The organism is Pedobacter nototheniae, assembly GCF_004335085.1.
In the GTDB taxonomy this organism is placed as follows: domain Bacteria; phylum Bacteroidota; class Bacteroidia; order Sphingobacteriales; family Sphingobacteriaceae; genus Pedobacter; species Pedobacter nototheniae.
In genome coordinates this window covers 57,672-114,622 of sequence record NZ_RQRS01000012.1, presented here as the reverse complement: position 1 = coordinate 114,622, position 56,951 = coordinate 57,672, and the positions used below count along the sequence as shown (strand labels likewise).

The window sequence follows — 56,951 nt, the reverse complement described above, 5'->3', positions numbered from 1 at the left end:
AAAAACGTTTAGATGCATTATCAAAACAGTAATCCATCACAATATTAAAAAAAGAGTCCTGATTTTATTAGGACTCTTTTTTTTTGATTATTTTTACGCTTTTAGTCAGGTGCTCATTGCTTAATTTTTATTCTCTTATGCAAAGTCGTTTTAAATTATTGATTCCAATTTTAGTCTTTTCTGCTTACCATGCCAATGCTCAAAAAAGTCAGATTCTTATTGCAAGAAATGCTGTGGGTAAACTTCAGGCATCAATTGCTAATAAAGAAGATGAGAAAAAACAATTAACAATTATTACTGAAGGACTTAAAGCGTCAGAATCTGCTGAAAAGGATAAGAAAACAATGAACTGGCCAGAAACATGGTCTATTAAATCCTATTTAACATCTTATGCTTCCTTAATAGATACAGATCCAGCAAATTCTGAAAGATATTATGATTTAGCAGTAGCTGCAGTAAAACAAGCTAAAGAGCGTGATAAATACGAAGATAATGCTGGTTTAATTAAAGCATCACATCATAATATTTTAATCAAAAAGCAGGATAGGGGTACTGCGGCCTATTTTAAGAACGATTTTAGAGAAGCTTTCGATGATTTAAAAGAAGTAAGTGATAATTTTCCTACCGATACAACATTAGCTTTAAACACAGCTATTTGCGCATTAAATATCCAGAATTATGATGAATCTTTAAGCTTTTTTAAAAGAGCTAAAGATAATGGAATAAAGAACCCAGCTGTTTTCCAAAAAATGGCAGAAATGTATGTGGCGAAATTTGATAGCGAAACCGCTATTAAAACTTTAGAAGATGGCTTAGTTGTAAATCCATTTAATCATTTTTTAACTAATGATTATATTAATCTTTTGTTAGACACTGAAAATTATGATAAAGCACAATCATTAATTGAGAATAATTTAAAGGTTGAAAAAGGCAACAAACTTTTATTTTTCCTTTATGGTTATTTACAGCAAGTAAAAGGTAATAATCCTACAGCAATTTTAGCTTACGATAAAGCGCTCACCAAAGATCAGAATTATTTTGATGCATTATATCAATTAGGTTTGGCTTACATTAATACAGCTAATGATGTTTTAAAGAAAAATGATTCTGATAAAAATTCTCAATATAATTCATTAATTAACCGTGCACAATTTGCTTTAAAGCGTGCAAATGAAATTAATCCAAACGATCGTAAAACAGTTCAATTGCTAATTGATATCTATACGCGTAAAAATGCATTAGATAAGGTGCAAGAACTAAAAAGAAAGCTTCAAGAATTTTAAATAAACGGGCAGTTTTCGTGCAAAAGAGTAGATGCCTTAAAATACAACTTAACATAATATTAATTGGTAGTTCCAATCTCACATTATGTTAAGTTCAAGACAATAAATCTAAGTCAGAAGATCAACGTTAGTAATAAGTTTAATTTGTCTATTTGCCCTAACCATAATTATAGGGTTAACTTTCGTTAACATTTCTACAATCTCAATCAGTGACTTTTGACATTTAGCACCACGAACAACTCTAAGTTGATCGGAGAGGGGCAACCTGTTAAAATCGGTAATCATTGAATTTAAAGAACTTTGTTTTTGTTGTACAAATCAATAATTATTTTTCCACATTTCATAAAAAAAGTTATTAACATTTGCTAATAACTTGATTTTAAGTTTTTTATTTTTTAGTACAAGCGTTTACCAACGACACACTTTATTACATACCTCGATATGAAATAAGTAACAATTAAAGGCAAAATAAGCCAAGGAATAAGACTTATAAAACTACTCTTAGCATCATTCTTATAATTAAAAATTTGCGAAAAAAAAGTAGAATCAACATACTCCAACCAACGATTAAAAGTAGTGGTAAAGGTTAAAATCAGAAACATAATGCCGACATAAAACCAAGGCGTTTTAAATAATTTCATAGTGTGTATTTTTTATCTAATTTATATATTTTTTTCAAAAAACAAAATTAGTTTTTAACCGCTTTAAAAACCTGTAATACAGCCAAAACTACACCCGTTACAATATCAATAATATGTAAAGCCTTCAAAGTTTTATTACGCTTAACACTTTTGTTTTTAGCCTTTTCAGGCGTATCAGCGGTAACAAAATCGGTTGTACCATCTGTATAAATTCTTTTAAATTTCATGATTTTAAATATTAGTAAATTCTAAATAAGAGACTATAACGACAACGAAATTACTTGGCGTATGTGTAGCATTAATAACCTTATCGAGGAAATAAAACGTGCGGGTTTTAGGGGCTTCAATATCTGATTTTGAATACTCATAATCAGCATTAGCAAACTTTTGACAAGCTAACTCGTAAGGCTTTAAATTTTGCCTGTTAAACTCTAACTCAATGGAAGGTTCTATTTCGGGACAAATTAAACCAACAACTAAAAAGTTATTTGGAAAAGACAAATCAAAAGTAACAGCACCAATTTTTGGCAAATGCAACGTTTTAACTTTTAATATTGGATATACTGACATTTTACAATTTATTTATGTGCATAATTTAAATCAACATTCTGAATTACATTATCAGAATTAAAAACCCTCTCCCTTTCATAAAATTCAGTAGTTACAACATATAGAGTAAGCGAAGGGGAAGGGCTTGCATAGGAATACATAAGGTCATTAGCAATAACACTAAACCACAATTTTTGCGGCTCTGTATTAAATGATTCGCATTTATTAGCATAAAACAAAGCGCTATTTAACCTAAACAAAGTATCAGAACGACCAAGATCGGTATTATATGAAGGCAAAAAAAGACCGTGTAAACCATCAACAAAACTCTGTACAACTGCCCCGTTTTCGTCGGCAAGAAAGAAAGAATTTACGCAAACAGCCTGCATACCAGCACCACCAAAATGTAACTTTAAGCTATCTAAAGAAAAAGTTCTTTTTGTAGAATCGGGTATAATTTGACCTAAATTACCTATATGCCTACGCATAAGTGAATCAATAGTGGTTATAGTACCCATATTACTTGTGAGCATAATCTAAATTACCACCTATAACACCCGAAGAAGGAAAATTAATATCGCCATAAGAATTAGCAATGTCAACCCTTGGTCGCTGAATTACAACACAAAACTTAAGACTTTGATAAGTTTCAACAATAAAGTCAGGCAACTCAACATCAACAAGCAAATCAACCTTACGCAACAACTGATAAGGAAATGCGAAAGGGCTATTTATATCCTTAGCAACATAATTACGCATATAATTATCATAGAGTACGCCAAGCATATCTTTTACCCCATAAACCTTATTACCAACGGTAGACGGAAAATAAGAGTAAAAATCGGTAGGTAAAATAGATATTAAAGACCTACGATAATCCTTATCGAGTAAATCGAGATAAATAGATACAGCAGAGGCAGGCTCTTCATAAGGTATATTCCAACCTTCAAAAGACACTTGATACAAAGACTTTGCAGGCTCTAGAAAGATAGGAAAAGCCTCACTATAATCTAAATACGTTCCTTGCTTATGAGATTTTAAAATTAATTCATTCATAGTTTTAATTAATAAAGTACTTGGTTAAATTTTCATTCCAAGCAGAAGAACCCGCAAAACCCGTTAAGTTTTTCCTTACATCAGTCTGTAAACTTCTATTATCAGTGTAAACTGTCCTATAAATTTCCTGCACATACCTACGATAAGAAGCAGGGTAATTCGGATTTAGTATATACTTAATTCGGGTTATACTACCCAATCCAAAGAAAGACAATGTTGTACTATACCATTTAGCACCACGATACGTATTTAATAAAGCTGCCAAATCCTCAGCATTTTGTTTAGCACTAGTTATCCTATACTTAGTAACACCACCTAAACCATTTATAAAATAACCGTCGTTAGTAATGCTTTTATTAGATAAGTAAACCTTATTCTGATTTGTAACTTGTTTAGCCTCGTTTTCAGCCGTTTGAAGAGGCTTAAAAATCTGTAGAATTCTATTCCAGAAGTAAACAATAACAACCAAAAGAACGGCTATATAAAGGAATAAATTAGGGTTAACATTAGCAACAGCGTTGCCAAATCTGCCAACATGTTTTTTTATATTATCTATCATTTTATTTAACCTTTGCGGTATCAATAGTCAAAGAAAAACCCTCTAACAACTTGCCAAACCAAGAGGTAGACTTGATAGGATTCTCTAACTTTGGTTCAGACTTTTTTTTTAAATCAACGTCTAAAGACATTAACCCATTAACAGTAATATGAGTGTAAACACGAGATACGTAATTAACGTCAGTAGCATAACCAGCCTTTTTTAAAGCAACAATTTGCTCATACGGTGTTTTAGCAGTAAAAACATGATTTTTGGTATAAGTAGGATTTTTCTTTAAAAATACAGTACGCCACTTTAAGAAATCTTTGAAGTCTTCGAAAAAACAAAAATCAGCGTAAACAGTATAGGATTTACCTCCAGTTGTTTGCTCGCCAGTTTTCAATTTAACACGCTTACCCGTATAACCACCCCAAGCTTTAATACCTGCATAGTTATTATATTTATAAGCTAAACCCGACAAACCATACTCGCCATAATCGCCACTACTTTCTTGTATAAGTTGCCCCATTAAAACCGAAGGAAACAAGCCAGTACCCACACATGCAGACACGATATCAGCCCTGTTTAATTCGATAAACTTTTTTATATTTTTCACAATTTTATTTATAAATCGTCCTTCTTAGACCTTTTCTGATACTTCGCCTTAACCCAAGCTATACCAATCGTAGTAACAGCACCCATAACACCAGTAATAAATAAATTTGTAATATCGATTACTAACTTTTGATTAACAATTTGAGCGATAGGGGCAGTGTTGCCAAATATTGCCAATGTAGTATTGACACTTGCCAAAGTAAACAAGTACTGTCTAATCATATTAAACAGCCTCGTTTGTTTGCTCAGAGAACAGACCACGCTCAATACCTTGATCGTGAAAATACTTTACTGTATCAGCTATAAGACTAAGAAACTTAGTATATTTTACAGCCTTTTTTGTTAAACTTAAAATTTTAAACATGATGCTTTTTTTTAAAAAAAGCCTCTAATCTTACAGAAGAGGCTTTAAACTTAAACCAAACTTAAACTATGAAAAAACAATATTTTAGCTACCGAATTGACCGCAGTAACCGCCATTAGGGGCTTTTGGGTTCAAAACAATGCCTAATTCTTTTACAATAACCTTACCCGTGTGACGTTCCATTAAACCCGAAACAAGTTCGTCCTTACACATTTTCTTACTGACCTTTACCATAACGTTAAGCCATTCTTTACCCGACTTAGACGTGTGAACCTCAGTATTTTTAGTTGTAACACAAAGGAAGGTAACAAGCCCGTTTCTACGAGAATAGTTCCACCCTGTAGTAACAGGAGTACCGTTTTTACTATTTGGGGTATATTTACAACCACTATGTTTTTTAGTCGGCTGATTGTTGTTATTACCGTTATTATTCCTTGAATTATTAGAACGGTTATTACGTTGATTAGCCATTAAACTTTAAAGGTTGTTTTAAACTTTGTTACAAGCTTAGTTTTAAGTTCTTTACCCTTATCCGTAAAGAAAAGGAAACCTAAAACTGACACTAAAACACCGCCAACAATTAGCAACGTTTGTTTATTATTCTGTTTTGCCATTTTTTAAAACTTTTTATTCTTTTTTGATTTTTTATAAATAAAATAACCTATTACAATTACCACAACCACGACAACCGCAATTATCATTTTTTTAGAGTAAGTAATTGGGGAATCAATTAAAGATGCAGGCATAGCCTCTAATCCTAATGAATCCGCAGGAGCATTGAAAGATTCAACACTATAAGGCTGAGCGGTAACCGCTGTATTATCACTTGTATTTAACATATATGTTGCAGGTTGAGGCATATCGGGAGTACCAACAGGAGAGGAATAACCCCCTCCCTGATCTGATAACTCAGCAAAGCTTTCATAAGCACGCTCCATTAAAAGCCTTTCTTTTTATTAAATATCTTATCCTTAAAGAAGATTAGACCAGCACCTAAAACACCTATGATAACATACACCCAATTAACAGAGGAAGCAGCAAGCGAGGGATTAGCATTCAAGGCAGCAGAATTATTTAAAGCATTCGCAGCAGCAGAAGCCAATTCCTGTTGTTTCCTTGTAATCTCATCGGTTAATTGCTGAGATTCGGCAGCAAGTTGAGCGTTAGTTTTTGTCTGCCCTAATTCAATACGGTTAGCACCTGTACCAAGTAAACCACCCGAAGCCTTAGAAGCCACACCACGCAATAAATTTCCAAAGAAAGTACCGCCTGGCTTTTTACTGAATAAACCCATTTATACCCCCCTTTATTTAGTAAGAAAAGTTATTAACCGTTACAAAAGTCAAATCAATAACGCCATTAGTCGAAATCTCAAAGCCTTTATAAGCCGTAGTAGGCAACCAAAAGAACTCAGAAGCACCACCGCTGAAAGCTTGGTTAACAGAATCCCCTTCAACCAAGATATCAGGACCCATAGTCATACCATTAATCTCACGAGCAATAGCAGCTAATTCAGTTGGCGTATAAGAAACTTCTTTACCATTGTAACCAAACAAACGGAGTTTAGCTAAAGCCCCATTATTTTTGATAGATAACGATACGCTGTTATCTCCTAATGAGAATTGCTTTTGTTGAGGTTCTGAACCTACAATCTGGTTAGACTGATACTTAATATAAGTACGAGCCTCTTCTAAAACTTCAACACCAAATACAGCGTATTCAGCAGCCTCTTCAAGACCTTCAAGAGAAACAGACAAATAATCATTGTCAATCAACTGTAAAGCATTGCCAGTAGACAACTCTAACATAAAAGCATTTTCAACAAGTCCACCGGCAAGTAATTGCTGTAACATGTAACCATTCTCAAATTGAGAAATAATTGCAATGTCACGTACTTTAGACAAAGGAATAACAACCTGCTCTGAACCTCTCGAGGTTTTAAGGATCGCAGAAATACGCTCACCATTAATTGGGTTTGATGTTCCTTTTTTCGTAATTAAAATGTGGGAAATAGCTTTCTGTACTTGTAAATCCGATACACTCGTTGAATTTTTTAAACTTTTTATAATCTCCATTTTATAAGATAATTTGCTTATTTATCGCAAAGATTTTTTCTTGCGTTTTTGTATAATATTTAAGCAAGTTTACAAACATGACATAGCCGTTGTCAAGGTGCAGAGGTATTATCTTATCTGTTTGCTCTTTTAAGGATACATAATGCTCTTTAGCAGATATAATTGCTCCCGTCCAAAGTCTACTAACAGACTGAGAGCAATTCCAAACAGTTGTAAATATTTTACTGTCATTTTTAGTAATGTACTTTGTTACATACTTAGAAACACTTTGTAAATTATAAATCGTTTCAACGTCTACAGGGTTAGGTTTATTTACGTTTCGAGTTGGTTTAACATACCTATTAGTTTTTGGATTTAAATAGGTTTGCGAACCCGTATAAACACCACTATTGTCGTAACGCCTCATAGCTTCAGCTACAGAAACAATTTCCGTAACACCCGTTATATAATTATGGGAAGGAAAAGTATAACCATTATCGGAAAGGATTTTACACCACACACGATTTAAACGCTCATAAGGTACCCATCTATCTACAATCGTATGCGAATGAATATTATTAGTATTTTTTGATTGCCTTTCTAAGACGTACAAATAATTATTAAGGTTAAAGTATTTACGCATATAGGTAAAAAAAACATTTTTCATTTTGGTAAAATCTTTATCAGTACCAATCTGAGACGATGTAAGCGTACAAGTAATAAAATTATATAAGCCTTTATGATTATTAGCTTTATTAGCACGAGTCCAAGCCGTAACCTTATTTACTATTTTGGTTTTACTTTTCTTACTTAACGAGTGCTCTATTTCTTTATCAGATTTAGGCTTTTTCTCCTTTTGAAATACATACTCAGGACGTGCAGCCCTTTGAAGGGAAGAACCTATAAAAGTTGTTTCACGTTCTAAAATATCGGTAGTATAATTCGGATTATCGAAACCATGCCACTCAACACTCGTAGCAGTGGGGATAGGGTATAAATTATGCTTTAAATCACGTTTTTGCTTATGCTCATAAGAGCCATTTAACACACAGGTTAACTCTGATTTTGATATTATGAAGCAGTTTTGTTTTAGAATCATGTTTGAATTATTAGACACAAGAAGGGCAGGGAAAGGCGCAAAACCTGACCGATAACCAAATTCAAGTGCCTTATTTTAAGGGAGTTTGAATTGTAGCATACTTGATAAATCCATTATTTACTATAGTATTATAAGAGATTTTGCGAGCGCACTAAATCATCTATATTGGATGACCTTTTATTTAAATTTTCGAGTTCAATATTTTTACGACTTTTAGAAACAGAAATATTTAAAGTACCATTGTAGCCTGTTGATACACAGCAAATTGAGCGCAGCACGTTACCTAAAAAAGTACCATGTGGCTTTTTAGAGAAAATTGACATAAAAGAATTAGCTTTTTGCTTAAATGATGAATGGTTTAAAAGAGATGCCGAAAGATTTAAGTAATCGTTAAGTAACCCGATTTTGGCGAATAACTGCCTATTTGATTGTAAGGTTTAACACGTGAATAGTAATTAAACCACCGCCAACCAACAAAATGTTGGTTGAGGTAGTTTATCATACTGTTAAAATTTGTGACGTTTCTATACTTTATAAATTTAGTATTATCCACTTTCACAATAACATTAAAGCCTATTTTCTTAGATGACATTTAAAAAAATGAGATTATAAATAATACTAAAAACATAATCCATAATAAAACGCAGAGAATACAAGCAATTAAAGGATAAACAATAAGAGCCATAAAAAGGCGATGGGGGAGGCTAAGAACGTAACTCCACATCACGAGAACCGTTTAAAATAGATTTTAAAACATTATCATTTGCCCATGTAAACGAGGTTTGAGATAAAAAACCAAGACCAGCAAACATTAAAGAATAAGCTTCAATAGGTTTCTTTGTACGCTTATATTTTTTCTTAATTAAAGACATGAACTCTGAGCATTAGAAGATAAAACAATAGGTTTTTTAAAAGGGGTATTATTGCCACCGAAAAACGGAATCGTTTTTATGACAAACAATCCAAGTTCATCAATCTTAAACAGCAACAATCTGTTACAAGTTGTATGAACAGTGTAATTGAGGTATGGAGCGGAGAAATCAATTTGAACCACATTACGAATAGGATAAGTCCTAAATATTGTACGTATAGCAGAATCCTGCAAATAAGTACGTCCATCTATAAAAGTATCTCTACCAAACTCCGCATTTCTTTTTGCCTGGCAAACTGCATTAAATGCAACTTGAATAATCTTAGCCATGATTAGCAACTAATTTAGAATACGAAGTTTCACTTATAAACTCAAATCTAAAAAGCTTGTATAGCAATGTTTCAATAGAATAATTGACACTTATGTCAATCGAAATATTAACCTTTTTAAAATCATGATTGGTTAATTGCTTAAAAACTTTAACACGACATTTGTCGGCAATAAATGTTAAGCCACCGAGTAAACCGCTTGTTACGCTTATATACGTGCTGTTTATGGTTTTTACTGTAGAATTTTTCTCACGTAGATAACGGAGTAGGATGTTAAAGAAAGCTTCTTTCTTTGTTGTTTTTTTCATAATTAATAATAGTTTTGTTGATCGACATAGACGAAAGTCTATCGTTTCAACTTAACATAATATTAATTATAAGACATAATACTTGCTTCAAACAACGTAACCATAGTTAAATATACTTTCGGTATAAAATTAAATTCGAATTTCTCTCATCATCACTACTAATATGTTCAAACTTGAGTTTTGTAAGAAGATTATTTGAACTTTGGTTGTCCTTATGTGTATAAGCATCAATTGTTTTTATACCAATAGTTTCAATTGAGTACTCAATTATTTTTTTTGCTGCCTCACTCATAATACCCTTTCCTTGAAATTCGGTTAAAAGTTCATATCCAATTTCACATTTTTTATTTTCTTCAGAAAAGTCAAAGAGACAAATTGTACCTATAAGTCCTTTAATTTCTTTCTGTGTAATTGCCCAATAAGAAAAATTATTATTTTTTATTCTATCAATAAATTTCAATGCATCTTCCAAAGTATTACTAGGCTGCCTATTAAGATATTTATTTATCAAAGGGTCAGAACGAAGAAGAAATATTTCCTGAATATCACTATCTGTTAATTGGCGGAGAATCAATCTTTCAGTTGTTAATATGGGAAATTTTTTCATATTTTAAATCAATTTAAGTCTTCCATTCCATCGCTAACCTTAATTCTAGGAAGCTTACTTTTAAGTAATTCGAACTCTGTTGAACTAAGAGCGGATCCATTTATTAATAATCTTTTCAGCGTTTTTATTCTGCCAATCTTTTCTGCAACTTTATCAATATTACTATTTCTAGCTAAGGAAAGTGTTAACTCTTCTAAATGGCTTAGCGTATAAATTTCATTTGGAATATCATAAATATATAATCCAATAAATGCAATTGATTTCACCATTTTGAATTTATTAATCCAAGACGGTATTTCAAAAACAACACCGTTTGTAGGTAAATTTTCTCCATTTAAAACTGGAAAAATTAACGTAGAATCGTTAAATACATAAATCGACTCATATTTATCACTATCTATAAAATCTTTTTTTTCGATAAACTGATGATAATTCATCATTAGAAATTGATTGTTCTGCTGGCTCATTGCAAAAGTTGAAAATATAAGAATGTAGAAATATAATGGATTTAATCTTAAATAATTGATAATATTTTAATTTCCATAATTAATGAACTAAAACTGTAAGCTATTTGTTATAACATTAACATGTACGACCATTTTACTTTCCCTCAGGCAGATACTTTGCAAATCGAATTAGCTAAAAAACTTGTTTTCGAGCCATTAAAAAAGATTAATTCCATTGCTGGTGCAGACATTTCATTTGATAAAGGAAGTTCAACTATGTATGCTGGAATCGTGATTTTAAGCTTTCCAGAAATGATTGTACAATCTTATGCGCTTGAAACTTATGAAACGACTTTCCCCTACCAGCCTGGATATTTAGGTTTTAAAGAAGTACCGGCATTGTTAAAGGTTTGGGATTTAATTCCTGTTAAACCTGATGTTTTGGTGTTGGATGGAAATGGCATTCTACATCCTCGCCGCATGGGTGTTGCATCCCACTTTGGCGTTTTAGCTAATCAACCTACAATTGGATGTGCTAAAAGCATTTTATATGGAGATAATCATTTACCTGAGAAATCAAAGTATAGCTTTACTCAAATAAAAAGTCATGGAGAAACTTTGGGTTATGCATTAAGAACGAAGGATAATAATGAGCCTGTTTATATATCAGCGGGGCATTTAATTACTTCAGAACAGGCTTTGGAAATAATGAAAAAGTGCATTGGAAATTATAGAATACCTGAGCCGACAAGATTAATTCACGATTTGGTAAATGATTTTAGGACAGGCAAATTAAAGGCTGGCTTTCATTATAAAAGCCAGCCTTTAACCTTATTTTAAACCCAATTGATTCCTTTTTTAAGTAGTTGGATTGTTTTATCTTCTTCAGATCCCTTTTCGGGCTGCACATTATAACCCCAATTTGCCTGAGGTGGCAAACTCATCAATATAGATTCTATTCGCCCGTTGGTTTCTAATCCAAATTTAGTACCAGAATCATAAACCAGATTAAACTCTACATAACGGCTTCGGCGATGAAATTGCCATTCTTTTTGTTTCTCTGTAAATTCTTTTTCACGGTTTCTATCAATCAGTTCTGTATAAATTGGTAAAAAGGTTTCGCCTACGTTAATAGAAAAATCTAATATTTCAGACCAGGAGAGGCTGGTGTTTTCTGGTTTTAATCTGTCATAAAAAATACCACCTATACCTCGGGTTTCCTCACGGTGCTTGATGAAAAAATAATCATCGGCATGAGTTTTAAACTTCGGGTAAAAGTCTGGATTAAATTCGTCACAAGCATCTTTAAGTTTGTGATGAAAGAAACGTGCATCATTTTCAAAAACATAATGCGGTGTTAAATCTATACCACCACCAAACCAACGTGTATTTTCGTTTAATTCAAAATACCTGATATTCATGTGAATTATGGGTACCAAAGGATGATTTGGATGTATTACGATAGAAACTCCGGTAGCAAAAAAATCTTCTTCAGTAACGTTGAAAGCCTTTTTAACAGCTTCGGGTAGTTTGCCGTAAACTGCAGAAAAATTTACACCACCTTTTTCAATAATGTTACCATTTTGCAAAATTCGGGTACGACCACCGCCCCCACCTTCACGCTGCCAAAGTTCTTCTTCAAATTTGCCCTTTCCATCTGCAATTTCTAATCCTCTGCAAATCTCATCCTGAATTTGCTGATACCTTTCGGCTACTTCTTCTTTAAACATGGCTCCTGATCTTTTGTAGAAACAAATTTAAGGCTATTCATTTAGCAATTTTTAATTAAGTTTAGATAGTACAATTTATTGACAGTATATAGGTTGAACATTACTTTGTTGCTACAAAATATCATTCATTCTATAAAAGGTGGCACTTTTATTCTTCCAGATAATTTAAATCTTTATTAAAGCTTTCTTTAAGCTGGCTAAGTGCAAAAACTGCAATTATGGTTAAAATGCCCATCAAAATAAAGCCTGCGGTAATATTGCTGTATTTTTTGGCCAGAAAAACAAATAGGAAATTAATAGGAATAAGTGCTCCACGTACAAAATTGGGCGCTGTGGTGGTTACTGTTGCGCGGATATTGGTGCCAAATTGTTCTGCTGCAATAGTTACAAAGGTAGCCCAATAGCCTACAGAGAACCCCATAAATAAGCATAAGTAAATGAAGGTTTGCCCATTTAAACCATAACTGGTTAAATAAACAATTACACTAATTGCAGATAAAAGGTGAAATATAATTACAGTCTTTCTTCTCGATTTAAGTACTTGAGCTAATAATCCGGTAACTACATCGCCTATGGCAATTCCAAAATAGGTAAACATAATTCCTGTACCTGCATTTAAGAGCTCAGTAGAATGTAGTTCTTTTCCAAACTCAGGTGAAAGTGTAACCAGAACGCCTACTACAAACCATAAGGGAATGCCAATTAAAATACAATACAAATATTTTAAGAATCTTTTTTTATCACTAAAAAGCATTAGAAAGTTCCCTTTTGATACCTCAGAGGATTTTACAACGCTTTTAAACATGTTAGATTCGAATGTACCAACACGTAGTAAAAGTAAAACCAACCCCATACTGCCGCCCACAAAATATGAAGTTTGCCACCTAAAGTTTTCGGAGATTAAAGTTGCTGCAGCTGCACCCAAAAGCCCCACTCCTGCTACAATCATGGTGCCGTAGCCGCGTTTTTCTTTATCCATGGTTTCGGTAACCAGGGTAATACCTGCGCCTAATTCGCCAGCTAAGCCAATGCCTGCAATAAAGCGAATAGCGGCATAATTATTTACCGAAGTAGCAAAACCATTGGCAATATTGGCTAATGAGTAGAGTAAAATGGAACCAAAAAGTACTTTTATTCTTCCAAGCTTATCGCCTAAAATACCCCAAAGTAAACCACCTAAAAGTAAACCGAACATTTGCATGTTGATGATAAAAATTCCGTTTTCTTTTAAATCTGCCGCCGAAACACCTATTTCAGTTAGGCTTTTTACTCGTACTACAGAGAATAAAACAAGGTCGTAAATATCTACAAAATAGCCTAGTGCGGCTACAATAACTAAAAAGATAATATTACGGTTGTTTGTGGTTTGGGATTCCATTATTTATTTGGTTGAAGATTTAATTGCTGAAAGTACAAATTCGTCCAAATAAAAAAAATAGATTTAAAATAAAAAAGTCCCGATTTTCATCGGGACTTTCCTGCCTACATAGGTGGCATTTTTTTCGTTGTATCAGGCATTTTTTTAGTGGTATCCATTGGAGTTGTTTTTGATGTATCCATTGGTGCCGTTTTGGTCGTATCCATCGTTGTACTGTCTGAAGAACCAGCCATATTTTTAGATGAATTGCATGCTGATGTGGCTATCATTAACGAACCAGCAAAAGCAAGACTTAAAATTATTCTTTTCATAGGTTTTGTTGTTATCTATAAGCACAACAACCTTATAATCATTTGGTTTTATTTTTTTTTCTGGATGGAGCGTTCTTTAATCGTGATGAACCTTTAATTTATTAAGTAATTCTGGCGAAACATTTTCTGCATAAACACCATAAGCATCTACTAAAACTCCTTTTAGGTTGCCTACATTTGACGATATTGCGTATACAACAGCACTATCTGCTGGATCTGTCATTCCTTCAAAACGATAAACCTCATCAATTTCAAACTCTTCGGGCATTAAGCGTAAATCTATTTCTTTACACTCTAAACATTCTGATGTCAGGTTAAAATCTAACTCATAACCTCTCTTATCAAGGTCGGCAAGTGCCGCAGTAACTGTATCGTAAATATGCATAGTCTAATTTACTAAAATATTACTTAAACATCATCTCTAAAACTTTAAAAGGTGACAAAACTTTCTGATATTAGCTATTATGATCATTTCTCAAAACACCCTTAAGTGGGTAATGCGCTTCTATCCACCCTTATTCTTTCAGCGCATTTGGGTTAAAAAGTTCGATAACGAATTTAGGAGCTGCACAGTTAAGCTGAGTAAAAGTATTTGGAACAAGAATTATAACGGTTCTATTTTTGGCGGTACAATTTATGCGGCAACTGATCCTTTTTATGCTTTATTATTTGATCAATTAATGCAGCGGCGTGGTTTTAAAGTTAGAGTTTGGTTAAAAAGTGCTTCTATTCAGTATTTAAAACCTGGTAGATCTACGTTATACTTTACCATTACTATTACTGATGAAATGATTGCTGATGCTGAACAAGCCCTTAAAACTGTTGGCAAATTTGTAAAGGCTTATCCTATGGAAATTACCAATAAGGATGGTGAGTTGTGTGCTACAGTGATGAACGAAGTATATATCCGAAACCTGCACCAAGGCGAAACGCCACGTGTTGCTTATTAATTTATGATTTATGGCTGGTATAAAGAGTTTAATTTTACAGGGTGAAGGTGTAATGCTTGATTTTAAAAAAACCATTACCAATAATGAGAAAATAGCTAAAAGCCTGGTTGCATTTGCTAATAATAAAGGGGGTAAACTTTTAATTGGCGTTGCTGATGATGGTACAATTAAGGGGGTAAAATCAGAAGAGGAAGAAAAGTATATGATCTTAAAATCTGCCCACCAGTTTTGTAAACCAGCTTTGGAGCCTTATTTTGAAGAGGTTTATGTGGATAATAAATTGGTGCTGGTTGCCAACATACCCGAAAGTGATACTAAACCACATTATGCGCTTGACGATCAAAAAAAATGGTGGGCCTATATTCGCATTGATGATAAAAGTGTATTAGCAAGCCGCATTATTCTTGAAGTACTAAAGCAGGATCAAAAAAGTAATGGTGTAATGATTTCTTACTCTGATAATGAAAAGAAGTTGCTGGAGTATTTGGCAGAAAACGAAAGAATTACTTTAAAGGAGTTTAGTAAACTGTTGCGAAGCTCTTACCGGAAAGCGCAAAAGGTACTGGTTAATTTGATTTTAACTAATGTTATTAAATCACATACTACAGAAAAGGAAGAGTTTTTTACAGCAGTTAAATAAAATTCTTTTTTATTGTGGTTTAAAAACCCGATTTTTGCGTCATTATTACTCTTTTATACGTCATTCTTAGTAAAGCAAAGAATCTATAAGTTATACCTTACCACAATAACTTTCATTTTTTCTAGCATTACATTATCATTTGGTTTTTCAGCACCTAAAGCTTTTTTATGTATTAAATGGCTTGGCGCATAAAAGTATTTATTTATTTTTTGAAGCAACATTTACATGAGTATATCTACATTTTACACTAAATATAAATCCTACTATAAAGAAAATCTTCATTTGGCTTTGCCTATTGTAGGCTCTCAACTTGGGCATACATTGGTGCACATGGCTGATAGTATTATTGTTGGGCACTTTACAGATACCGAACAATTGGCAGCAGTATCATTAGTAAATAGCATTTTTATGCTTGTACTGGTTATTGGGCTTGGCATTTCTTATGGCTTAACACCTTTAATTGCGCAAGAAAACGGGCGACAAAACTATACTGAGTGTGGCAAGTTACTATCAAACAGCTTAATAATAAATGCAATAGTTGGTATTGTACTTTATTTACTGGTGCATTTTGGTGTTTTATTAATTATAGATCATCTGGATCAAACACCTGCCGTAGTAAAATATGCTAAACCTTATTTGGGGTTACTTGCAATTTCTATTATACCGTTATTAATTTTTCAAACCTTTAAGCAATTTGCTGAAGGTTTAGGCTTTACAAAACAGGCCATGTTTGTATCCATTTGGGGCAACATGCTAAATGTAATTTTAGGGGTTATTTTTGTAAAGGGTATGTTTGGTATTACGCCAATGGGTGTTAAAGGTGTTGGTTTAAGTACTTTAATTGATCGTATTTTAATGGCTATTGTAATGACCATTTACGTGTTAAGATCACAAAACTTTAAAAAATACCTGGTTAATTTTAAGGCTACGTTTATTGATAAGGTTAGAGCACTTAAAATTATAAAAATTGGCATGCCTGTAGCCATGCAGTACTCTTTTGAGATTAGTGCATTTAGTGGTGCTGCCGTATTAATTGGTACCATTGGGGCTGTAGAACAAGCTGCACACCAAATTGCCATTAGCTTGGCCGCCATGACGTATATGATTGCTAGTGGTGTTGCATCTGCAGCAACAATTAAAACCGGGAATAATTTCGGTAAAAGTAACTTCGTTGATCTTCGTAGATCTGCAATTGCAAGCTATCATGTTATTTTGGCATTTATGACTGTTACTGCGTTGATATTCATTTTTGCCAATCAACTATTGCCTTTTATTATTACTGATGATTTGGGCGTAATTAAAATTGCCTCACAATTGTTAATTATAGCTGGCTTTTTTCAATTGTTTGATGGTACACAGGTTGTAGGTTTGGGCGTTTTAAGGGGTATAGGTGATGTAAACATGCCTACTTTTATTACTTTTTTAGCGTATTGGGTTATCGGGATTCCGGTTGGTTACCTATTGGGGATTACTTTTGGTTTGGGTGTAAATGGTATTTGGTATGGTTTAACGCTTGGGCTATTAACTGCATCTGTTTTGTTATTTATGCGTTTTCAAAATAAAACCCGGAAGCTGAATATGTAAGTTGGCAGGGTTGTTATACCCGTGCCATCGCTAGATATGCTCGTACCAACGCTAGTTATACCCGTGCCAACGCTAGATATGCTCGTGCCAATGCTAGATATGCTCGTGCCAAAGCTAGTTATATCCGTGCCAACGCTAGATATACTCGTGCCAACGCTAGTTATACCCGAGCCATCGCTAGATATGCTCGTGCCATCGCTAGATATGCTCGTGCCATCGCTAGATATGCTCTTGCCAACGCTAGTTATACTCGTGCCAACGCTAGTTATGCTCGTGCCAACGCTAGTTATACCCGTGCCAACGCTAGTTATACTCGTGCCAACGCTAGATATACTCGTGCCGACGCTAGCTATATCTGTGCCGACGCTAGCTTGGAATAGGAGTTTTATCGTTTGAACAGTGTTGAAGACTTTGCATAACCTAATTTAATGGTGCAGATTAACCTGAGTATTGCGTCTTATTAGCTTTCCAGGTGGTACAGGTTAATTTTATCATTTGCTCAGATCAGTGTCTCCGGGGTCAAAATCGTGAAGTGCTGTTGTTTCCAGCGAGCTCGGACGAATTCCTTTGGTCATATAAGAGAACATGGGGATTCCGATATTGCAGCCATAGCCAATGATTGCCGCAAAAAACAGTTTATCTGCAGGTCGTTTTGGAAGATGGTCAATTACATGATGTTCAAAAACTGGGAGAAAATTAGCTGCGCTCTGTAAAATACTCAATACTTCTAGTAAGGGAACCACATAATCTTGTAGATAAAGGGATTCAATGTTTTCATTTTCTTCTTCCCGTTTATCCTTCGTTTTTTGAGACAAGTATTACTCAAAATAAAAAAAATTAGCAATAAGCTACGTATGATTCTCCTATAATATTGATAGCTTTAAAGCTTAAAAAATAAAAGTTATGAAATTCAAAAAATTAACCCTCTCATCTTTATTAATCCTATCGATAGGACTATGTGCTAATGCACAGGACGCAATTACATGGAGTACATTCCGAAACGGAAGCAAAGTTGCTGATACAGTGGCGCTGGGAGACTACTTGCCTCTTAGAGATAACGAAATATATGTTGAAGCTGTAGTAGAATTGCCAAATATATCTAAACCAGAACTTTTTTCCCGTGCTAAACTAGCAATCCAGAAAACTTTTACAAACAATAAAATAGGTACATCAAATTACGACTCTGAGGCAGGAATATGTAGTATAAATAATTTTTATGATATAAGCGATATGACTGCTTTAAGTGCACTGGGATCAAACCCTAGTACTGATCAATATTACTTCAATGCTTTACTTTCTATTATTGTTAAAGACGGAAAATACAAAATCAAAATGGAGGTGCCGCAATATACCTACGGTCAATCTTCAAGATATAAATCATTTACAGATTTTCAGTCACAAAGCATGTCTGTCAAAAATTTGGCTAATTCTCGTCAAAATGGCAAGAGACAAAGAATGAGAGTGTTGAAGACTCTTAATGATAAAATTGCTAGCTACATTTAACTTAGTACAAAAGGAGATGGGTAAAAAGCTTGATACAGATTTTTAGTACCTAGTTTTCGATGTATAAAACAAGAATTTTGTTTTATACTTTCCATGTAAAACAAAGGAGACTAATGTAACATTGATCTCCTTTGTTTATGTTAAATTTCTGAAATTTAATAATATCCGTAGGTTTTGTAAAGATTTAAAATTCGACTTTTAGAAAAATTTAAATCCACTATCGTGTGATCTTCTTCGTTTATTCTATGTAAAAAAGTATTATTTCTTATAAATTGAATATTCGAGTAATTTTTCGAATCTAAAAAACTCCAAAGATCCTCTAAGTCCTTCACAGCATTTTCAATTTCAAACTCAAATGTAACTTTAGCTCTAAACTCTATAATTAATTCACCTGTATCTCTGTCGCTGTAATCTTTTTGCCAGACTTCATAACTTATTCCTTTTGTTTCACTAATCTTTTGAATACCATTTGATGTCCCATTGAACAAACTGAGTTCTTTTTGTTTATCCAATAGTTGCTCATTAACCTTATAAGTCAAAATATTATAATCTTCATTTTTTATTATCATACTTTTTCTTTATTTATAAATTTACAGTACCACTCCATCCAGTTTGTGTAGTAGTCGAAGTGATTGGGGCCGTATTTGTGGTTAAGGTGTAATTGCAATCTCCGCTCCATCGAGCAATGCCTCTATTTCCAAAAATACTATAATTTCTAGAAACCCCAATAAGTGTTCTTCTTACATTTATACTTCCTTCTACAGTTAAAGGATTATTTAAGTATTCTGTTTGATAGACATAGGAAATTATTTTGTTAAGTACAGTATAATCAGCCGATAACGTTATTGAGGCCCCAGCAATTGGTTGTTGAGTACCAGATGGCGTAGTAAATACATTTGAAGATTGTCTAAATGAACCGTCCCCTGGTGAATATGCAGCCGTTTGTTCAAATGGTTGTGTTAATACTGATCCATCTCTCATTGTTATTGTCATCATCTTCTTTTCTCCATCAAAGTGAACAGATTTCGGTATCGTAGCCACAATGCTATCCAATTGAGCTTTTGCTTTTGCTTGTAATTTTGAGTTATTTAACGTGACGGCAGGCAAAATACTTTTGTCTTTTTTACAACCAAAAATTGTTAGGGTAAATAGTAGACATAAAACACTCATTAATTGCTTTGTTTTCATAGGTTTTTAGTTTTAGATTTTATAATATTAAAAATATACAGTAATAATCTAATTATTATATTTTAATTGTTAATTAATTATTACTTAATTACTTTTTAAAACATCATTACTTGTATAGATTATAATACTTTCTTTCATTTGCTATACAGCTAAAATCCAGATGATCATTTCTACCGCTTTAACTTACATATAAAGGGTGTAGAAATTCGTGAATTGAAACTTGAAATGATATAGGATGTTCCTTGTTCGAAATTAAAAATCTACAGCTGTCAATTATAGACGTTGATCTATCAGGTACACTTGCGAAAAGCCATTCAAACGCAGTTTTTATAGTAGAATAAACAGGAGGAGGTTTAAATTAAGCCCATCCATAAGGGATGGGATGTTTGGGCTTATAAAGAATGCTGACTTATTAAAAATATTTATCTATTTCTGAAATCTAAGCCACTTACTTGTTTAAATTGAGACGTTGTTGCACCAAATATTGATTTAATATATTTTTTAACATCTATTGCGGTATCCACTAAGCCTGTTTCTGGTTTATAAAATATTGCATCGCGATTTAGCAAAGAATTGTTCCAATTGGTATCGCTGTTTATAAAATCGGTATTTAATTTTTTTAAGCTGGTAAGCAAGCTTTGTAAAGTTACCAGCTTTAAATCATTTTCATTAGGCATGTAAACTGGTGTTTGCGCAAGAATTTCTATCAGTTTAGCAAAATTATCTATCTGATTATCGTAGCTGAGCTGACTGGTTGAGATGTTTTTTGATTCTACAACGGCTTCATCCACCGGTGTTGCATTAACAGGTGCAATTTTTACTGCCCTGGTGCCTTGTAGTTTGCGGTTAATGCCTTTTGCATCATCTATAGTGTTTGTAGATGCTCCTGATGCCGATAAGGCATTTACAATTTTTGTTGATAAGCCTTTTAAGTCTGCAAAACCATCTCTCCTACTATTAATAGCTGTATCTGTAGCGGTTTTAGCTACTTTAGTTTTTTGCAGTTCTTCCTGCGCCCCATTGTTTAAAATGTTAAGGCTATCAATCGTTAAAGAAACATTACTTGGATTGTAGCTTTCGCCGTAGGCGGTACAAAAAGAGATTAAAGTTTCAAAGTTGGATACGTTCTTTGCGTGCCCTGTTTCTGATGTTGATGTCATTCTTTTTTTATTAATTTTAAAATATAAATACTTAATTATCAAATAAATGTAGGCATTAATTTCGAGCATTATGCTAAGTAGTTAACCATCCTCTACATACAGCTACAGTATAATTTATTTTACAATTAATTAATTTTTAACATACACACGTATCTTTTTAGTTAGTTTTGATAAAAAAACATCTATGAAAAATTTTATTAAAACTAAGTACTCCTTATTCCTGTTGACAGCCCTCATGCTAAATGCGTGTAAAAAAGATCAGTCTGTAACACCAGAAATTGTTAAACCTAGTGCTGTTGCATCCCTGCCGGATAAATTTCAGTTATCAGATTTCGGCTTAAATGTAGTAACCACCAATGGGGTTCATTATTTGCAGTATAATAATAGCTCAGTGGCTATTTCGGAAACCAACTATGTAAAACTGGCCGAAGTGGTAAGCGAACATAAGCTTGCCAACACCAAATTATCTGTACAAAATAACCGCATTCAAGGTGTAAATACCCCAATAGGTTCTGCATCTACTGCACCAACAGATGCTATTGCCTTAGATCCTTATGGTATAGGGGCTATTATTCAGCTTATAGAGAAAATTGCAGTTGATGGGCCGCAATATGCTGGACCAACGTTTAATCTTCCATTGAAAATTTCGCCGGAGTTGGCAGATAGTGTTACACAAACGCAGGTAACTATTCCGGTTGCTGGTGCAGAGTTAAAGGGAATAATTTATGAGAAGAACAATAAAGCAAAAGTAAAATCTAAGGGTTTACTATTTATTCTTCATGGATTAAATACCAGCGCTTCTCAAAAACAAGCCATTATGGAGCGCTATTTAAAAGAGTTGGGCTATAATGTTTTTATGATTGATTATCGTAGCTATGGAGCATCAACAGGATCTTACGATAACAAAGAGCAAATTTTTGCTGATATTTCAATCGTATATAATAACTATGTATTAAAAAAATACGACAGCAAAAAAGTGATTATAATGGGCCATTCATTAGGCACTGGGATAGCGGCACAATTAGTTTCATCAATTACAAGTAAGGACAAACAACCATCAGGTCTTATTTTATTTGCGCCTTATTATGATTTGTATACTGCTGGCTGTTTGGCTGTAGCTAGTGCATTTACTCCAGATCAAACCTATCATGATGGAGCAGAATTTATATTAGCATCTATACTAAGTGTTCAAGGTAGTAGTGTGCAGCAGTACATGAAATTTAACATTACAACCAGTAAATACATTAAAAATTTCAGTTTGCCTGTACCGGTTCATATTATGCAGGGATTGGTAGATAGGTTGGTGGTGCCTCAAAATTCAACATTAATTCAGGTAGATAATCCAAATGTAACCGTACAGTTTGTTCCAGGTATTGGTCATAGTGATATTTATGAATATTGGAATTATATGCCTGCAAAGGATGTTGTTACCTTTCTTAATAAATTTACTGCCAATTAATTATCTGTTTTCAAGTAACTAATCACAAATAAAGAAGCGGCTTTTTAGTCGCTTCTTTATTTAATAACCTATTGGAGTTTCATTATTTACCGCCAACGTTAAATACAACACCAATTGTAAATATTGAGTTTCCGGCAGACATATATTTGCGGCTTTTTAAACCAATATTGCTACTTGTGGTATATTGAAGCTGAATAACCTTACTTAACGTCATACGGGTGAAGAAAACAGGCTCAAAGAAAACATTATCTTCTTTAGGTTGAAGGACTCCATTAATAAAGAAGCGATCCATATTTACGTGACTAACCCTTAGGGCTGTACCATAATTAATTGGGAAATTTGTGCCGAAAAGCTTTAAGTTATTCTTCTTTTTTGAGCTGTAGTTAACTTGTATAAAAGCTTTGCGGTAATCCACATCCTGGATTTCGGTGTTTACCACTACATCATGTTCAAAATCACGATAGGTAATATCACTCCAACCCTTACCTACGCCACCATATACTTCGATAATCCTGTTGTCATCTGGTCCAAAAGTGTTAAAATAACCCCCACCAATTTCAATTAGTTTATGATTAAAGTCTTTGCTTCTACGTTCGTTACTCATTGCAGAGCCACTAAAAAGAACTCCAATATGATCGGAAACAGCGTAAGCGCCATTTATACTGGCATTACCTTTTAATGATATGTGTCCGCCTCCGCTAAACTCGCCCTGTTTACTTAACATTGGCGTATTAGGAACATTTGGCATATAAACTGAAGAACAACCGCTTACAAAAAGCGCTAAAACCGGAATTACTAGACGTAGGGATTTAATCATAGATGTTATATAAACAGAAAGTTTGGGCTAAATATTGTGTTATATGGGTATAAATTTATTTAAAAGCTAGTGAACTATTTTGGAGTAATCAAGTTCCATGAAATCCATTACCCTTTTAAATTCTTCCTGAATATTGGCTTTAAGGTGGATTTGTTGTTTTGTTATCGGGTGGATAAACTTTAGTTCAGATGCATGTAAAAGCATGGTTGTCATATCCCATTGTTCTTTAAAAAACTTATTTTGTTTATTGCATCCATGCGTTCTATCGCCAATAATTGGATGCAAAATGTGGCTAAAATGTTTTCTTAACTGATGCATTCTACCTGTTTTTGGAGTCGCTTCAACTAAAGAATATCTAGAAGTTGGGTGCTTGCCAAATGCAACATTAACTTCTGCCCTTTGCAACGTTATAAAGGAAGTAAAAGCATCTTGAATGGTACCGTTTTCTTTTGCCAGCGGATAATCAATATCCAAAGCATCCGGTGTAAAGCCACGTAAAATAGCAAGGTATTTCTTTTCCACCTCTGCTGTCATAAATTGCTGATGCATAGATTTTTCACTTTCCTTATCAAAAGCAAATAGTAAGATGCCTCCGGTTTTACGATCAAGCCTATGTACTGGGCTTACATGCTTGCCAACCTGATCTCGTAACATTTGCAAAGCAAATTCAGTAGCATCTCTGGCTATTGATGATTGATGAACCAATAAGCCGTGCGGTTTATTTATAGCAATAAGATATTCGTCCTGGTATAATATTTCAAGCATGATTTTTTTTAAAAGAAGGCGAAGATAAGGATATTGCTTTAATTAAAGTCTGTATGATAAGATGATGTTTTGCTTCACGCCCCATTGTTTCAATTCGCAAAATAGATAGCCTTAAATGATCTTAAATGTCTTATATGGTTTTAATAGAATGCTACGATTGTATGCAATACTTTTATCCGCTAGCCGCGGGGGGCTTTATTCTTTTTGACAACAAAAAGAAGCTAAATTGTCGGCTCGCAATTTTTCTGTTTAAGGCAGTGGGTGGGCTTTGCTTGTGCTTCCCGAATAATTGACCATGCCGATGGAGAGCTTAATTAAAAAACAGTGGTTTGGATTTGTTAGTGTGTTAAGCGTATTGCTATAACAACGGTTCATAATATTTCGTTACCGTCTTTGCGAGGCACGAAGTAATCTTACTCAACAATAGAATAATCTTCATGCCCTTGCTTAAGTTTGCAAAAAAATGATAGTCTTAAATGCTCTTAAATGTCTTAAATGGTTTTAATAGAATGCTACGATTGTATGCAATTCTTTTATCCGCTAGCCGCGGGGGCTTTATTCTTTTTGACAACAAAAAGAACCAAAACCGAGCATTTCTGCGAGCTCATTAATACAAATAAAAAACAAACAACTATTAATAAATTGTCGGCTCGCAATTTTTCTGTTTAAGGCAATGGGTGGGCTTTGCTTGTGCTTCCCGAATAATTGACCATGCCGATGGAGAGCTTAACTAAAAAATAGTGGTTTGGATTTGTTAGTGTGTTAAGCGTATTGCTATAACAAGGGTTCATAATATCTCATTACCGTCTTTGCGAGGCACGAAGCAATCTTACCCAACAATAGAATTATGATTTTATGATGTTTTACTTCATGCCCCATTGTTTCAATTCGCAAAAAACGATAGCCTTAAATGCGCTTAAATGTCTTAAATGGTTTTAATACAATTATACCTTAATTATATAAATCAAAAGCAAGCCTGTAGGTATTGCAATGAGCATCAACAATATCATTAATATCAATAGAGTACCCACCACCCATGCTTACCTGAACGGGTACATTTTTACTAATACACATTTTAAAAACCATTCTATCTCGCTCTTTACACCCAGCCTTACTCAAAGAGAGTTTTCCAAGCTTATCGGTGGCAAGTACATCAACACCTGATAGGTAAAAAACAAAATCTGGCTGGTGTAATTCAAAAACATGTTTTAGATTTCGCTCTAACAGAAAAAGGTATTCATTATCTCCAACGTAGTCATTTAAAGCAACATCCAAGCTTGATTGTTCCTTTCTGAAAGGGAAATTTTTATCACCATGCATCGAAAAAGTGAACACTCTATTTTCTTTTGTAAAGATCTCTGCGGTTCCATTTCCCTGATGTACATCTAAATCTATTATTAATATACGTTTAGCTATTTCATTATTTAATAAATAGTTAGCGGCAACAGCCTGATCGTTCAACAAACAAAAACCCTCGCCCCAATTGCTTCCTGCATGATGTGTGCCACCTGCAACATTAAAAGCAATACCATTTGCAATTGCATGTTTTGTTCCATCAATTGTACCCTGGGTAATTCGCAATTCTCTTTCTAATAACTGCTTTGTTAAAGGAAAGCCAATTCTCCTTTGTTCTCTTGGCGAAAGAGTTAAATCTCTCAATTGTTCCCAATATTCTTTTTGATGACTTAGTAATACAATTTCTTCAGCTACAATTTCAGGACTGAATAGGTTATCGGCTTCAATTGTACCCTCATGTAGCAATTGCTCTGGAATAAGCTCATATTTAAGCATTGGAAACCGATGTCCCTCTGGTAATGGGTGTGCATACAAATGATGATGAGCAATTTTAATCATTAGCCTAAAATTTCCTCTACATGTTTTTCAATATTATTGCAAATTTCATCCACAGGTAAGTCGTTTGCATCCATTCCAAATGGATTTTCTATTTCTTCAGCTATAAGCTCCAAACTCGCTAATACATAGAGGATAAAGGGGACAATTAACACTAAAAAATAACCCAAACTAAATACCCATCCTATAGGCAATGTGATGACGTAGATAAAGATAAATTTTTTAATAAATGCACTATATGAATATGGAATTGGCGTGTTTTTAATACGCTCGCACCCTCCACAAATATCTGTAAATTGGTTTATATCTTGCGTTAAAACAATCAATTGCTCCTGAGAGATAAGATTTCTTTCTAGTAATTCATACAACCGGGAAATCATGCTACTGGCAATCTGATTGGGAATATGCTTACCACTTTCAACCTCTATTAAAAAGCTGTTTTTGCCAAAGTATTTCTTTTCCCTTAAGTGCTCTTTCAAAGCAAAGGCATATTTAGGAATCCCGTATTCAAAAAACCTCACATCTTCCTCAGGAAGTTTAAGGGCTTTAATTTTCATCGAAAAGTTACGACTAACATTGGTTAGCGCACCAAGCAACTTGCGGCCATCCCACCATCTATCATAAGAAGTATTGGTTCTAAAAACAAGGAGCATGGAAATAACGAAACCCAGTAAGCTATGCATCATTCCTACATTGGTTACATAACTACTTTTTGAGAGTTGCAGAAAATGTAACTCTATATAAGCAATGGCACCAGAGAAAAAGGCGACACCAAGCATAAGCGGCCACAATTTTCTAAAAGTATCTGCCTTATGAACGTGGAAGATAAAAGTAGACCAATCTTTGGGATTATAATTTATCATCGTTATGGTTTATTAATTGCTTAATATGGTTTTACTAACAGCAAGCAATGCTTTTCCTGTTAGAAATATATCTTCGTAAGAATTGTAAAGGGGTATTGGGCTTAATCGAATTACATCAGGCTCTCTCCAATCGCCAAGGATATGATTGGCAACCAAGCCATCAAAAATTTTCTTTCCATTTTCCTTTGCAATAATGGATAATTGTGCACCACGATCTTTAGAATTCTTTGGTGTAATAATTCTATATTGCTCAAAACCTAATTCATTATTTACTTCATTTATAATAAATTGAAGATAATTAGTTAAAGTGATACTCTTGTTCCTTAAAGGGTTTATAAAGCCTGCTTGCTCAAAAATTTGCAACGATGCGTGATACAGAGCCATTGGCATAACCTGCGTACAGCTTACTTGCCATCCATCTGCTCCAGCTTCGGGAATAAAGCCTTTTTCCATTTTAAATCTTTGGTTTTCTTGATAGCCCCACCAGCCTGCAAAGCGATTAAGATCTGTATTATTGAAATGCTTTTCGTGAACAAAAATTCCACTTATACCGCCTGGTCCTGAGTTTTGATACTTATAAGAACACCAACAAGCAAAATCTATATCCCAATCGTGCAATTTAACAGGTACATTTCCGGCAGCATGGGCTAAATCGAACCCAACAAGTGCACCAACCTCATGGCCTGTTTTAGTAATTGCTTCCATATCAAACCATTGTCCTGTGTAATAATTTATGCCACCAAACAACACCAGGGCTATTTCATCACCATGTAGCTTAATTTGCGCCTGTATATCTTCAGTTCTCAGTGTTTCCTCGCCTGCTCTAGAAAAAACTTCAATAATAGAATCCTCGGGCTTAAAGCCATGAAACCTTACCTGACTTTCAATTGCGTACTGATCTGATGGGAAAGCACCGCCTTCCATAATAATTTTATAGCGATTTGCCTTTGGCTGATAAAAGCTAACCATTAATAAATGTAGATTAACGGTAAGGGTATTCATCGGGCAAACCTCTGCAGGTAAAGCGCCCACAATTGGTGCCATCAACTTTTTGAGCTCCTTGTGGTAAAACATCCAAGGGGTTTCTCCTTCAAACCAACCTTCCACTGCATGGTTTTCCCAGTTATCTAATTGCCTTTTTAATACTTCTTGTGCTACTTTAGGTTGTAATCCTAATGAGTTACCACACAGATATATAAATTGTTTTCCATTTTGATTTGGAAAAAGAAATTGTGATCTAAATTCACGAAGCTCATCGGCCTCATCCATTGCTTTTGCAAAAGCCAGGTTGTTTTCAAAATTCATTGCTTCAATATTACAAAAAAAGCAGGTATTGTTTCCAATCCTGCTTTACTTGAAGTTAAATAAATTTAAAATTTCATAGTATCATGCTTGCCCAAGTCAGGCTGTTCACCTGTAACTATAGCTTTTAAAGTGCTAAATAACACAACCAATTTTGAGGATGAAGCATCCCAATATTCAGCTTCTTCTGGTGTTACTTTAACTAAAATTAATCTTGGATCGTCAATACCATCAGGAAACCAAGCCTTAATAAAAGGCGACCAATAAGCCTCTTTACGAACCTTATCATCTACCAGCTCTGCCTTACCTTTTACTGTTAAATATGTATTTTTTGAAGGATCGCTATAAGCAAGTAAAACATTATTTTCTTTAGAAACTTCCTTAGATTTTGGTGAATATTCATTGGTATAAAACCAAATACTGCCATCATCTTCTATTTTAGCGGTACCCATTGGGCGGCTACCAAACTCATCATTTGCAGAAAAAGTAGTGAACATACAAATACGTACACTTTCTGCCATTTCTTTTAGGATTGATATATTTTTCTCGTTTTTCATATTATAGGTTATATAAAAGAAAAACAGCAGGGAACCAAAAATGTTTGCATTAATTGCCTGCTACACCTTATTTGGTTTGCTTACATATTTATTACCCTTAACAAAAAAGCGCCAAGGCAACAAAGCATGTTCTTTTGCATACGCTATACCCACTCTTGGTACGGCAGCAATTTCCTCATCTGCATAAGTTATATGATGATCTTCAATCCAAATTTCAGCGCCATTTAAATCTTTACCATTAAAGGAAAGATCAATTCCAAGTGCTTTTGCAGTTGAGCCTGGTCCGGAAGATATAGCGGCTTTGGTAAATGGCATATTACGACGCTCTTCTATAATTTCTTTACCTGTTAATGGTTCTATAGCACGAATTAGTACCGCATGAGGATCATCCTTAACCGAGGTAATTACATTGAACAAATAATGAATGCCATAGCAAAGATAAACATAGGCTTTACCACCTTCGGCAAACATTACTTCGGTACGGTTGGTTCTGCGGCCCCCATATGCATGTGAAGCCTTATCCTTTATACCAAAATAAGCCTCAGTTTCTACAATAATTCCAGAGGTTATTTCGCCATTAACTTGGGTGTAAAGTACCTTACCTAAAAGATCTTTTGCTACTGCAACGACATCACTATTTAAATAATATTCTGGTTTTAATTTCAAGGCTTATATTAATCTAATTATTTAATAAAATAGATATAACTTTCTCTAAATAAACTTGATCTGTTTCGTCAAAATGATTTAAGTGTTCGCTATCCACATCCAATACCCCAATCACTTCACCATCTTTAATTAAAGGCAAAACAATCTCTGATTGCGATAGAGAACTACAGGCAATATGCCCCGGAAAGGCTTCTACATCTGGCACAATAAGTGTTTTTGCTTCAGCCCATGAGCTACCACAAACACCTTTTCCTTTTTTAATACGTGTACAGGCAACGGGCCCTTGAAATGGTCCTAAAACCAATTCATCTTGTTTAACCAAATAAAAACCAACCCAAAACCAATTAAATTGTTCTTTTAATGCGGCACAAGCATTTGCCATATTCGCTACAAAATCAGTTTCGCCAGTTAGTAAGCCTTCTATTTGCGGCAATAATGATTTATACTGCTCTTCTTTAGTGGTATCTCTGTTTATCGTTAAGTCTTCAGCCATAAAAATTATAAATATTCCAAAGTTAAAAATTCCAATTATCATCGCCACTGTATCTCTAAAACATTACAGCGTTACAACAATAAACTTTTTAACAATAGCTTAAAATCCTTAGTTTTGACATTTAAACACCAAAATCACACCTAAATGAATAAGAAAACCTTAATCTTTACTTCATTACTTTGCTTAGGCTTAACGCAATTGGCTTATAGTCCGCCAGATGAAGGTATGTTTCCACTTAGTGAAATACATAAGCTTGATTTAAAAAAAGCTGGCTTAAAAATAGATCAAAATGAAATATATAATCCCGGTACACCAAGTTTGGTTGATGCCTTGGTAAACGTTGGTGGTTGTACTGGCTCTTTTATTTCTAACGAGGGTTTAATTGTAACCAATCACCATTGTGCATTTAGTGCCGTGCAGTTGGCTAGTACGCCTGAGCATGATTATTTAACGGATGGTTTTGTAGCAAACACAAGAGAACGTGAAATTGAGGCAAAAGGCTTAACCTGTCGAATTACAGATAGTTATGAAGATGTTTCTGACCAGGTATTAGGAGCGGTAGCTCAAATTGATGATCCTGCATCGAGAATAAAATTGATTAATGAGGTGATGAAAAACATTGCTTTAGATGCGGAGAAGAAAGATTCTAGCATTAAGGCAGAGGTTTCTGAAATGTTTATCGGCAAATCTTACGTGTTATTTCGTTACAAAACCATTCAGGATGTACGTTTGGTATATGTACCAAGCAGAAACATTGGTGAGTTTGGCGGTGAAACTGACAACTGGGTTTGGCCTCGCCACACTGGCGATTTCTCGTTTATGCGTGCTTATGTAGCTCCAGATGGCAAACCTGCAAAATACGCTAAAGAGAATGTTCCTTATAAACCTAAAAAGTTTTTAAAGGTTAATCCTAACGGAACCAAGGAAGAAGATTTCGTATTTATTTTGGGTTATCCTGGCCGTACATTTCGTCATCGCCCTGCGGCATACATAGAGTATCAACAAGATTATTTATTGCCATATACCTCAGAATTATACGATTTCCAAAACGCAACAATGGAAAGCGTTGGTAAAAAAGATAAAACAACAGAACTTAAACTGGCAACCAGAATAAAAAGAAATGCTAATGTTTTAAAAAATTATCGTGGTAAATTAAAAGGATTAAAGGGCATTGGTTTAATTGCACAAAAAGAACAGGAAGATGCAGCATTAGCCGCTTTTATCAATAATGACATGAGCTTAAAAGCTAAATACGGTACATTAATGAATGATATTGACCAGACTTACAGATTGATTAATGGTGATGCGAACCGTGACTTATGGCTGGGGCAAATTTACACTTCAACAAGTTTATTAAATATTGCCAAAAACATCAACGCTTTTAAAAGTGCACTTGATGAACAATCAGCAGATAAAAAACAAGTATTTTTTGATCAAAACCTACCCAAGTTAAAGGCAACCTTAGCATCAATTTACGAAGCTTATGATATTGATGCTGATAGAAGGATATTTAAACGCATGGTATTGGATGCTTCAAAATTTAAACCCAACCAAAGAGTTACAGCAACGGACAAAATAACCAACAAAGGATCAAATAGTGAAACATTGGTTAATGATTTTATTACTGATGCTTTCGGACTTAGCAAACTAAAAGACCAAAGCTATGTAGTGAATACTCTTTTAAAAAGCCCGAAGAGTATTAGTGATTACAACGATGCCATTTTGGTTTTTGAAAAAGATGTAGCGAAGCAAATTCAGGAATTAAAACCTGAAAAGGATCGTCGCGAAGGTGTGGTGAATAAATTAATGGGTGATTATGTAAATGTTAAGGAGAAATTTTTGAAGAAAAACTTTATTCCAGACGCCAATAGTACCTTGCGCTTAACTTATGGTTATGTAAGGGGTTATTCCCCTGCAGATGCCACTTACATGGCGCCATACACTACAATTAAAGGTATTTTAGAAAAAGGTGCTACAGGAAATCCTGAGTTTGGTTACCCTAATTTAATTAAAACCCTTTGGGATGCTAAAGACTTTGGAAACTTTGCAAAGAAAGATTTGAAAGATGTTCCTGTTTCATTTTTATATAATATGGATACCACTGGAGGCAACTCAGGGTCTCCTATTATGAATGCTTATGGAGAATTAATTGGCGTAAACTTCGATAGAGCTTACGAGGCTACCATTAACGATTATGCATGGAATGAAAGCTACAGCCGATCTATAGGTGTAGATATTCGTTACGTTTTATGGGTAGCACAAAAAATAGATAAAGCTGATTTCCTTTTAAAAGAAATTGGTGTAAAACCTTAATATGATTACGGCACTAACCATTACAAAGTACCGTTTAACAGCCATTCCCTTTGCATTTTTGGGGATGGCTGTTTTGCGCTTGCCAATGTGGTTGAATAAAAAATGTAGGTTTTGGAAGCTAATGGGAAGTGGCAAAAATGCACAAGTAGACCTTGCTCCTAACTTTAAACATTGGGCAATACTTACCAATTGGGATAACATAACAGATTGCCAAAACTTTTACGAAAATTCATTCGCAATAAAATGGTTTCGCCTTTTTAAAAAAGAAGAATTTACCGTGTTTCTAAAACCCTTAGCCAGTCATGGTTTATGGTCTGGTGAGCAACCATTTTACACAGATAAAGATCAAGCAAAAACAAACGGAAGAATTGCTGTAATTACGCGTGCTGCAATCCGCTTGAACAGAGTTAAAGAGTTTCAGCAAAACATTAAAAAGGCGGCAGATGCCATGAGGGTTGCACCTGGTTTTATTATAGCAGCAGGAATAGGTGAAGCACCGTTTTTTAGACAGGCAACTTTCTCCATTTGGGAAGATTCAGAAAGCATGAAAAACTATGCATATAAAACAATGGATCATGCTAATGTGATTAAGCTAACGCGAGAAAGAAAATGGTACAGTGAAGAGCTTTTTGCCCGCTTTGAAATCCTAGAAATTTCGGGATCCTTAAACGGTATTAAAATTAAAAATCAAGAGAATAATAGTTAAAAAAATAAAGCTTTATGAGAGTTATAGCAGAACTACCACACCCGGAATGTAAGATTACAATTTTCTCCATGAATCAAAAATACATTGTCAAATTTGAGCAGGGAACTTTTGAACAGAGTTACAAACTGGCCGAGCTGGATTTAAGTGGAGGGGGTGTAAATGATGTGTTCGAAATTTTAGATGAAGAATTTATTGCTACCGTAATTGAAAGATTTAAGTTAATGAGAAGTGATTTTACAGCCGCATATAAAAGGCATCAGTTTTAGTACATATAAATAACATAACTAACTGTACCACAGCATTATTTTTAATTAAACGGAATTATATTCTGAAATTAGAGTCGTAAAACAACATTATTTATAATAAAAAAGCAATAAATACTTCAGCACAATAAATATAACTACCTGAAAATTAAAAACATAAACATACTATCGGAATTATATTTTGCACATAAAAAATGCCAAATATAATTCTGATTTTACTTTTTAGTCATTTATTTAGACCTTAAATGATTGCTGAAATATCATTTGTTATTGCACCAATTCATTTTATAAATTTTACTTTTTGAACTATTTTAGATTCTTAGATCTCTCATTTGAAGATTTTCGTTCAGTAGATGAAAAACTAATTACAGTTCCTATTGAACAGTGCTTCCCTATAAAAGAAAGCTTACTCCCTATTATTGGTGTTTCTTTTAAAAGAATTAAATTAATGCCAATCGGAAGTTTGCGATTTGTAGCTTCAATTATTTCGTCAATTTTATTTACAGTTTCCTTTATTAATCTGTTAATCTGGGCAAGTGATAAGTCTTCATTTTTCATATTGTTTCACCAGTTAAAACTTGAATATTTTGGTTACTCAATTGATTTAAACTGAGCTCTGTTTATACAACAACTTACTAGCAAAATACCCCTATTTGAAAAAGTAAATTCTATTATATTTAACTAAAAAAGAGTGGGTAAAAAATCTATATCAACGCGGCTGATATTTATAAGAATACAAAAGAAATTAAAACCAAAAAGGTCATTGATAGTCTTATCAAACCTAAAAATAAAAGCAAACAAAAAGGCAGCTATAAGATTATAGCTGCCTTTAAAATATCTGTAAAATTATATTAGTTTTTAGGTTTTACTCGACCAGATTTTCTGTCTTCTCCTCTACCAATTAAGTAACCTGTACCTGCGCCAACAACACCGCCAATAATTGCGCCACGACCTTTTTTCTTATCGATTAAAGCGCCACCAACAGCACCTGCAGCACCACCAATTAATGTTCCTTTTGCGGCATCACTCCAGCCTTTTTTCTTAGCTGTTGGTTGAGTACCGCCATAAGATGATGAACTACCACCGGAACCAGAACCTGATGAGTGAACAGCTGATCGCCTTGCTGCCGCTAATTCAGCTTCATGTTTTTCTTTAGCTGCAAGTTCTTGCTTAGCAATATCTGCTTTTTTAAAACTGTCTAATCGCAGGCTATCTTTAACCGCTTTAATGGCTGCTTGCTTTTCAACTTGTTGTTGCTTTGCAGCGGCCTCTTCTTTTGCCTTGTTGTTACATGCAAACATTACAGAACTTAAGGCTAATACCATTAATATCTTTTTCATGACTTTATATTTTTCGGAAATCAAATACTAATGATTTCGCTGGGATGAATTTATTTACACTAGATGATAAGAAAAAATGATGCCAAAAGATGAAAACACTTCTTATTCTATTAAATCCAAATACCAAAAGCCTTGATTTTTAGTAAGATCAGAATTGACTGTAGTGCATTGATCTGAGTTTATTTTTGGAGCAGGCAATGCCTTAAAAACAAGTTCACCTGTAGTAAAATGAATCTTTTTCTTGAAAATCGGTCCTTCAAATGCAAAAGTATGAAACTCTCCATTTTCTCCGCAGGGATCAACACCTTCCGGCAAATGAGTTATAAAATTATGATCTATTACTTTTCCGCAAATGGTTTTAAGTGTATCCCAGCAGCACACAATTATAGTTTTATAGCCAGTATTTACAAATTCTGCAATAAGTTTACTTGTATCTTTATTCCACAATGGGAATAAGGCATGCAATCCTACTTCTTTTAACCTATTTTCTCTATAGGTTCTAAGGTCCTGCAAAAAGATGTCGCCAAAAATAGAATGAGTAATTCCTTCTGCTTTTAACTTTAAGAGATGATTATGCATCACCTGGTTGTATGTTTCCATATCAGGTGTTTCGGGCAGCCGGATTTGATATAAAGGAATGCCAATACTTTCAGCTTGTTTAAGAAGCAGGCTTTCTCTAACGCCGTGCATGGATACGCGATTGTACTTTTCTGTAACGGTTGTTAGTAAATATCTAATTTCAATTTCAGGATCCTGAAGGGCATAATGCAGTGCTAAAGTACTGTCTTTACCTCCGCTCCAATTAAAAACACAAACTTTCTTATTGGCCATTTAGTAGTAAATCCTTTACAATCGCCATTCCGTTAACTGCTGTGTGCTCTATCTTAAATACATTTTGATAACGTTTTACTTCTGGAATTTTTGGATCAATGATATATTTAGGAATTGATGAAGAAACAAAATCTACTAAACCAGCTGCAGGATATACGGCAAGGGAAGTTCCGATAAGCAGAAAAATATCAGCTTTGCTACAAATTTCTGCTGCAGTTTCTATCATAGGAACATTTTCTCCGAACCAAACTACATGCGGTCGCAGTTGGCTACCCATTTCACAAAGTTGCCCTATTTTCAATTCCCAGCCATCTATTGGGTAGGTTAAGCTAGCTTTACGGTTAGATTGTGATTTTGTGATGATGCCGTGTAAGTGAGTTACTTTGGTAGAGCCTGCTCTTTCATGCAAATCATCTATATTTTGGGTAATAATTTCAACGTCGAAATCATTTTCAAGCTCTGCAAGTATTTTATGTGCTTTGTTGGGCTGCGCTTCTAAAACCTGTTTACGTCTTTCATTATAAAATTGCTGTACCAATGCAGGGTCTTTTTCCCAAGCTTCGGGTGTGGCTACATCATAAACATTGTAACCTTCCCAAAGTCCATCAGAATCCCTGAAAGTTTTTAATCCACTTTCTGCACTGATCCCTGCTCCTGTTAATACAACTAATTTAGGTTTCATTTTTTAGGTTTTCTACTTTATTAAAACGAGGATTACAATGTTTGCAACTGCTTTATTTTAGTGTAGTTTATAAATTTGGTTTCGATTTGTTCGTTAGGTTTAAATATTTCGGGATGAAACATACAGGCTAAGGCTTCAATTCCTTCTACTAATGTTCCGGCACTAGGTTGAGTAAACATATCAAAATCGGCAATATACACCTGATTACTTTTTACAGCTTCCAAATTTTCCCATCCTGGTTTACAGGTTAGCAATGCCATTTCTTCAATACTTCGTTTTACATCAAAACCACAAGGTGCAACTACTAAAACCTGTGGATTGTATTTTAAAATTTTTTCCCATGGGGTAACAATAGAGTCGCCAGCAGGATTAGAAAGCATATCTACACCACCTGCCGCAGCAATTTGAAATGGAATCCAATGGCCACAATTGTAAATGGGTTCTATCCATTCCATTATCATCACTCTTTTTAATGGTGCTTTATGTAATCTTAGCCGATCCAAAATATCATCAACTTTATATTGAAGACCAGCCAAATAGCGCAACGCTACTTCTTCCTTACCAATAGCTTTGGCAATGGTTATGGCACATTCAAATACATCCTGTAGGTTATTTGGTGATAATGGTACAAGAGTTGGCTGCTTAGTTAATTTAGAAACAGCTGTTTCGGTACATACGGTATCGATGTTACAAACTTCGCAAACATCTTGTGTGAAAACAATATCGGGCGAAATACTTTCCAGTAGTTCCTGATCTACCCAGTATAAACTTTTGCCCTGGGCTTTTGACGCCGAAAAAATCCGATCAATTTCTATACTTGAATAGTTTTTTCCTTCTAAAATACAACGAACAATTTTTGGTTGGTTTGCAGCTTCTTTTGGGCATTCAAAAGTTACGCCACATAGGTATTCCTGCAAACCCATATCATAAATCATTTTGGTAGCAGCTGGAAGAAAGGAAACTATTTTCATGTATTTAATATCAAAATTTAAAGATAAAAAAAATCCCCTTTTGCATTTAACAAAAGGGGATTAAATATTGAATGTAAGCTTACACTATTTGTTGTTGTAATTTTAAAACTGGGTATTTTGCTTTTAAAATTTCGAAAGCTCCAAATAAAATGGCTCCATAAATTAATGTGCCTTCTAAAAATCTAACTTCGAAAGGTATTGCTTTAACTAAACATTGCCAGTAACCAGCTAAATTTTGAGTAAACAATGGATTGCCGTACCAAGAACCTATATCGCTAATAATCCAGTGGACTAAAACAATTGCAATTGTTGATGCTAATAAATTAACTACATTAACTTTTTTCAACAGCAATCTACCTACTAAAACCATTAAAGCAATGGCTAAATACGTCCAGCTTTCTTGTACAAGCAACATATCTACATATTTTCTGTAAATAGTTGTGTATAAAACAAGATCGCTTAAGAACAAACTTAGCAATGGAAAAGCATAAGCCTTAAGATTATCTTTAAAATAAGCCCCACCAAAAAGTGCTACTGCTCCTATAGATGAGAAGTTTGCAAATTGAAGTGCATCACTATTAAAAGTAACTAATAAGCGAAATGCAGTAACTATTAAAATGATTAATAGTAGTATGGTGTTACGCGGATTAAATTTCAGATTAGACATTTTTATATTTAATTATTAACGCAAAGTTAACGTTTCTAACGAATATTAAAACTAACACCCGTATTAAAATTAAAACCTGGGCTGTTATAACCAATAAGTTCGTTATATTTTTCGTTCAAAATGTTTTTGGCATCGAAGAATATTTTAACACGTTTTTTGGCTAAAGCATACTCTGCATAGGCATTTAATAATTTGTAAGCGGGTAATAATTCATCAACAGATGTGGTGGTAAAATAGGTATCGTAACGTTTACCAAAATAACGATAGTTTGCACTAACATAAAGATTTTTGGTTGCCTGTACACCTGCATTTATTCCAAAAGTGTGTTTCGGTCTGCGTATTAAATAATCTACTTTACCTGTATTACCCTCTACATAAGCATAATATCCATTAAAATCGAATGCTCCTAGTTTAACACCTGGCTCTACTTCCAAACCTTTATATTTTTGACTTGCCTCGTTGATATAGGCTTTAGGTGTGTAAACAATTGCGTTTGTTAAATTGCGTTTAAACGTTGCTATACGAAGTGTAAATTTCTCATCAGCTAAATTAAAGCTAACACCAGCTTCATAATTCTGTGATTTTTCTGGCATTAGGTTGGCATTTGGCGAATATGGACCAAACAACATCATTAATGTTGGTGCTTTAAATGCTGTTGAAACTGTTCCAAATAATTTTATTTCTTTTATAATATTGATGCTCGGTGTTATGGTATAGGTGTAATTTTCGCCATATTGCTCGTGCTTGTTGTAACGGCCACCCACTTCTAAGTTAAAAATACTCAGGTTATGTAAAAATAACGATCCGTATGTTGCAAATAAATTTGTGGTTGGTTGTTGTCCAACTCCATAAAGTTTCATCGCCCGATTTTCTATACCTAACAATAAATCAAGGTTATTGCCTAATTTCTGATTATAAAATAAATCAACAAGATTAACTTTACCTTGAGCAAAATCAGGAAAATAAGAATGAGATTCGTTTGAACTGCTTTCGTAACTATAATTTAAGGTTACTTTACCCGTATTAAATTCATATTTAGCGTTGGTACCTAATGCCACATTTTTAAGGATTGAGTAGTTTGCAGCATCCAAAAAAGGGCCGTCATCGTACTTATAATTTCCATAAAAATAACGTACAAACGGATTTATAGAAAGGTGCTTATCTAATTGGATTCCAAAATTTGCATTTACAGCATCATTTTTAAAACCATCCTTATCAAATATTGCCGTGCTACCTACTGGAGTTGCAGCTTCAGAAATACCATCTGTTTTTAAATGAGTATAGTTAACGTTGTAAGTAAAACCATCAACACCACCATTTAAACCAATAGTTCCTTTATAGGTTTCGAAGCTACCAGCACTTGCCACACCATAAATAGTATTGCCCTTTGGACCACCTTTTTTAGTAATAATATTGATTACACCTGCTACGGCATCAGAACCATAAATGGTAGATTGACCGCCTTTCAAAATTTCAATATGGTCAATTTGATCAATAGAAAGTAAGCGAAGATCGAATGCGCCACCATTACCAGAAGGATCATTTTGTATTATTCCATCAATTAAAATTAGCGCATAACCGCTTGGTGCGCCTCGAAAAAATACACTTTTATCTTTCCCTTGGTTACCATAAGCACCACCAACAATTATACCTGCCTGCTCACTAATAAGATCAGGCAATGATTTACCTAAACTTCTTTCTAAAACTTCTTTGCTAATAATGGTAACAACTTTACCAGTTTGTGATTGCTTTTGATCGTTTTTGGTTGCAGAAATAACTACATCCTTCAGCTTTAAGCTGTCTTGGGCATTAGCCGATTGACTAATTGCCAGTTGGGCAAACCCTAAGGCTGCCACTAATAAAGTACTTTTTTTGTTCATTTGATTGTGAGTTTTGCTCACAGCAAACAGATTGGAAAAGGATATGAAAATACGATAACGCCGTAATCATTCCTAGCTTCAATCCCCGAAAGCTATGAAAATAAACGCTATGGCAGGTCTTCTGACTTACTCTGATTTTTCTGCCTTCCCATTCTAGTTAGGAACAGTGGCTTTAGAAATGAAAAATCTTTAATGAGCTTACAGCTGCGGGACAGTTACAGAATTACACTGCATTCCCTTTTAATCCTGCGGTTAGGCAGAAACCAAAAGCGCCGCAAATGTAACAAAAAAAGGACTGCTTATCTATTTGGCAGTCCTTTTTAACATTTTATGTAATTATGGATTAATGAAATACAGGTATTCCTGGAAAGTGATAACCATCATAAGAAACTGTATTTTTTAAAGTTGCGTTAGTGGTATCGTAAAAATATAAGTGATTAATAGCGTAGTTTGCTCCATAACCGGCTTGTACTGTTGTAATAACTAACTGGTTTAATTTTGGATCGATGCCTAAGCCTTTACCGTAGAACACCTGTTTTTCGGGCATAGTTACAAAAGGTGCATCTAATGAGGTTTTATTTCCATCTACATATTTGTAAACATCGCTACCATTGCTTCCAAAGCTTAAATTTTTAAGAATATAAACTGCGTTTTCTTTTGGAGATGCTGCAATTGATCCCGAATGCCAGGCACCCCAGGTTGAGTATGGCGTAAAATTAAGGGCAACACTATCTTTTGCAAGTGTTTGCGGATCTGTATTATAAAGATATTTACCAGCTGTGTACCACACTTTACCATTTGGTGTTTGGGCAAAACCAACTGTCATTCCCTTAATCTTTTTGTTTAAACTAAAATCAGAAAGATTGTAAATTAATAGTCCGTCTGTAGCGCTGTGCATAAAAATATAGTTTCCGGCTTTTATCATATCGCCAATTTGTCCATCGGCACCAACCAATTTTGCATAAGCGGTTAAATTTTTAAGATTAACCAAATAAACGCCATTGCCACTACTTAAAAGGCCTGTATTTTCATCAATACCTAAAAATGCTCTCCAATCATTTCCAGCTTTGGCTGCAATTCGTCCTTTTTCCTTTAATGTATAAGCGTCGGCAACAACCATTGGCCCACCAACTTTACTTACTAGGTAAAGATTATCTTTAAAAATAGTTCCAAACTCTAAGGTAGAGCTTGCAGGATTTAAGTTTTTATCAGGGTTTTCTCTTTTAAATACGCTATCCGTTAATTTCCCTGTAGCGTAATCAAAAAAGTTTACTTCACCTGTTCCATGTCCAAACCAACCTTCGTTTACAATAAAAAAACCATTTTCAAATTTTCCTTTGGCAACAGGCTGTATTTCTGGCTTAACTTCTACATCATCCTTTTTACACGATGCGGCAAATAATATAACTAGGGTTACGGCTAATAAGTGTTTAATGTGTACTTTTTTCATTCTAATTTATATGTGTTTATTTAATTCCCAAATCGGCTGCCCCTTTAACTTCCGTTGATATTTCACCTAGAAGTGTGTTTCCTTTTTCTCTTTGTCCTGTATAAACTTTTACAAAATCTATGGTTTTTAAGGCTACTTTTTTACCAGTATTATCTACAGCCCAATCAATATCAAAGCTATTGTATCGCTTTGTAGCGTAATCATCATCAATAGACCAGCTATCGGTATACCCCCAGGCAAAGGCATTATTAATAAAAATACTTCCATTTTTACCCCAAGTTGATGGAAGCATAGTTCCTTTAAAAGTTAGTTTATCTTGATTTGCAGCAAATTCAGGGTAATAATTGTGCTTGTGGAAAGTGTTAATATCGTATGTACCGCTTCCGCCTTGATTATCTGTCCAGCTTACATTAGCATAAGCCTTAGGGTTTGTATAAGTGATTTCATAATTTTTAATTGTTAATGGATTATTGTATTCACTACCTGCAAGTTCATACCATTCATCATCAGGTTTACCATTTCCATTAACATCCTGGCTTACCATTACAATACCAGGTTCTGCCCAAGGTGTTGAGCCACCAATTGGATTGCCGTAAATAGCTAAATCTGCCCCGGCATTATTTGCTACAGAGTGATCAAAACCAAAAATAATGTAGCCACCAAAACCACCCAAACTAATTAAGCTTGTACTATTTACATCGCCAATAATTTTTTGAGCACCAGCAAGGCTACCCAAGGTTTCATTAATAAACTGACCAGGAGCTGGCAAGTACTCGAACACTTTTGTGATGTATTTACTGCTCGTTGGTGTAGCTTCAACCACTGGCACAGGCACTGTTACTGTATATTTATGGGTAAATGAGCCAACAGTATTTGTAGCGGTATATTCGATAATATAAGTACCAGCTTTTAGGGGCGTAAAGTCGTAATTGTAAGTTGAGCTTACCACCACACCATCTAATTTCCATTGGTGAGCAAAGTTTTTACCATTATTTGTACCAGCAGAAAGAGTACTTTTAACGTTAACTTTTGCCGTAATGGCATCGCCTTTAACAAATAGGTTAACATCAGGTGCAGATTCTGTTTCTTTATCTTTTTTACAAGCATAAAACAGTGTAAAAATTGAGAGTATTAAAATTAGGTAACTTTTTTTCATGAGTGTTTTTGGTTAAATTATTTCTTTTGATTGTATAATCTAATGTCGATTGCACCAGCAATTTCTGTAGATACTTCACCCAAGAACCTTGATCTTGAGTTTGATGTATCTGGATCGTAAGGGTTTCCGTTACTATTTTGACCTGTGTAAACTTTTACGAAATCAATTTTACTCAGGTTTACTTTATTTCCATTTTTATCAACTGCCCAATCTATATCGAAAGTATTGTAGCCTCTGCCCTTTTCATCTTGTATAGCAAGATACTCTGGCGAGCCATTATCACTATAGCCGAAAGAAAAAGGCTTGTTGGTAATTATTCCATTATCACCTAAAGTGTTCTTTAATAAAGTACCTTCAAACGAAACAGTGGTAGCCGTAACTCCAGCGGGAAAGTAGTTTTGAGCATGAAAGCTGTTTTTCAAAACATAACCGGTTTTACCCTGATTATCTGTCCACTTAATATCTTCAGTTGCTGTAAGGGGTTTATAATAGGTAATTTTATAATTTTTAATGGTTTCGGCCTTGTTATATTCGCTTCCTGCCAGTTCGTACCATTCGCCATCATCTGGTAAGCCATTGCCATTTTTATCCTGCATTACACAAACAATACCAGGTTCAGACCATTCCATGCCTGCACCAATAAGTGGGTTTCCAAAAATGCCCAAATCGTTGCCAACTTCATTTGCAATGGAGTGATCGAAGCCAAAAATAATGTAGCCGCCATAACCACCTAAAGAAAGTAGTCCGTTATCTGCTGTGCCGATTAAATCATTAGCCTTTTCTTTTGTACCATAGCTGGCATCGTTTATAAACTGCCCGGGCGCAGGTGCATATTCAAATACCTTTTTTATATATGGACTATTACTCGTTTTGGTTGGCACCTCCTCTTGTGTTGAATCCTTTTTACATGAAGAAAATGCGGCTGCAATAAAAAGCACGACAGCAATAAGCTGGATTTTAGAAAGGTTATTCATATTTATAATTGTATACAAACACGGCATGCTGTGGAAGCCCTGCGGTTTTAAAACTATTTTTTCTTTTGCCATCAGTACCATATATGTAAGCCATGCCTTGAGATGGGCTATAGTTTACAGCATCGGCTACTGCAACACTTCCATCAAATGGATTTACTGTTAAGCCGTATATGGTATTAATATCTGTACCATCAGTTATTAAGTTATTACCAATTTTACCTGTTGTAAGATCAAGCGGTTTTATAGTTGGATTAGTATAAATATCTTTTGATACCCAACCTGTGTTTTTTCCAATGGTAATAGCACCTAAATCATATTCTTCTTTTTGAATAACGGCATCAGTAGTACTGCTTATTCTTACAAAAGTAGCTTCGTTGCCTACATTATAATCCATCCAGGTGATGGTAAACAAATCACCATTGGGAGCAGCAGCAATTCTTACCGGATTGTGTCCTACCTCAATATCTTTAATTTTGGTAAAAGTTGCTAAATCTATAACTGTAACCTTGCTTAATAAACCATTTGGATAATATGGATGACTAGAGTTAGTTACATAGAGTTTGCCATTGGCAACTGCTAATCCTTCTAAACCTTCGGCTTTTTGGGTTCCATTCATTAATTGCAATTCTGCATCAATTGCCATAGTTGCAGTATCAATTCGGCTAATTTTGCCATCATATCGAGATACGTATGCTTTATTTTTATAAAAAGTTACAAACCTCGGCATAAAACCATCATTACTAGAGTTTAGCGAAATACTTTTTAATGATTTTCCTGTAGCAATATCAATAATCTCAATAAAAGATTTCGGTTTGCCTTGTATACCACTAACTACGCAATACATTTTGCTTCCATAAGCTTCAAGGTCGTTTGCAGTTTCGCCTAGCGACCTACCATTTACTTGTTTAAAATAATCTTGTACACTGGTATTTGTTGCGAAATCATAATAGCTAATGGCACTATTATTTCCATTCATCAGACCTTCGCAAAGCATGTACACACCTTTTGTTCCAGTTATAACCTGTTTTTTTTCAGGAACGATTTCGCTTTCATTCTTTTTACAAGATGAAATAAACATAGCCGCAACAAGTAAGCTTAGCAAACCTGTACTTCTTAATTTTTTGTAGTTGTTTCTCATATTATGATTTTATTTAGTTACAAAAGCAATGTGTGCCGGAATATCTCCGGTGGTTACAGTCCATTTTAATTTACCGGCTGCGTTATAGCAATGCAATCTGCCGGGGGTTACATAATCTTTAGCATCGGTTATGTAAACATCTTTATTTTGTGGATTCACCGCTATTCCGTACGGGATTTTAATATTCTTTTCTGTTCCATCTGTAATAAACCTGGTGCTTAAAAGGGTTTCATCCTTAACATTAATCATATTATAACTAATAGCGTTAATGCCTTGGATATAGCTCCATTCTGTACTGTAGATATATGCTATATCATCATCAATGGTTAAATTACTCGCCGCTATATCAAATACCTTTTTAATTTTATCGGTGTGTGTATCTATTACAAAAAGTTTGGATGGAATGATGTAATAATCTCCTCTTGAAGTAACATACAAATCGCCATACCGATCTGCCTTTACCCTATCGAGATTAATAGCAACTTCAATGCGCTTGGTTTCCTTAAAAGTTGGCAAATCAATAACAGAAAGTGTGCTTTCATAATTTGGCGGACTGTAGCCACCTGAATTTGCGATATATAATTTAGAACCAATAATTGCCATTTCTTCGGGCTGCCTACCAACCTCCACGGTTCTATTTACCTTTAAGCTTGTTGTATCAATTTCTGCAATAATCCCATTTGGAGCTTTTGGATCACCTACCTTACCTAAATAAGCACTTACATAAGCCTTACCATTATTAAAGGTTACGTAGCGACAATTTGTAATGTTTATTTGCCCAAGTTTCCTTGCGGTTTTCACATCCAAAACTTCAACTTTATTGGATATATTAACCACTACATACACTTTACTGCCATAAATAGCAATATCATTCCCTACATCTCCAAGTCCTTTAGTTACTTCAGGATTTACTTGATTATAAAGATTACGCGTGTATAAACCATTTACTAAATCCATATAATCCAATGAGGCTTTATTCATGTTCATATTGCCCTCATTAACTAAATAAAAGCCTTTAAGTGCAGAAACAGGATCAGGCTCTACCCTAGTAATTTCTGATGGAAGTGGTTGCGGATCTTTACGGCAGGCAAATAGCAAAGAAGTTATGCAAAAACTATAAATCAAGTGTTTTACTGTTTTCATATGCTATAAGATAAAGTGAAACGATAATTACGACCTGGAAGCGGAAAATTTGGTATTAAATCATAATATTGATTAAGCAGATTATTTACCTCTGCATTTGCATTTAATATTCCTTTTTTCATCTTAAAAGAATATCCAAAAGCTACATCATGCGTGTACCAGGGCTGCATATAATTATAGATGATATTAGCCTTTTGATTATATCTAAATCCAGTATAAATAAAACTATAGTTGAGGTGCCAGTCCTTATAATCTAACTTCGTTAAAAAGGAACCGCTATTTTTGGGGATATATGGAATTTGGTTGCGATAACTATCATCGTTAGCGTCGGTAACATCAATAGCTTTTTGGAATGTATAATTTATGCCCGTATTTAAAATAAGATCAGGCGTGATTAAAAATGCCGCTTTGGCATTAAGTTCTATTCCGCGAATATCAACTTTGCCAATATTGTACATAATCCAGCGGATAAGATTAGCGCCCGGTTGCGCAATAATTTTGTCTCTTACATTATTATAGTAAGCATCGGCCTGAATATCAACAAATAACGTTCGGGTATTTTTGAAAGATTTAAAATACGTTAATCCAAGGTCGTACTGCTTAGTATACTCTGGTTTAAGTAAAGTATTGCCGATAAAAGTATAGTACAAATCGTTAAAGGTGGGCATTCTAAAAATGTCCTTATAAAAACCACGTAATCTGAATTGTTCCTCTTCAAATAATTGCCATGAAAATAAAACTGTGGGACTAAATACCTGCTTATTTCCACCAGAATTGTATTCTTTAACAAGATCTGATACGGTTGTACTTAAAATATTAGCTTGTAAATTAAACCGTTTAAGATTTAATGATGAGCTTAATACATTTAAAAAAGTATTTCTAGTAGGGTAAGCAAAACGATAAAGGTTGGCATTAAGTGTTTGATATTGATAATCTGAAGCCAAAGCCAGATCCAAAATTTTGTTTAACTTATATTTTGCTGATAGCGAAAGATAGGCTTCCTGCTCAATAAATCTATTTTCTAAAAATCCGTTAATGGTTACATATTCTGGATCAACAAAACGCATGTAATCATACGCATATTTAGCGCTGACTAGAATGGAAATTTTTTCATTTAAATGCTGTTCCAAACTTCCTTGCACAAAGGTATTTCTATCCCAAGAGCGCTGAGGATAATCAAATCTATTTGATATTGCTGCTCCAGGCAAACCTTGTTCGCTGATAAAAGTATAGGCTTGGGCGTGCCATTCTCCATTCTTAAGCTTGCCAAATAAACCCGCCTGAAACCTGAAACGTTCTACATCACCATTACTTCTAACGGCTGTTGTGTCATAAACGCCATTAGTATATCTAAATTTATATTTTCCGTTTGCATTTAGAAACTCTGTATTAAAGCTGGCGCTCAGATTGTTATTTATTTTATATTGGTACTGAACAACTGGATTAATTACTCCGAAAGAGCCACCTTTTAAACTAAAAGTAGCCGCTCGGTTTTGTCCATCAGAAAATACCGGAGTTTTAGTTTTTAAGTAAATAGAACTTGCGGATGCATATGCACGGGCAGGTAAAAGTAATTCAGGTTTTTGGCCACTATACAAAGAAATTTCTTCTAAATTATCAATGGAGAATTTACCAAGATCAACCTGTCCGTTTTGCGCATTATTAAACTGAATTCCATCATAAAAAACTGCGGTATGATTACTTCCCATACTGCGAACATTTATAGTTTTTAAGCCCCCAATGCCTCCGTAATCCTTTAATTGTACGCCCGAAAAGTACCTAATGGCATCGGCTACTGATAAGCTATTCAAACGCTTTAAGTCATTTCCTGAAAGGATTTGAACAGGTGTAGGCGATTTACTTTGCTCCGTTAAACGATATTCGCGAATTTGAACTTCTTTAAGCTGATTTACTTTTTTAAGGCTATCTGTAGTTTGGCCACTAGAAATGAATGGCAAAGAAATACCCGTCCATAAAATGGCTAACAAAATAAAAAAGTGCATGTTGCCAAAAGCGGCAAAATGTTTTCTAATCATTTTTTTTGTTGTGAGTTAAATTACCCACAGCAAACAGATTATGAAGGAAATGAAAATACGAAAATTAAAAAGTACCTCACTCCTAGCTTCAATCCCCGAAAGCTATGAAATATGTGCTAAGGCAGGTCTTCTGACTTACTCCCAGCTTTCCTGCCTTCCCATTCTAGCGTATAGAACAGTGGCAAATTGATTGGAAATCCGTTAAAGGAGCTTACAGCTGCGGGACAGTTACAGATTTACACTGTATTCCCTTTTAATTCCGGGTGTAACGCCGGAAACCAAAAGCGATGCAAAGGTATGCAAATATTGCGTAATGTAAAATGGTTGATGTAACGTGATATTATACGCCAAAACCTTAACTTTAAAAATCAAACCTAAATCATGAAACTTATCCTATTTACTATATCCACATTATTTAGTTTATCAGTAATGGCGCAAAAAGTTGATACTGTTTTTCTTCAAAAGTTAATGGAATCGAAACCTGAATTTTTCGGTGGCATTTTAAACAAGGCTGATAAAAACCAGGTGCAAATAATATATACACAGGTTAACCGTGATGCGGGCAATAAACCTCATTTTAAAACCTACAGCTACAACTTAAATCCTCATCATTATTTCTACCCGGCAAGCACCGTTAAGTTGGCTGCCGTAATTTTTGCCCTGGAAAAAGTAAACCGCTTAAAAAGTACTGGTGTTGATGCACAAAGCACCATGTTTACAGATAGTGCTTACGCTGGGCAAACTAAAGTTTTGAAAGATGAAAGTGCAGAAAATGCGCTGCCATCCATTGAGCACTACATTAAAAAAATCCTGTTAACGAGTGATAACGATGGCTTTAACAGATTATTTGAGTTTATTGGTCGTGCAGAAATTAATCAAAAACTTAAAAAGAATGGACTAAATAACAGCAGAATTTTAAATCGTTTAGCTATTGGAGATTCTGGCGAACCGGCAAAACATACCAACCCGATTCGCTTTTATAATGGCGATCAACTGGTTTATAGTCAGCCTGCACAATACGATCCAGAAGAGTACGAGCTAAAACTAACCAATACCGATATGGGTAAGGGCTATTTGGATAGTAACGATCGGTTGGTGAACAAACCTTTTAATTTAACGAATAAAAATGCGTTTTCTATTGATGATCAGCAAAGATTAATGCAAAAACTCATCTTCCCGGAGGCTTTTGCTAAAAGCGAACGATATAACTTAACTCCGCAAGATTATAAGCTGATTTATACTTATATGAGCAAGTACCCAACGGAAAGTAATTACCCTAAATACGATGCAAAGGAGTTTTGGCCTACCTATGCAAAAATGCTTTATTACGGGAGAGAAAAAGATATAACACTTAATCCCGACATTAGAATATTTAATAAATATGGCGATAGTTATGGTTTCATTATCGATAATTCTTACTTCGTTGATTTTAAAAATGGAATAGAATACTTTTTAACCGCTGTGGTCCAAAGCAATGAAAATGGTATTTACAACGACAATAAATATGAGTACGAAACGGTTTGTTATCCTTTTATGAAAAATTTAGGCCAAACGATTTACAACTTTGAAAAAAGCAGACCGAAAAAGATAAAACCCGATTTAAGTAAATTTAAAATGAACTATAAATAACTGGTTTATAAATCTAATGCTAAAAACAACCTTCAAAAAGGTAATTACAATAATGTTTCCGATGCTCAAAAAATAGCTTTCGTTATTAAACGATAAAAATTAGGCTTATTCGGGCTTTAAGAATGCTTTTTAAGGATGGAAACGAATTTGTAAAAGAAAAAGTCACGTAAATTTAAAGACTGATTTCGCTATTAAAATATAAGGTAACAGCGAAACCAATCTTCATCATTTTAGTGATTAATTCCCAATATGGTTTTTGCTAAATCGATGGTTAACTGATCTCCGGTATGTTTTCCGTCTTCATCAGATAATTTAACCACTTCAATCCATTCATCATCCTTCGGAAGCGCCTGGGTCATTTTTATTACAATATTCATTGGTTCAGAACCTACATCGTTGGTTAAATTGGTGCCAATTCCAAACGACATTCCAATTTTCCCTTTACAATGATTTAAAATATGCTCTACCTTATTATAATTAAGGGCATCAGAAAAGATAATGGTTTTACTTAGTGGATCAATGCCCATGCTTTTATAATGGCTGATAACTTTATCGGCAAAAACCAACGGATCACCGCTATCGTGCCTCACACCATCAAATAATTTAGAAAACATTTTATCAAACTGCTTAAAAAATACATCGGTAGTATAAGTATCAGATAAGGCAATTCCTAAATCTCCGCGATAAACCTCTACCCAATGTTGAAGACCTGTAGCATTTGCCATTTTAAATCCGTAACGGGCCGCATGAAACATAAACCACTCATGTGCATGTGTACCAATGGGTTTCGTTTTGTACATCATCGCTAAATGTACGTTGCTGGTACCAATAAAGGAACTATTGCCATATTTCATTAACGATTCTACTACCAAACGATGTACCTGATAAGAATGTCGTCTGCGTGTTCCAAATTCGGCTACAGTTACACCAAGGTTTCTGTAATTTTCTATTTTGTTGCGGGTTTTTTCAATAATTTCTTCATTGCTAATGCGATCTAAACCCTTTAAAACGTAATACAATTCACTAATGAGAGACATTAAGGGTACTTCCCATAAAATAGTTCTGTACCACAAACCTTCTATCCGTACTTCAATCTGGTCTCCAGTTTGCGAAATATGAACCTCTTCCGGATTGTAAGTATAACCCTCTAAAAAGTCCAGATAAACAGGATCAAGATAAGGGCACGTAACCTGCAGAAATTTCTTTTCGGCTTTAGTTAGCTTCAAATGCGCCATTTGATCTACCGCAATTCTTAATGCTTGATCGAAACCATCCGGAAAAGAATGATTGCCCCTATTTATGAATTTGTACTTCGCCTTAGCCCATGGAAATAATCTAACCACACCCTGCTGCATGGTAAATTTATAAAAATCATTATCCAATATTGAGGTTAGTGAAGTATCGGCTTTTAATGTCATTCGTAATTTACTTTACCTATTAAAGATTAATTTGCAAGAATTGTTTGCCATCTAGCTTAAAGTACTTCTGTTAATTATTCGTTAATTAAACTTTCTTTGCTTAACTGTAATTTAGCGGCTTCTTCTTCAACCAAAACAGGAAACTTCAAATCCAAACCCTTCAATTTATCAGCAATAATTTCGCTAATTGCCAAACGGGCAAACCATTTTTTATCTGCTGGTATTACATGCCAAGGATTTTTTTCAGTACTAGTTTCATTAATAGCCTCTTCATAAGCCTTCATATAATCGTCCCACAGTGCACGTTCTTTAATATCACCTGATGAAAATTTCCAATTTTTAGTAGGATCATCTATCCTATCCAAAAAGCGGAGTTTCTGCTCGGCCATGCTAACATTTAAAAAGAATTTTAAAATTACTGTTCCATTAGAACTTAAATGCTCTTCAAAATTGCGGATGCTTTGGTAGCGCTGTTTCCAAAATTGCTTATCAATCTTTTTAACATTTGTGTATCCAGGAATACTTTCGCTTAAAATATATTCTGGATGTACCTTGCAAACCAAAACGTTTTCGTAGTGCGAGCGATTGTGGATGCCTATACGGCCTCTTTCTGGCAAAGCTTTATAATGTCTCCATAAAAAATCATGCTCATATTCTTCAGATGTTGGAACCTTAAAACTAAACACCTGACAGCCCTGCGGATTTAAACCACTCATTACATGCTCAATAGCACTATCTTTTCCTGCTGCATCCATAGCCTGAAAAATAATTAATAGTGAATGTGAATTTGCCGCATATAATTTCTCTTGTAAATGATTAATCTCAATTTTAGCATTTACAAGTGCATCCTTAGCTTTTTCTTTATTATAACCGCCAGTAAAATCTGTTTTAGCACTTTTTATAGAAAATTTCTTATCACCTTGTACAATAAGTCCCTTAAATTCGTTTTTCATACTTAATAAATTCATTAATTAATTCCGTAGATCAATAATTTAAATATAGAATTAAAAAATAAGTAAACTAAATAAGTTAATTTACCTATAGAGTTTTTTATATTTAACGCCAAAGCATTAACCAACAGATCATCACACCCAATATGTTTAAAGAGATAAAAAACAAGTACTTACGTTATCCTATAATTGGTATTTTTTTTATAATAATTTTCTTCTGTGCCCTTCAACTCAACTTTTTATGGTTATTTGGCTATTCTCCAAGCTACCATGATATAAAAGCACCCAGCCAACGTGTAGGTTCCGAATTATATACTTCGGATGGAAAATTAATTGGAAGATATTTTAAAGAAAACAGAACACCAGTTAGTTATAATGAAATTGCGCCAAGTGTAATAAATGCATTAGTGGCAACTGAAGATGTTCGTTTTTACAAGCACTGGGGTATTGATATTCAGGCGGTTGCGCGTGCGGTTGTAGGTATGGGAAAAGATGGTGGTGCCAGTACAATTACGCAACAGTTGGCAAAAAACTTGTATCGTACACGTTATAATAAATCATCTGGAGTGCTTTCAAAACTTCCTATATTAAGAACTTTAATTCCTAAACTAAAAGAATGGATGACCGCTGTAAAGCTCGAATCTAATTATTCTAAGCAAGATATTATTACCATGTATTTAAATACCGTATCATTTGGTAACAATACTTATGGGATAAAAACTGCCAGTCGTATTTATTTTGATAAAGATGCGAAAGAATTAGCGACTAATGATGCCGCCTTGCTGGTTGGAATGTTAAAAGGAACAACGCTTTATAATCCTACCAAAAACCCTGAAAAAGCACTTGAGCGTAGAAATACCGTTTTAAGTCAGATGAATAAGTACAAATTTTTAAGTAAAGATAGCCTTATAGAACTTGCCAAACAGCCAATTAAGCTTAAAGAAGGAAAAATGGAAGATGGAAGCGATGGCGATTCTTATTTAAGAGCTGCCGTTTCTAAATATCTTGAAAAGTGGGCAAATGATAATGGTTATGATTTGTATGAAGATGGTTTAAAAATTTATACAACCATTGATTCTAAACTGCAAAAATATGCCGAAGAAGCTGTTGCAGAGCAGATGAAAACACTTCAAAGAAGATTTTACAGTGTTTGGGGTAATGAAGATCCATGGTATGATTCTGAAAAGCAAAAGGTTGATTATCCCGCACGTGCGATGAAAAATTTGCCAGTTTATAGTTTATTGCAAAAGAAATTTCCAAATCAGCCCGATTCAATAACTGCCTATTTTAACAAAAAGAAAAAGATGCAAATCTTTACTTACAAAGGCGATAAAGATACTTTATTTTCGACAATGGATTCTATTCGTTATTACGGAAAAATATTAAATACGGGAATGATGACCATGGAACCTGCAACTGGCAAAATTAAAGTTTGGGTTGGCGGTATCGACCATAAATTCTTTAAATATGACCACGTAAATCAATCAAAACGTCAGGCAGGATCAACCTTTAAGCCATTTGCATATTTAACAGCGTTAGAGCAAGGGATGAGCCCATGCGATAAATTTACAGATAAGCCTGTAAAAATTGCCTATCAGGATAAAGGTGAAACAAAATATTGGGAACCTAAAAACGCCGATTACAGTGTTAGTTATCGTGAAATGAGTTTGCGTTGGGCAATGGCAAAATCAGTAAATACAATTACAGCTCAGGTAACAGAAAAAGTTGGCTGGGATAATGTTGTAAAATGGGCTCACGAATGTGGAATTGATAGTCATCTTGAATCTGTACCTTCTGTAAGTTTAGGCTCAAATGATGTAACTGTTTACGAAATGGTTAAGGCGTATAGTACATTTTTAAATAAAGGAATTAAAACCGACCCTATTCTGGTTGAAAAAATTACTGATTTAGATGATAACTTAATTGATGATTTTAAACCTAAAACAAAAAGAGTTTTATCAGAAGAAATTGCCTGGTTAATGACTTATATGTTTAGAGGCGGAATGGAAGAACCGGGCGGTACTTCTCAAGCTTTATGGGAATGGCCAAATCTGTTTAAGAAAAACAATCAAATCGGAGGTAAAACAGGTACATCATCGGATTATGTTGACGCTTGGTATATGGGGATGACCAAAGATTTGGTTACCGGAGTTTGGGTAGGTTGTGATGAAAGAACTGCACACTTTAAAAATGGTGAACAAGGCGAAGGTTCGAGAACAGCTCTTCCTATTTTTGCAAAATTTATGGAAAAAGTATACCTAGATCCAACCAGTGGTTATACTTATGGCGCATTTCCTAAAGCTACTGTTCCAATTACCCGTACAATTAACTGTCCTAGTCCTAGAATTGTAGCCGATACCACAACTACGGATAGCGTTTTGGTAGATTCTACTGATGTTAATGTTCCAGTGGTTGAAGAAGAAACTACAACTCCAGCAACTAGTAAGGAACCTGAAGTTAAAAAGGAAGAAAAGAAACCTGAGCCTGTTCAAAACCAGCCAGAAACCACTGCTCCTTTAACTAAAAAGGAAGAACGTGAATTAAGAAGAAAAAAACGTCAGGAAGAAAGAGAGAAAAAACAAAAAGAAAATAATTAAGCTTCTCTCCTCTTAACATCATTCTGAATTTATTACTACTTGGGTAAATCCTTGAATTAATTCAGAATGATGTTTTTTCCCTTACAAACCCTCTTAATTGTTAAATTTCTTTTTGCTCCTCAAACAATTGCTACTTTTATCTTAATTTCTTAAATACGATTGTAAAAATCTTTAATAAACTATATCTATGAAGATAGGCTCTACTTTTATTAGGCAATACATTCCAATTTTGCTGTTGTTTACTATTTCTTTCTCTGTTAAGGCTCAATATTTTGGACAAAATAAGGTTAGATATAAAAAACTTGACTTCAAAGTTTTACAAACTCCACATTTTGAAATTTACTACTACCTTAAAAATGAAAATTTATTAAAAAGATTTTCTCAAGATGCCGAAACTTGGTATAAAATGCATCAAGAGGTATTTCGTGATACTTTTTTAAAGAAAAATCCGATTATTTTATACAATAACCATCCAGATTTCCAGCAGACTACGGCTCTGCAAGGAGAAATTGGCATTGGAACCGGTGGTGTTACTGAAGCTTTAAAAAACAGGGTAATTATGCCGATTATGGAATTAAATAGTCAAACAAGACACGTTTTAGGGCACGAATTGGTTCACGCTTTTCAATATCATGTTTTATTAGAAAAAGATTCTATTAGTTTAGAAAATATTGGACAAACGCCATTATGGATGGTTGAGGGTATGGCCGAATATCTATCCATTGGAAAACGTGACGCATTTACCTCCATGTGGATGCGTGATGCCATGCTTAACAGAGATATTCCATCATTAAAAGATCTTACAAATTCTAATAAATATTTCCCTTATCGTTACGGACAGGCCTTTTGGACTTATATTGGCTCACAATATGGCGATACCACAATTGTTCCTTTATTTAAAAACACAGCTAAATATGGTTACGAAAATGCGATAAAATACACCTTTGGTTACGATGATAAAACTTTATCCGGACTATGGAAAAACTCTATTGATGCGCATTATAAGCCAATGTTAAAGGCTGATAGTTCGCAAATTAAGCTAACAGGAACTAAAATTATCGACAATAAAAATGCAGGTAATATGAACGTGGCTCCTGCCCTAAGTCCTGATGGGAAGTATTTGGCATTTATGTCGGAAAAAGACCTTTTTGGCATCGATTTATTTCTTGCAGATGCAAAAACAGGCCGGATTATTAGAAAATTAAGTAGTCAGATTTCCAATGGGCATATTGATGATTTTAACTTTATAGAATCAGCAGGTACATGGTCGCCAGACAGCAAACAGTTTGCATTCAGTATTTTCAGTAAGGGTAAAAATCAGATGATGATTATTGACGTAGCTAATGGAAATACCGTTTCACAAACAGCAATGGATCAAGTGCAACAATTTGGAAACTTAACGTGGTCTCCTAACGGAAAAGATATTGCTTTTTCTGGAATGGTAGAAGGTCAAAGTGATATTTTCTCTTACAATTTAGACACCAAACAGGTTACACAAATTACCAATGATGAGTATTCTGATTATGCTCCTAGTTATTCTCCTGATGGAAAAAAATTGGTGTTTTCATCGGATCGTGCCGCTATTCAAAACAAAAATATTGAAGCTGTTAATCCAATAAATTTAGCTGTTTATGATATTTCTAGTAAAACGGTAACCAATCTAAACGTTTTTCCTGGCGCTAATAATTTAAATGCGCAGTTCTCCGCAAATAGCCAAAATATTTACTTTCTCTCAAATAGAGATGGTTTTAGGAACTTATATAAATACAATTTTGCAGACAACACGGTAGATCAACTAACGGATTATTTTACTGGAATCAGTGGAATAACGGAGTTTTCACCAGCAATTTCGGTTTCACAAACAGATGATATTGTTTACAGTTATTACCGTTATCAGCGCTATACTTTATACAACGCGAAGTTGAATAGTTTTAAAGCAAAAAGAATTGGCAATAAAGAAGAAAATTTTGATGCAGCAGTTCTTCCGCCAATGGAAAATATAGGTGTAAATATTATTAATTCAAACCTTTCTAACTTCGATAGATTTGAAAAATTAGGTACAGATTCTATGAAAACTGTACCCTACAGACCCAAATTTAGATTAGACTACCTAGCAAATAGCGGTGGCATCGGCGTTTCTACCAGTCGTTTTGGAACCGGCGTACAAGGGGGAATTATGGGTATGTTTAGCGATATTTTGGGTACAAACCAAATTATAGCCAATCTATCTATCAACGGAGAAATTTATGATTTTGGTGGTTTAGTTGGGTATATCAATCAAAAAAGTAGGATTAATTGGGGTGCCGCTATCTCACACATTCCTTATATATCAGGTTTAAGCACCTATAAAGTTGAAAATGTCCCATTAAATGATGGTACTACAACACTTGCAGAAAATTATAGAACGGATATTATTAGAACATTTGAAGATCAATTTCAGTTGTTTGGTGCCTACCCTTTCAATAAAAAACATAGATTTGAGCTTGGAGGAGCATTTTCACACTATGGTTATCGCATTGATCGCTATAATAAATACTATAGCGTAGCAACAGGTAATTACATCGGCTCGGAAAAAGTACGCGTTTCAAATGATGATGCAAGTAAAGAATTAGACATCCCCTTTAAATCATTTACACTATATCAATTAAACGCAACCTTTGTTGGTGATAATTCAATTTTTGGATTGGCAGCTCCTTTAGATGGTTTTAGATATAGAATTGGTGGCGAGAAATATTTTGGCACATATAATTTTGCCGGTGTTAACGTTGATGTACGAAAATACTGGAGAATTAAACCTATAACCATTGCAGCAAGAAGTTATAATAGTTTA

Annotated in this window: 64 protein-coding genes and 2 riboswitches (2 of these 66 cut by a window edge); of the genes, 14 read left to right on the top strand and 50 right to left on the bottom strand. The window is 34.4% G+C overall.

What is annotated here, in order from left to right:
* Both EHC72_RS12345 and EHC72_RS12340 read left to right on the top strand, forming a co-directional pair.
* Positions 1-32 carry the 3' end of a tetratricopeptide repeat protein gene (locus tag EHC72_RS12345; protein WP_131538008.1) on the top strand. Its footprint begins 1,051 nt before the window's first position, so 32 of the gene's 1,083 nt are visible here — the last part of the coding sequence; the start codon falls outside the window, past its left edge; it ends in the stop codon at positions 30-32.
* Between the two features lie 105 nt (positions 33-137).
* Positions 138-1,283 (top strand): tetratricopeptide repeat protein, encoded by a 1,146-nt coding sequence (locus EHC72_RS12340; RefSeq protein WP_131538007.1) that lies wholly within the window; start codon positions 138-140, stop codon positions 1,281-1,283.
* A gap of 688 nt (positions 1,284-1,971) precedes the next feature.
* Here EHC72_RS12340 and EHC72_RS12335 read toward each other — a convergent pair.
* From EHC72_RS12335 to EHC72_RS12255, 19 genes are all read right to left on the bottom strand, one after another.
* Positions 1,972-2,151, bottom strand: coding sequence for a hypothetical protein (locus EHC72_RS12335; protein ID WP_131538006.1), 180 nt, complete (start codon positions 2,149-2,151; stop codon positions 1,972-1,974).
* Between the two features lie 4 nt (positions 2,152-2,155).
* Positions 2,156-2,494 carry a hypothetical protein gene (locus EHC72_RS12330; protein ID WP_131538005.1) on the bottom strand — a complete coding sequence of 113 codons (339 nt, stop codon included), beginning with the start codon at positions 2,492-2,494 and terminating at the stop codon, positions 2,156-2,158.
* An 8-nt stretch (positions 2,495-2,502) separates the two neighbouring features.
* A complete protein-coding gene (locus EHC72_RS12325) occupies positions 2,503-3,006 on the bottom strand; it encodes a hypothetical protein (protein ID WP_131538004.1) in 504 nt (167 codons plus the stop codon).
* Positions 2,993-3,529, bottom strand: coding sequence for a hypothetical protein (locus tag EHC72_RS12320; protein ID WP_131538003.1), 537 nt, complete (start codon positions 3,527-3,529; stop codon positions 2,993-2,995). The genes EHC72_RS12325 and EHC72_RS12320 overlap by 14 nt, the downstream gene beginning before the upstream one ends.
* A 4-nt stretch (positions 3,530-3,533) precedes the next feature.
* A complete protein-coding gene (locus EHC72_RS12315) occupies positions 3,534-4,088 on the bottom strand; it encodes a hypothetical protein (RefSeq protein ID WP_131538002.1) in 555 nt (184 codons plus the stop codon).
* 1 nt (position 4,089) lies between these two features.
* Entirely contained in the window at positions 4,090-4,683 is a 594-nt protein-coding gene (locus EHC72_RS12310) for a glucosaminidase domain-containing protein (RefSeq protein ID WP_131538001.1), read from the bottom strand.
* Positions 4,684-4,691: 8 nt separating this feature from the next.
* Complete coding sequence (locus EHC72_RS12305) at positions 4,692-4,904, bottom strand: hypothetical protein (RefSeq protein WP_131538000.1); 213 nt, start codon at positions 4,902-4,904, stop codon at positions 4,692-4,694.
* Positions 4,905-5,130: 226 nt separating this feature from the next.
* Positions 5,131-5,517, bottom strand: coding sequence for a hypothetical protein (locus EHC72_RS12300; protein ID WP_131537999.1), 387 nt, complete (start codon positions 5,515-5,517; stop codon positions 5,131-5,133).
* Positions 5,517-5,660 (bottom strand): hypothetical protein, encoded by a 144-nt coding sequence (locus EHC72_RS22680; RefSeq protein ID WP_165585816.1) that lies wholly within the window; start codon positions 5,658-5,660, stop codon positions 5,517-5,519. The genes EHC72_RS12300 and EHC72_RS22680 overlap by 1 nt, the downstream gene beginning before the upstream one ends.
* A gap of 3 nt (positions 5,661-5,663) precedes the next feature.
* Complete coding sequence (locus EHC72_RS12295; protein WP_131537998.1) at positions 5,664-5,984, bottom strand: hypothetical protein; 321 nt, start codon at positions 5,982-5,984, stop codon at positions 5,664-5,666.
* The gene (locus EHC72_RS12290; protein WP_131537997.1) at positions 5,984-6,340 is read right to left on the bottom strand and encodes a hypothetical protein; all 357 of its coding nucleotides are present in this window, start codon (positions 6,338-6,340) and stop codon (positions 5,984-5,986) included. The genes EHC72_RS12295 and EHC72_RS12290 overlap by 1 nt, the downstream gene beginning before the upstream one ends.
* A 16-nt stretch (positions 6,341-6,356) precedes the next feature.
* A complete protein-coding gene (locus tag EHC72_RS12285; RefSeq protein ID WP_131537996.1) occupies positions 6,357-7,121 on the bottom strand; it encodes a hypothetical protein in 765 nt (254 codons plus the stop codon).
* A 1-nt stretch (position 7,122) separates the two neighbouring features.
* Positions 7,123-8,199 (bottom strand): rolling circle replication-associated protein, encoded by a 1,077-nt coding sequence (locus EHC72_RS12280; protein WP_131537995.1) that lies wholly within the window; start codon positions 8,197-8,199, stop codon positions 7,123-7,125.
* A 128-nt stretch (positions 8,200-8,327) separates the two neighbouring features.
* Positions 8,328-8,522, bottom strand: coding sequence for a hypothetical protein (locus tag EHC72_RS12275; protein ID WP_131537994.1), 195 nt, complete (start codon positions 8,520-8,522; stop codon positions 8,328-8,330).
* Between the two features lie 381 nt (positions 8,523-8,903).
* Positions 8,904-9,071: a hypothetical protein gene (locus EHC72_RS22675; protein WP_165585815.1), complete on the bottom strand. Its 168-nt coding sequence runs from the start codon at positions 9,069-9,071 to the stop codon at positions 8,904-8,906.
* Positions 9,062-9,400: a hypothetical protein gene (locus tag EHC72_RS12270; protein ID WP_131537993.1), complete on the bottom strand. Its 339-nt coding sequence runs from the start codon at positions 9,398-9,400 to the stop codon at positions 9,062-9,064. The genes EHC72_RS22675 and EHC72_RS12270 overlap by 10 nt, the downstream gene beginning before the upstream one ends.
* The gene (locus EHC72_RS12265) at positions 9,393-9,707 is read right to left on the bottom strand and encodes a hypothetical protein (protein WP_131537992.1); all 315 of its coding nucleotides are present in this window, start codon (positions 9,705-9,707) and stop codon (positions 9,393-9,395) included. The genes EHC72_RS12270 and EHC72_RS12265 overlap by 8 nt, the downstream gene beginning before the upstream one ends.
* A 106-nt stretch (positions 9,708-9,813) precedes the next feature.
* On the bottom strand, positions 9,814-10,314 hold the full coding sequence (locus EHC72_RS12260; protein WP_131537991.1) for a GNAT family N-acetyltransferase: 501 nt from the start codon (positions 10,312-10,314) through the stop codon (positions 9,814-9,816).
* An 8-nt stretch (positions 10,315-10,322) separates the two neighbouring features.
* Positions 10,323-10,781: a hypothetical protein gene (locus EHC72_RS12255; protein WP_131537990.1), complete on the bottom strand. Its 459-nt coding sequence runs from the start codon at positions 10,779-10,781 to the stop codon at positions 10,323-10,325.
* A 120-nt stretch (positions 10,782-10,901) separates the two neighbouring features.
* Between EHC72_RS12255 and EHC72_RS12250 the strand changes: the two genes are divergently transcribed.
* Positions 10,902-11,600, top strand: a complete 699-nt coding sequence (locus EHC72_RS12250) for an endonuclease V (RefSeq protein WP_131537989.1) — start codon at positions 10,902-10,904, stop codon at positions 11,598-11,600.
* Here the strand turns inward: EHC72_RS12250 and hemF are convergent.
* The 4 genes from hemF to EHC72_RS12230 form a co-directional block, all read right to left on the bottom strand.
* Complete coding sequence (hemF, locus tag EHC72_RS12245; RefSeq protein WP_131537988.1) at positions 11,597-12,490, bottom strand: oxygen-dependent coproporphyrinogen oxidase; 894 nt, start codon at positions 12,488-12,490, stop codon at positions 11,597-11,599. The genes EHC72_RS12250 and hemF overlap by 4 nt on opposite strands.
* Before the next feature lie 148 nt (positions 12,491-12,638).
* Positions 12,639-13,868 carry an MFS transporter gene (locus EHC72_RS12240; RefSeq protein WP_131537987.1) on the bottom strand — a complete coding sequence of 410 codons (1,230 nt, stop codon included), beginning with the start codon at positions 13,866-13,868 and terminating at the stop codon, positions 12,639-12,641.
* Positions 13,869-13,972: 104 nt separating this feature from the next.
* On the bottom strand, positions 13,973-14,179 hold the full coding sequence (locus EHC72_RS12235; RefSeq protein ID WP_131537986.1) for a coproporphyrinogen III oxidase: 207 nt from the start codon (positions 14,177-14,179) through the stop codon (positions 13,973-13,975).
* A gap of 76 nt (positions 14,180-14,255) precedes the next feature.
* A complete protein-coding gene (locus tag EHC72_RS12230; protein ID WP_131537985.1) occupies positions 14,256-14,564 on the bottom strand; it encodes a phosphoribosylpyrophosphate synthetase in 309 nt (102 codons plus the stop codon).
* A 79-nt stretch (positions 14,565-14,643) separates the two neighbouring features.
* Here EHC72_RS12230 and EHC72_RS12225 point away from each other — a divergent pair, with 79 nt between their 5' ends.
* The 3 genes from EHC72_RS12225 to EHC72_RS12215 all read left to right on the top strand — a co-directional run bounded on the left by EHC72_RS12225 (position 14,644) and on the right by EHC72_RS12215 (position 17,353).
* The gene (locus EHC72_RS12225; RefSeq protein WP_131537984.1) at positions 14,644-15,129 is read left to right on the top strand and encodes a DUF4442 domain-containing protein; all 486 of its coding nucleotides are present in this window, start codon (positions 14,644-14,646) and stop codon (positions 15,127-15,129) included.
* Positions 15,130-15,139: 10 nt separating this feature from the next.
* Entirely contained in the window at positions 15,140-15,769 is a 630-nt protein-coding gene (locus EHC72_RS12220; protein WP_131537983.1) for an AlbA family DNA-binding domain-containing protein, read from the top strand.
* A gap of 225 nt (positions 15,770-15,994) precedes the next feature.
* Entirely contained in the window at positions 15,995-17,353 is a 1,359-nt protein-coding gene (locus EHC72_RS12215; protein ID WP_131537982.1) for an MATE family efflux transporter, read from the top strand.
* 491 nt (positions 17,354-17,844) lie between these two features.
* On the opposite strand, the gene EHC72_RS12205 is transcribed toward EHC72_RS12215, so the two are convergent.
* Positions 17,845-18,168: a Tn3 family transposase gene (locus EHC72_RS12205; RefSeq protein ID WP_131537980.1), complete on the bottom strand. Its 324-nt coding sequence runs from the start codon at positions 18,166-18,168 to the stop codon at positions 17,845-17,847.
* Positions 18,169-18,256: 88 nt separating this feature from the next.
* On the opposite strand from EHC72_RS12205, the gene EHC72_RS12200 reads away from it, so the two are divergent.
* Entirely contained in the window at positions 18,257-18,856 is a 600-nt protein-coding gene (locus EHC72_RS12200) for a DUF4468 domain-containing protein (protein WP_131537979.1), read from the top strand.
* Between the two features lie 155 nt (positions 18,857-19,011).
* Here the strand turns inward: EHC72_RS12200 and EHC72_RS12195 are convergent, their stop codons facing one another.
* The 3 genes from EHC72_RS12195 to EHC72_RS12185 all read right to left on the bottom strand — a co-directional run bounded on the left by EHC72_RS12195 (position 19,012) and on the right by EHC72_RS12185 (position 21,204).
* Positions 19,012-19,425, bottom strand: a complete 414-nt coding sequence (locus EHC72_RS12195) for a hypothetical protein (RefSeq protein WP_131537978.1) — start codon at positions 19,423-19,425, stop codon at positions 19,012-19,014.
* Positions 19,426-19,438: 13 nt separating this feature from the next.
* Positions 19,439-20,044 carry a hypothetical protein gene (locus EHC72_RS12190; RefSeq protein ID WP_131537977.1) on the bottom strand — a complete coding sequence of 202 codons (606 nt, stop codon included), beginning with the start codon at positions 20,042-20,044 and terminating at the stop codon, positions 19,439-19,441.
* Positions 20,045-20,466: 422 nt separating this feature from the next.
* Entirely contained in the window at positions 20,467-21,204 is a 738-nt protein-coding gene (locus EHC72_RS12185; RefSeq protein WP_131537976.1) for a hypothetical protein, read from the bottom strand.
* 184 nt (positions 21,205-21,388) lie between these two features.
* On the opposite strand from EHC72_RS12185, the gene EHC72_RS12180 reads away from it, so the two are divergent.
* Entirely contained in the window at positions 21,389-22,663 is a 1,275-nt protein-coding gene (locus tag EHC72_RS12180; RefSeq protein WP_131537975.1) for an alpha/beta hydrolase, read from the top strand.
* Positions 22,664-22,745: 82 nt separating this feature from the next.
* On the opposite strand, the gene EHC72_RS12175 is transcribed toward EHC72_RS12180, so the two are convergent.
* The 8 genes from EHC72_RS12175 to EHC72_RS12140 all read right to left on the bottom strand — a co-directional run bounded on the left by EHC72_RS12175 (position 22,746) and on the right by EHC72_RS12140 (position 29,977).
* Positions 22,746-23,480, bottom strand: coding sequence for a hypothetical protein (locus EHC72_RS12175; RefSeq protein WP_131537974.1), 735 nt, complete (start codon positions 23,478-23,480; stop codon positions 22,746-22,748).
* Positions 23,481-23,546: 66 nt separating this feature from the next.
* The gene (locus EHC72_RS12170) at positions 23,547-24,245 is read right to left on the bottom strand and encodes a pseudouridine synthase (RefSeq protein WP_131537973.1); all 699 of its coding nucleotides are present in this window, start codon (positions 24,243-24,245) and stop codon (positions 23,547-23,549) included.
* Between the two features lie 951 nt (positions 24,246-25,196).
* On the bottom strand, positions 25,197-26,099 hold the full coding sequence (locus EHC72_RS12165) for a histone deacetylase family protein (protein WP_131537972.1): 903 nt from the start codon (positions 26,097-26,099) through the stop codon (positions 25,197-25,199).
* Positions 26,099-26,959 carry a bestrophin family protein gene (locus EHC72_RS12160; RefSeq protein WP_131537971.1) on the bottom strand — a complete coding sequence of 287 codons (861 nt, stop codon included), beginning with the start codon at positions 26,957-26,959 and terminating at the stop codon, positions 26,099-26,101. Before EHC72_RS12160 ends, EHC72_RS12165 begins: the two co-directional genes overlap by 1 nt.
* Positions 26,960-26,971: 12 nt before the next feature.
* The gene (gene kynU, locus EHC72_RS12155) at positions 26,972-28,264 is read right to left on the bottom strand and encodes a kynureninase (RefSeq protein ID WP_170311727.1); all 1,293 of its coding nucleotides are present in this window, start codon (positions 28,262-28,264) and stop codon (positions 26,972-26,974) included.
* A gap of 65 nt (positions 28,265-28,329) precedes the next feature.
* A complete protein-coding gene (locus tag EHC72_RS12150) occupies positions 28,330-28,818 on the bottom strand; it encodes a pyridoxamine 5'-phosphate oxidase family protein (RefSeq protein WP_131537969.1) in 489 nt (162 codons plus the stop codon).
* A gap of 60 nt (positions 28,819-28,878) precedes the next feature.
* The gene (locus EHC72_RS12145) at positions 28,879-29,484 is read right to left on the bottom strand and encodes a DNA-3-methyladenine glycosylase (RefSeq protein WP_131537968.1); all 606 of its coding nucleotides are present in this window, start codon (positions 29,482-29,484) and stop codon (positions 28,879-28,881) included.
* Between the two features lie 13 nt (positions 29,485-29,497).
* On the bottom strand, positions 29,498-29,977 hold the full coding sequence (locus EHC72_RS12140) for a GAF domain-containing protein (RefSeq protein WP_131537967.1): 480 nt from the start codon (positions 29,975-29,977) through the stop codon (positions 29,498-29,500).
* 144 nt (positions 29,978-30,121) lie between these two features.
* Here EHC72_RS12140 and EHC72_RS12135 point away from each other — a divergent pair, with 144 nt between their 5' ends.
* The 3 genes from EHC72_RS12135 to EHC72_RS12125 are packed head-to-tail and all read left to right on the top strand — an operon-like array spanning position 30,122 to position 33,262.
* Entirely contained in the window at positions 30,122-32,290 is a 2,169-nt protein-coding gene (locus tag EHC72_RS12135) for a S46 family peptidase (RefSeq protein WP_131537966.1), read from the top strand.
* A 1-nt stretch (position 32,291) separates the two neighbouring features.
* Positions 32,292-32,996, top strand: a complete 705-nt coding sequence (locus EHC72_RS12130; RefSeq protein ID WP_131537965.1) for a DUF3291 domain-containing protein — start codon at positions 32,292-32,294, stop codon at positions 32,994-32,996.
* A 14-nt stretch (positions 32,997-33,010) separates the two neighbouring features.
* Positions 33,011-33,262, top strand: a complete 252-nt coding sequence (locus EHC72_RS12125) for a hypothetical protein (protein ID WP_131537964.1) — start codon at positions 33,011-33,013, stop codon at positions 33,260-33,262.
* 303 nt (positions 33,263-33,565) lie between these two features.
* Here EHC72_RS12125 and EHC72_RS12120 read toward each other — a convergent pair whose 3' ends face one another.
* The 13 genes from EHC72_RS12120 to EHC72_RS12060 form a co-directional block, all read right to left on the bottom strand.
* On the bottom strand, positions 33,566-33,817 hold the full coding sequence (locus tag EHC72_RS12120) for a hypothetical protein (protein WP_131537963.1): 252 nt from the start codon (positions 33,815-33,817) through the stop codon (positions 33,566-33,568).
* A gap of 293 nt (positions 33,818-34,110) precedes the next feature.
* Positions 34,111-34,599 (bottom strand): YMGG-like glycine zipper-containing protein, encoded by a 489-nt coding sequence (locus EHC72_RS12115; protein ID WP_131537962.1) that lies wholly within the window; start codon positions 34,597-34,599, stop codon positions 34,111-34,113.
* A 102-nt stretch (positions 34,600-34,701) separates the two neighbouring features.
* Entirely contained in the window at positions 34,702-35,430 is a 729-nt protein-coding gene (locus tag EHC72_RS12110; RefSeq protein WP_131537961.1) for a Dph6-related ATP pyrophosphatase, read from the bottom strand.
* A complete protein-coding gene (locus EHC72_RS12105) occupies positions 35,420-36,112 on the bottom strand; it encodes an SIR2 family NAD-dependent protein deacylase (protein WP_131537960.1) in 693 nt (230 codons plus the stop codon). Before EHC72_RS12105 ends, EHC72_RS12110 begins: the two co-directional genes overlap by 11 nt.
* A gap of 32 nt (positions 36,113-36,144) precedes the next feature.
* Positions 36,145-37,083: an ABC transporter substrate-binding protein gene (locus EHC72_RS12100; RefSeq protein ID WP_131537959.1), complete on the bottom strand. Its 939-nt coding sequence runs from the start codon at positions 37,081-37,083 to the stop codon at positions 36,145-36,147.
* Positions 37,084-37,162: 79 nt separating this feature from the next.
* A complete protein-coding gene (locus EHC72_RS12095) occupies positions 37,163-37,750 on the bottom strand; it encodes a DUF6580 family putative transport protein (protein WP_131537958.1) in 588 nt (195 codons plus the stop codon).
* A gap of 35 nt (positions 37,751-37,785) precedes the next feature.
* The gene (locus EHC72_RS12090; RefSeq protein WP_131537957.1) at positions 37,786-39,630 is read right to left on the bottom strand and encodes a TonB-dependent receptor plug domain-containing protein; all 1,845 of its coding nucleotides are present in this window, start codon (positions 39,628-39,630) and stop codon (positions 37,786-37,788) included.
* Between the two features lie 94 nt (positions 39,631-39,724).
* Positions 39,725-39,913: riboswitch (cobalamin riboswitch) on the bottom strand.
* A gap of 60 nt (positions 39,914-39,973) precedes the next feature.
* The gene (locus EHC72_RS12085; RefSeq protein WP_131537956.1) at positions 39,974-41,080 is read right to left on the bottom strand and encodes a DUF5074 domain-containing protein; all 1,107 of its coding nucleotides are present in this window, start codon (positions 41,078-41,080) and stop codon (positions 39,974-39,976) included.
* Between the two features lie 16 nt (positions 41,081-41,096).
* A complete protein-coding gene (locus EHC72_RS12080; protein ID WP_131537955.1) occupies positions 41,097-42,236 on the bottom strand; it encodes a PKD domain-containing protein in 1,140 nt (379 codons plus the stop codon).
* A 17-nt stretch (positions 42,237-42,253) separates the two neighbouring features.
* A complete protein-coding gene (locus EHC72_RS12075) occupies positions 42,254-43,210 on the bottom strand; it encodes a PKD domain-containing protein (RefSeq protein WP_131537954.1) in 957 nt (318 codons plus the stop codon).
* A complete protein-coding gene (locus EHC72_RS12070) occupies positions 43,203-44,348 on the bottom strand; it encodes a YncE family protein (RefSeq protein ID WP_131537953.1) in 1,146 nt (381 codons plus the stop codon). Before EHC72_RS12070 ends, EHC72_RS12075 begins: the two co-directional genes overlap by 8 nt.
* A 9-nt stretch (positions 44,349-44,357) precedes the next feature.
* Positions 44,358-45,491, bottom strand: coding sequence for a DUF5074 domain-containing protein (locus EHC72_RS12065; RefSeq protein WP_131537952.1), 1,134 nt, complete (start codon positions 45,489-45,491; stop codon positions 44,358-44,360).
* Complete coding sequence (locus EHC72_RS12060; RefSeq protein WP_131537951.1) at positions 45,488-47,527, bottom strand: TonB-dependent receptor plug domain-containing protein; 2,040 nt, start codon at positions 47,525-47,527, stop codon at positions 45,488-45,490. The genes EHC72_RS12065 and EHC72_RS12060 overlap by 4 nt, the downstream gene beginning before the upstream one ends.
* Before the next feature lie 103 nt (positions 47,528-47,630).
* Positions 47,631-47,825: riboswitch (cobalamin riboswitch) on the bottom strand.
* Positions 47,826-47,908: 83 nt separating this feature from the next.
* Between EHC72_RS12060 and EHC72_RS12055 the strand changes: the two genes are divergently transcribed.
* Positions 47,909-49,156, top strand: a complete 1,248-nt coding sequence (locus EHC72_RS12055; RefSeq protein ID WP_131537950.1) for a serine hydrolase — start codon at positions 47,909-47,911, stop codon at positions 49,154-49,156.
* A 230-nt stretch (positions 49,157-49,386) separates the two neighbouring features.
* Here EHC72_RS12055 and pncB read toward each other — a convergent pair whose 3' ends face one another.
* The gene (gene pncB / locus EHC72_RS12050; RefSeq protein ID WP_131537949.1) at positions 49,387-50,574 is read right to left on the bottom strand and encodes a nicotinate phosphoribosyltransferase; all 1,188 of its coding nucleotides are present in this window, start codon (positions 50,572-50,574) and stop codon (positions 49,387-49,389) included.
* A gap of 74 nt (positions 50,575-50,648) precedes the next feature.
* Positions 50,649-51,527, bottom strand: a complete 879-nt coding sequence (locus EHC72_RS12045; RefSeq protein WP_131537948.1) for a polyphosphate kinase 2 family protein — start codon at positions 51,525-51,527, stop codon at positions 50,649-50,651.
* A 143-nt stretch (positions 51,528-51,670) separates the two neighbouring features.
* On the opposite strand from EHC72_RS12045, the gene EHC72_RS12040 reads away from it, so the two are divergent.
* Positions 51,671-54,121 (top strand): transglycosylase domain-containing protein, encoded by a 2,451-nt coding sequence (locus EHC72_RS12040; protein WP_131537947.1) that lies wholly within the window; start codon positions 51,671-51,673, stop codon positions 54,119-54,121.
* Between the two features lie 187 nt (positions 54,122-54,308).
* Positions 54,309-56,951, top strand: partial view of a peptidase MA family metallohydrolase gene (locus EHC72_RS12035; protein ID WP_131537946.1) — the 5' portion only. The gene runs 534 nt beyond the window's last position; only the first 2,643 of its 3,177 coding nucleotides appear in the window; it begins with the start codon at positions 54,309-54,311; the stop codon falls past the right edge of the window.

Coding starts and splice junctions, on each gene's coding strand:
- EHC72_RS12300 (WP_131537999.1), bottom strand. CDS start 5,517: ATGGCTAATCAACGTAATAACCGTTCTAATAATTCAAGGAATAATAAC.
- EHC72_RS12085 (WP_131537956.1), bottom strand. CDS start 41,080: ATGAAAAAAGTACACATTAAACACTTATTAGCCGTAACCCTAGTTATA.
- EHC72_RS12070 (WP_131537953.1), bottom strand. CDS start 44,348: ATGAGAAACAACTACAAAAAATTAAGAAGTACAGGTTTGCTAAGCTTA.
- EHC72_RS12175 (WP_131537974.1), bottom strand. CDS start 23,480: ATGATTAAATCCCTACGTCTAGTAATTCCGGTTTTAGCGCTTTTTGTA.
- EHC72_RS12305 (WP_131538000.1), bottom strand. CDS start 4,904: ATGATTAGACAGTACTTGTTTACTTTGGCAAGTGTCAATACTACATTG.
- EHC72_RS12235 (WP_131537986.1), bottom strand. CDS start 14,179: ATGAAAAGAATAATTTTAAGTCTTGCTTTTGCTGGTTCGTTAATGATA.
- EHC72_RS12240 (WP_131537987.1), bottom strand. CDS start 13,868: ATGGAATCCCAAACCACAAACAACCGTAATATTATCTTTTTAGTTATT.
- EHC72_RS12335 (WP_131538006.1), bottom strand. CDS start 2,151: ATGAAATTTAAAAGAATTTATACAGATGGTACAACCGATTTTGTTACC.
- EHC72_RS12315 (WP_131538002.1), bottom strand. CDS start 4,088: ATGATAGATAATATAAAAAAACATGTTGGCAGATTTGGCAACGCTGTT.
- EHC72_RS12120 (WP_131537963.1), bottom strand. CDS start 33,817: ATGAAAAATGAAGACTTATCACTTGCCCAGATTAACAGATTAATAAAG.
- EHC72_RS22675 (WP_165585815.1), bottom strand. CDS start 9,071: ATGTCTTTAATTAAGAAAAAATATAAGCGTACAAAGAAACCTATTGAA.
- EHC72_RS12135 (WP_131537966.1), top strand. CDS start 30,122: ATGAATAAGAAAACCTTAATCTTTACTTCATTACTTTGCTTAGGCTTA.
- EHC72_RS12255 (WP_131537990.1), bottom strand. CDS start 10,781: ATGAGCCAGCAGAACAATCAATTTCTAATGATGAATTATCATCAGTTT.
- EHC72_RS12260 (WP_131537991.1), bottom strand. CDS start 10,314: ATGAAAAAATTTCCCATATTAACAACTGAAAGATTGATTCTCCGCCAA.
- EHC72_RS12150 (WP_131537969.1), bottom strand. CDS start 28,818: ATGAAAAACGAGAAAAATATATCAATCCTAAAAGAAATGGCAGAAAGT.
- EHC72_RS12215 (WP_131537982.1), top strand. CDS start 15,995: ATGAGTATATCTACATTTTACACTAAATATAAATCCTACTATAAAGAA.
- EHC72_RS12225 (WP_131537984.1), top strand. CDS start 14,644: ATGATCATTTCTCAAAACACCCTTAAGTGGGTAATGCGCTTCTATCCA.
- EHC72_RS12200 (WP_131537979.1), top strand. CDS start 18,257: ATGAAATTCAAAAAATTAACCCTCTCATCTTTATTAATCCTATCGATA.
- EHC72_RS12060 (WP_131537951.1), bottom strand. CDS start 47,527: ATGATTAGAAAACATTTTGCCGCTTTTGGCAACATGCACTTTTTTATT.
- EHC72_RS12065 (WP_131537952.1), bottom strand. CDS start 45,491: ATGAAAACAGTAAAACACTTGATTTATAGTTTTTGCATAACTTCTTTG.
- EHC72_RS12160 (WP_131537971.1), bottom strand. CDS start 26,959: ATGATAAATTATAATCCCAAAGATTGGTCTACTTTTATCTTCCACGTT.
- EHC72_RS12330 (WP_131538005.1), bottom strand. CDS start 2,494: ATGTCAGTATATCCAATATTAAAAGTTAAAACGTTGCATTTGCCAAAA.
- EHC72_RS12165 (WP_131537972.1), bottom strand. CDS start 26,099: ATGATTAAAATTGCTCATCATCATTTGTATGCACACCCATTACCAGAG.
- EHC72_RS12090 (WP_131537957.1), bottom strand. CDS start 39,630: ATGAACAAAAAAAGTACTTTATTAGTGGCAGCCTTAGGGTTTGCCCAA.
- EHC72_RS12075 (WP_131537954.1), bottom strand. CDS start 43,210: ATGAATAACCTTTCTAAAATCCAGCTTATTGCTGTCGTGCTTTTTATT.
- EHC72_RS12105 (WP_131537960.1), bottom strand. CDS start 36,112: ATGAAACCTAAATTAGTTGTATTAACAGGAGCAGGGATCAGTGCAGAA.
- EHC72_RS12285 (WP_131537996.1), bottom strand. CDS start 7,121: ATGGAGATTATAAAAAGTTTAAAAAATTCAACGAGTGTATCGGATTTA.
- EHC72_RS12250 (WP_131537989.1), top strand. CDS start 10,902: ATGTACGACCATTTTACTTTCCCTCAGGCAGATACTTTGCAAATCGAA.
- EHC72_RS12230 (WP_131537985.1), bottom strand. CDS start 14,564: ATGCATATTTACGATACAGTTACTGCGGCACTTGCCGACCTTGATAAG.
- kynU (WP_170311727.1), bottom strand. CDS start 28,264: ATGAATTTTGAAAACAACCTGGCTTTTGCAAAAGCAATGGATGAGGCC.
- EHC72_RS12045 (WP_131537948.1), bottom strand. CDS start 51,527: ATGAAAAACGAATTTAAGGGACTTATTGTACAAGGTGATAAGAAATTT.
- EHC72_RS12185 (WP_131537976.1), bottom strand. CDS start 21,204: ATGACATCAACATCAGAAACAGGGCACGCAAAGAACGTATCCAACTTT.
- EHC72_RS12100 (WP_131537959.1), bottom strand. CDS start 37,083: ATGAAAATAGTTTCCTTTCTTCCAGCTGCTACCAAAATGATTTATGAT.
- EHC72_RS12290 (WP_131537997.1), bottom strand. CDS start 6,340: ATGGGTTTATTCAGTAAAAAGCCAGGCGGTACTTTCTTTGGAAATTTA.
- EHC72_RS12115 (WP_131537962.1), bottom strand. CDS start 34,599: ATGAAAAAGATATTAATGGTATTAGCCTTAAGTTCTGTAATGTTTGCA.
- EHC72_RS12270 (WP_131537993.1), bottom strand. CDS start 9,400: ATGGCTAAGATTATTCAAGTTGCATTTAATGCAGTTTGCCAGGCAAAA.
- EHC72_RS12040 (WP_131537947.1), top strand. CDS start 51,671: ATGTTTAAAGAGATAAAAAACAAGTACTTACGTTATCCTATAATTGGT.
- EHC72_RS12140 (WP_131537967.1), bottom strand. CDS start 29,977: ATGGCTGAAGACTTAACGATAAACAGAGATACCACTAAAGAAGAGCAG.
- EHC72_RS12325 (WP_131538004.1), bottom strand. CDS start 3,006: ATGCTCACAAGTAATATGGGTACTATAACCACTATTGATTCACTTATG.
- EHC72_RS12180 (WP_131537975.1), top strand. CDS start 21,389: ATGAAAAATTTTATTAAAACTAAGTACTCCTTATTCCTGTTGACAGCC.
- EHC72_RS12275 (WP_131537994.1), bottom strand. CDS start 8,522: ATGTCAATTTTCTCTAAAAAGCCACATGGTACTTTTTTAGGTAACGTG.
- EHC72_RS12055 (WP_131537950.1), top strand. CDS start 47,909: ATGAAACTTATCCTATTTACTATATCCACATTATTTAGTTTATCAGTA.
- EHC72_RS12320 (WP_131538003.1), bottom strand. CDS start 3,529: ATGAATGAATTAATTTTAAAATCTCATAAGCAAGGAACGTATTTAGAT.
- EHC72_RS12125 (WP_131537964.1), top strand. CDS start 33,011: ATGAGAGTTATAGCAGAACTACCACACCCGGAATGTAAGATTACAATT.
- EHC72_RS12095 (WP_131537958.1), bottom strand. CDS start 37,750: ATGTCTAATCTGAAATTTAATCCGCGTAACACCATACTACTATTAATC.
- EHC72_RS12340 (WP_131538007.1), top strand. CDS start 138: ATGCAAAGTCGTTTTAAATTATTGATTCCAATTTTAGTCTTTTCTGCT.
- EHC72_RS12080 (WP_131537955.1), bottom strand. CDS start 42,236: ATGAAAAAAAGTTACCTAATTTTAATACTCTCAATTTTTACACTGTTT.
- hemF (WP_131537988.1), bottom strand. CDS start 12,490: ATGTTTAAAGAAGAAGTAGCCGAAAGGTATCAGCAAATTCAGGATGAG.
- pncB (WP_131537949.1), bottom strand. CDS start 50,574: ATGACATTAAAAGCCGATACTTCACTAACCTCAATATTGGATAATGAT.
- EHC72_RS22680 (WP_165585816.1), bottom strand. CDS start 5,660: ATGGCAAAACAGAATAATAAACAAACGTTGCTAATTGTTGGCGGTGTT.
- EHC72_RS12170 (WP_131537973.1), bottom strand. CDS start 24,245: ATGCTTGAAATATTATACCAGGACGAATATCTTATTGCTATAAATAAA.
- EHC72_RS12265 (WP_131537992.1), bottom strand. CDS start 9,707: ATGAAAAAAACAACAAAGAAAGAAGCTTTCTTTAACATCCTACTCCGT.
- EHC72_RS12295 (WP_131537998.1), bottom strand. CDS start 5,984: ATGGAGCGTGCTTATGAAAGCTTTGCTGAGTTATCAGATCAGGGAGGG.
- EHC72_RS12110 (WP_131537961.1), bottom strand. CDS start 35,430: ATGGCCAATAAGAAAGTTTGTGTTTTTAATTGGAGCGGAGGTAAAGAC.
- EHC72_RS12220 (WP_131537983.1), top strand. CDS start 15,140: ATGGCTGGTATAAAGAGTTTAATTTTACAGGGTGAAGGTGTAATGCTT.
- EHC72_RS12130 (WP_131537965.1), top strand. CDS start 32,292: ATGATTACGGCACTAACCATTACAAAGTACCGTTTAACAGCCATTCCC.
- EHC72_RS12195 (WP_131537978.1), bottom strand. CDS start 19,425: ATGATAATAAAAAATGAAGATTATAATATTTTGACTTATAAGGTTAAT.
- EHC72_RS12190 (WP_131537977.1), bottom strand. CDS start 20,044: ATGAAAACAAAGCAATTAATGAGTGTTTTATGTCTACTATTTACCCTA.
- EHC72_RS12280 (WP_131537995.1), bottom strand. CDS start 8,199: ATGATTCTAAAACAAAACTGCTTCATAATATCAAAATCAGAGTTAACC.